A 55,830-nucleotide genomic window follows, 5' to 3' on the forward strand; every position below is an offset into this window, starting at 1 on the left:
TTGTGCTTCAAATTGTGGAGCAGCGCCGACGGTGCATGAACCTTGTCCTGCGTCAGATAGATGGCGGTACCCTCGACCGTCTGCGGCGGACGTTTGGCCAGCGAAGGTGCGAGGTCGGCCATGACGATGCCCTGTTCGCCGCTGCGCCGCTGCGCCACCGCGCGCCCGCGCCGCCATGTCGCGATCAGCGCGATGATCGCGACCCCGATCAGCAGTGGGACCCAGCCCCCTTCAATCACCCGCAGGATGTTGGCGCCAAAGAAAATCAAGTCGATCGCAAAGAAGGGCAGGAACAACAGCGCGGTCCACACCGGCTCCCATTTCCAGCCGCGCCATGCGACGATGAAGGCGAGCATCGTCGTCACCACCATCGTCCCGGTCACCGCGATGCCATAGGCGGCGGCCATGCGGCTGCTGCTCTGGAAGCCGAAGACGAGAAGGAGGACGCCAGCGAGCAGCAGCCAGTTGATCACGGGCATATAGATTTGCCCGCGCTGGTCGGCTGACGTCTGGCGGATCGTCATGCGCGGGAACAGCCCGAGCGCGATCCCCTGTTGCGCCAAGGAGTAGGCGCCGGTGATGACGGCCTGGCTCGCAATGATCGTCGCCAGCGTGGCCAGGATGACTAGCGGCGCGCGCAGGGCATCGGGCGACATGATGAAGAACCAGTCGGCGTTGACGAACGGCTGCCCCGACGCCTCTGCGGCCGCCAGCGTCTTGAGGGCGAGCGCCCCTTGGCCCAGATAATTGAGCGAGAGGGACGGCCAGACGAAGGCGAGCCAGCCGAGCTGGATCGGTTTTCGCCCGAAATGGCCCATGTCGGCGATCAGCGCCTCGGCCCCGGTGACGGTCAGGAACACCGCCCCGAGCACGAACAGGCCGGTGGTCCCGTGGCTGGCAAGATATTCGGCGGCATAGAGCGGATTGAAGGCGAGCAAGATCTGCGGCGCGTCGGCAATATGATAAAGCCCGAGCGCGGCGAGCGACACGAACCATAAGGCACAGACGGGGCCAAACAGCCCGGCGACGCGCGCGGTGCCGCGCGACTGGATCGCGAACAGCGCGACAAGGATGGCGAGCGCCAGCCCCAGAATGACCGGCAGCGACATCATCGGTCCGATTCCCGGCACCGTCTTCAGCCCCTCGACCGCCGACAGCACCGACAGCGCGGGGGTAATGATCGCATCGCCGAAGAACAGCGCCGCGCCGATCGCGCCCAGGATCAGCACGATCGGCCAGCGGCCGTCGGTCGCGCGGTGGGCCAGCGCCATCAGCGACAGCACGCCGCCCTCGCCATGATTGTCGGCGCGGGTCAGGAACAGCACGTATTTCAGCGTCACGACGATGATCAGCGCCCACAGCGCGAGTGACAGCACGCCGATGATGTCATTCGCGCCGATGCTGCTGCCGCTCTGGGCCAGCGCCTCGCGAAACGCGTACAGCGGGCTGGTGCCGATATCGCCATAAACGACGCCGAGCGCACCGAGGGTCAGCGCGGCGAGGGTCGTATTCTTTGCGGTGGTTGCGGTCATGCTCAAGATCCTGTCGCGGGAGAGGGTCGGCATGTGGTGCTGGGGCGCGTTAAGGCGCCATGCGGATGGGGGTAGGTTGCCATTAAAAGCGCGTTAAAAAGTCGCGTGGCGCCGAAAATTTCGCCAGCTTGGCAAAACCGCGCTACACCGTCCGCATGCGGGAAAAGGAACTGCGCTTCGCCCTGATTTGCTACGGCGGCATCAGCCTCGCGGTCTATATGCACGGCATCACCAAGGAAGTCTGGCGCCTCGCCGCCGCGTCGCGCGCCTTTCACGACGGCGCCGCCTCGGTCGGCGCAGGCGCGGTCTATGCCGACCTGTTGACCCAAATCGCCGCGCGCAGCAATGTTCGGCTGCGCGTGCTCGCCGACATCGTCGCGGGGGCGAGCGCGGGCGGGATCAACGGCATTTTCCTCGCGCGCGCGCTCGCGACCGGGCAGTCGCTCGATCCGCTGACCGACCTGTGGCTCGACAGCGCCGACGTCGACAAGCTGATCGATCCCGACGCGCGGCCCTTGTCGGCGGCGACCAAATTCTGGGCGGTGCCGATCGCGGGGTGGATGATGAAAAAGCGCGGCAATGTCATCGACCGCACCGTCGGGCGTGGCGCGCAGGATGAAGTGCGCGCGAAGCTGTCGCGCTTTGTGCGCGCGCGCTGGTTCGAACCGCCGTTCGGCGGCGAGACGTTCGTGAACCTGCTGCTCGAAGCGTTCGATGCGATGGAGCAGGGGCCGCGTGGGCCGGTGCTGGTGCCGGACGGCCAGCCGGTCGACCTGTTCGTGTCGGTCACCGATTTTGCCGGGCATAGCGTCCCGCTGGCGCTCAACAGCCCGGCGCGGGTGACCGAGGACGAGCACCGGTTGATGCTGCATTTTCGCGAGGACAGCCGCACCGGCGCGCGGCTCGACGATGTGCCGGGATTGACCGCTGCGGCGCGCGCGACCGCGAGCTTTCCGGGCGCTTTTCCACCCTTCACGCTGCGCGAACTCGACCGGGTGCTGGCCAACCGGGGGATCGACTGGCCGGGCCGCGATACCTTTATCCGCACCCAGTTGCCCGCGACGCCCGAGGGCGATCCCGCTGACCGGGTGCTGATCGACGGCTCGGTGCTCGCCAACGCGCCGTTCCGCCCCGCAATTGCGGCGCTCAAGCAGCGCCCGGCGCGGCGCGAGATCGACCGGCGCTTCGTCTATATCGACCCCAAGCCCGATTACCGCGCAATCAGCTTTGGCAAACCCGCGGCGAGTGAAGAGGCGCGGCTGCCGGGCTTCCTGCCGACGATCCTCGGCGCGCTGTCCGAAATCCCGCGCGAACAGCCGATCCGCGAGAATGTCGAGGCGATCGAGGGCATGTCGCGCCGCATCCGCCGCATGCAGCATATCGTCGACGCGATGAAGGTCGAGGTCGAGGAACAGGTCGCGGCGCTGTTCGGCAGCACCTTCTTCCTCGACACGCCGACGGTGGCGCGGCTCGAAAAATGGCGCGCCAAGGCACAGGATCAGGCGGCGGCGCGCGCGGGCTTTGCCTATGCGCCCTATGGTCATCTCAAGCTGTCGGCGGTGATCGAGGAACTGGCGTCGCTGATCGACCGGCTGCTCCCGCCCGAAGGCGCCGTCCATCAGGCGAACCGGCGGCTCGGCTTGTGGGACGAAGCGCGGGCGCGCGGCCTTGACCGTATTTCGGGCAAGCGCGGCGCCGGGGCGAGCGGCGATGCCATCGCCTTTTTCCGCACCCATGACCTCGGTTTCCGCATCCGCCGCCTGCGTTTCCTGGCGCGCGAGCTCGACACCGCGGTCGAGGCGACGCGCGATGGCCGCGACCCGGTGTGCGAAGAGATGCGCGAGGCGATTTTCACCGCGCTCGGCCTCTACCTCGACCGGCAGGGCGATGCGTGGCTCGCGGGGCTCGATCTGCCAACCGACGCGGGGCCGGGCGACTGGATCGACGCGGTTGCGGCGCGGCGCGACCTGACCGCGATCGACGGTCAGGCCGACGCGCTGATCGCCGCCGCGCTCGCGGCGATGCCCAAGGACGATCGGCGCACGCTGCTGCTCGCCTATCTCGGTTACCCCTTCTACGACATCGCGACCTTGCCGTTGTTGCAGGGCGAGGGCTTCGACGAATATGACCCGATCAAGATCGACCGCATCTCGCCGTCCGACGCGACCGCAATTCGCACCGGCGGCGCGGCGGCGATGCTCAAGGGGATCGAGTTCAACAGCTTCGGGGCGTTCTTCAGCCGTGCGTACCGCGAGAACGACTATCTGTGGGGGCGGCTCCACGGCGCCGACCGGTTGATCGATATCGTGGCTAGTAGCGTTGGTGGTGAAAAAGGGCTGGTGGCGGAGGAGTTGAAGACGCTCAAACGCCGGGCGTTTCACGCGATATTGGACGAGGAGGAGGGGCGATTGCCGAAGGTGGCGGGGCTGATCGCGGAGTTGAGGGGGGAGATTGGCGAGCGCTAATCCCTTCTCCCCTTGCGGGAGAAGGATACGAAGGCTTGTGAGCAAAGCGAACTAGCCGCAGTTGGATGAGGGGTTGCGAGCGAAGCTCGCGCGGTTGCCTTGCAACCGCAGACCCCTCGCCCAGCTTCGAATAGGCAGCAAGCTGCCAAGTCTGCGCAGCCCTCTCCCGCAAGGGGAGAGGGAAGGAGCCGTCAATCCCGCAAATCGTCCCACATATCCTTGATCCGCCCGAAAAAGCCCTGACTCGCAGGACATTCGTCGCCGGTCTCGGTCTCGCGAAATTCGGCGAGCAATTCCTTCTGCCGCGCGCTGAGCTTCGTCGGGGTTTCGACATCGACTTGCACCACCAGATCGCCATGGCCGCGGCCGTTGAGCACCGGCATGCCGGCGCCGCGCTGGCGTAGCTGCTTGCCCGACTGGATGCCCGCGGGAATGGTGATGTCGTGCTTGGCGCCGTCGAGCCCCGGAATGCTGATCTCGCCGCCGAGCGCGGCGGTGGTGAAGCTGATCGGCGCGCGGGTGAACAGCGTGGTGCCTTCGCGCTCGAACACCTTGTGCCGCGCCATGTGCAGAAAGATGTAGAGGTCGCCCGGCGCCGCACCGCGCGCGCCGCTCTCGCCCTCGCCCGACAGGCGGATACGGGTGCCTTCGTCGACCCCGGCGGGGATATTGACGGTCAGCGTCTTGCGCCGGTCGACCCGGCCCTCGCCGTGACATGAATTGCAGGGATCGGCGATGACCTCGCCCGCGCCCTGACAGGCCGGGCAGGTGCGCTCGACCATGAAGAAACCCTGCTGCGCGCGCACCTTGCCATGCCCGGCGCAGGTTGCGCAGCGGCTGGTCTGGGTGCCGGGCTTGGCGCCCGATCCGTCACACGCATCGCAGCGTGCCGCGACATCGACCTGGATCTCGCGCGTGATCCCGGTGAAGGCGTCCTCCAGGCGGATTTCCATGTCGTAGCGCAGGTCGGCGCCGCGCGCGGGGCCGCGTTGCTGCCGCCCGCCGCCGAACGCCGAGCCGAAGATCGATTCGAAAATATCGCCGATGTCGCCAAAATCCGCTCCGGCCCCAGGCCCGCCGCCGCCGCGCAGGCCATCTTTGCCGAACCGGTCATAGGCGGCGCGCTTTTGCGGATCGCGCAGGCAGTCATAGGCCTCGCTGATCGCCTTGAAGCGCGCTTCACTGTCCTTGCACCCCGGATTCTTGTCGGGGTGAAATTTCATCGCGAGCTTGCGGTAGCTGGACTTCAGCGTCGCCTCATCAGCGGTGCGATCGCATTCGAGCAGTTCGTAATAATCGATGTCGAGTGACATAGGTCAAAGGCCCCCTCCGGCTTGCCGGATCCGTGAACCACGGACCCGGCAGCGGAGTTCTTATTTCTTGTCGTCTTCGACTTCGGAGAATTCGGCATCGACGACATCTTCGTCGGTCTTTGCCTCGCCAGCATCGTCGGCGCCGGGGGACGCGGCGGCCTGCTGTTCCTTTTCGTAGATCGCCTGACCCAGCTTCATCGCGACCTGCGCCAGCGCCTGGCTCTTTTCGGTCATCGCTGCGCTGTCGCCGCCTTCGACCGCGGTCTTGGCTTCGGCTACCGCCGCTTCGATCTCGGCCTTCAGCGCCGCATCGACCTTGTCGCCATGCTCGCGGAGCTGGCTTTCGGTCGAGTGGATCAGGCTTTCGGCGTTGTTCTTCGCCTCGGCCGCTTCGCGGCGCGCCTTGTCCTCTTCGGCGAACTGTTCGGCGTCCTTGACCATCTGGTCGATGTCGGCGTCGCTAAGCCCGCCACTGGCCTGGATCTTGATCTGCTGTTCTTTGCCGGTGCCCTTGTCCTTCGCGTGGACCGACACGATGCCGTTGGCGTCGATGTCGAACGTCACCTCGATCTGCGGGACGCCGCGCGGCGCGGGGGGAATGCCGACCAGGTCGAACTGGCCGAGCATCTTGTTGTCCTGCGCCATTTCGCGTTCGCCCTGGAACACGCGGATCGTCACCGCCGACTGATTGTCGTCAGCGGTCGAGTAAACCTGCGACTTCTTGGTCGGGATCGTCGTGTTGCGGTCGATCATCTTGGTCATGATGCCGCCCAGCGTCTCGATACCCAGCGACAGCGGGGTGACGTCGAGCAGCAGCACGTCCTTGACGTCGCCCTGCAGCACGCCAGCCTGAATTGCAGCACCGATCGCGACGACTTCGTCAGGGTTCACGCCGGTATGCGGTTCCTTGCCAAAGAAGTCTTTCACGACTTCGCGCACCCGCGGCATGCGGGTCATGCCGCCGACGAGGACGACTTCGTCGATCGCGCTCGCCGAAATGCCGGCGTCCTTGATCGCCTTTTTGCAGGGTTCCAGGGTGCGCTTGACCAGCTCTTCGACCAGCTTTTCGAGGTCGGCGCGGGTGATCGTCTTGACCAGATGCTTCGGCCCGTTGGCGTCGGCGGTGATGAAGGGCAGGTTGACCTCGGTCGTCGCGGCCGATGAAAGTTCGATCTTCGCCTTTTCGGCGGCTTCCTTCAGGCGCTGGAGCGCGAGCTTGTCGCCGCGCAGGTCGATGCCTTCGTCTTTCTTGAAGGTGTCGGCGAGGAATTCGACGATCTTGCTGTCGAAATCTTCACCGCCCAGGAAGGTGTCGCCGTTGGTCGACTTCACTTCGAACACGCCGTCGCCAACCTCGAGGATCGAGATGTCGAAGGTGCCGCCGCCAAGGTCATAGACCGCGATCGTCTTGTTCTCGGTCTTGTCGAGGCCATAAGCCAGCGCGGCCGCGGTCGGCTCGTTGATGATGCGCAGCACTTCCAGGCCCGCGATCTTGCCGGCGTCCTTGGTCGCCTGACGCTGGGCGTCGTTGAAATAAGCGGGAACGGTGATCACCGCCTGCGTCACGGTTTCGCCGAGATAGGCTTCGGCGGTTTCCTTCATCTTCTGCAGGATGAAGGCGCTGATCTGCGACGGCGAATAATCCTCGCCGCCCGCCTTGACCCACGCGTCGCCATTGGTGCCCTTGACGATCGTGTAGGGAACCAGCTCGGTGTCCTTCTTGGTAATCGGGTCGTCAAAGCGGCGCCCGATCAGGCGCTTCACTGCGAACACGGTGTTTTCGGGGTTGGTGACCGCCTGGCGCTTGGCCGGCTGGCCGATCAGGCGCTCGCCGTCCTTGGCAAAGGCGACGATCGACGGCGTCGTCCGCGTGCCTTCGACATTTTCGATAACCTTGGGCTTGCCGCCTTCCATCACCGCGACACAGCTGTTGGTGGTGCCGAGGTCGATCCCGATCACTTTTGCCATTTGTTACTCGTCCTTGTTGCTTCTGCGGCGCCCTGAAAAGGCACGCCGGACATGGGGTTCTGGGCGCGATATAGGTGCGCTTATCCTTGGCACAAGGGCTTTGAGGGCTTATCGGGGATGCGAAATCATGCGCTGTTACGGAGTCTTCGCAAAATGAAAGCTTTTGTCCTTGCCGCCCTTGCCGTCCCCTTGCTCACCCTGACGGCGTGCGGGGAAAAGCTGATCGCTCCCAAGCCGCTCAATGTCGTGAGCGGCCATATCGTCATGGGGGCCACTCCCGATCGTCCGGCGGTTGGCTATTTCCGGGTTCAAGGCGGGCCGCAGCCGGTTGAACTGGTCGCGGTGACCACGGATCTCGCGCAGCGGGTCGAGATGCACGAAAGCGTGCGCGAAAATGGCATGATGACGATGAAGCCGCTGGCGCGCGCCGAAGTGCCGGCCAAGGGCGAGCTGGTGTTCAAGCAGGGCGGCAAGCATCTGATGATCTGGAACATCAACGGTGCCGCAGTGCGCGCGGGCAAATTGCCGATGCAGTTCGTCTTCACCAACAACGCCAATGAGCGCATCCTGTTCGACATGGTGATCAAGCCCGCCGAAGGCGCGGCGGCGGGCAGCGAGGCGGCGATGGACCATGATGCGATGGGGCATGGCGAAGACAAGGCGGCGCCGGACGCAGCCAAGAAGTAAGCGGGTGATCGTTGCCTGCATCGTCATTGCGAGCGAAGCGAAGCAATCTCCAGCTATCGGGCATAGTCGACGACTTCGTGCTGGAGATTGCCGCGTCGCTACGCTCCTCGCAATGACGGGGTTCTGATGGCGCGCGCCTCGCGCCCCCTGACCAGCGGCGAAATCGCACTCGCCCGGACGGTGTTCGGCGACGCGATCGCCTATGACCGCGTCCGCATCTGCCACCATAAATGGATCTTCTTCCAGCCCCGCCATATCGTCATGGCGCCGATGGGCAGCCTGCATTTCAACCCCCATGGCGAGCTGTATTGCGACGATTTCAGCGCCGCATCGCAGCGATTGCAAGGGCTGTTCATCCACGAAATGGTGCATGTGTGGCAGGCGCAGACGCGCGGCCGCTGGTATCTGGTGCTGATGCGCCACCCGTTCGCGACCTACAGCTATAGCCTGAAACCCGGCTGGCTGCTGGAACGCTATGGACTGGAACAGCAGGCCGAGATTGTCCGCCACTATTGGCTGCTCGCGCAGGGCATGGTCGTCGGCGGCGGTCCGGGGGTCGAGGCGTATCGCGCGATCCTGCCCGAGGAATGGGGCGCGGCATGAGCGATTTCGAATTTATCTTCGCGCTCTACAGCCTGCTGCTTGGCCTCTCGATGGTCGAACTGCTCGGTGGATTGGGCCGCGCGCTCGAAGTGCGATTTGCCGCGCAGGCGGAGCGCGAGGCGTTTTCGATCGGCTGGCTCACGCCGCTGCTCGCGATCTTCGTGATGCTCGACCTCTTGTCCTTCTGGAGCGCCGCGTGGACCGCGCGCGGCGGCCTGACCGTGTCGAACACGGTGTTGATGGGCGTTGCCGGTTTTGCCGCGGTCTATTTCCTCGCCGCGCGGCTGGTGTTTCCCTCGCACCCTGAAGGCTTTGCGAATCTCGACGTCCATTTTTTCCGCGTCCGGCGCATTGTGCTCGGCCTGCTGCTGGTGCTGCTCGGCGCCCAGCTCGGCTTCTACCTGTCACAGCCCGATCTCGCGGTCAGCCTGGCGCGTCCGCTTGCGTGGATCATGACGATCGTACTTGTCGTGCTGATGGCCGCGGCGATGGCGGTCAACGACCGCCGCTGGAGCATCGCGATCCTTGCGGCGCTGATCCTGCGCTACGTCGTCATCTACCTGCTTTGATCAGAAATACCGACTAGCCAGACGGATGGCGTTCGTCCTATGTTCCGCGGATGGATGGACTCTCACTGCTCGTCGCCCTTGTTGCCCTTGCCATTGGCGGTCTGATCGGCTGGCTGTTTGCCGGGCGGCAGGCAGGCGGACTGAAGGCCGAGCGCGACGGACTGGCCGAGCGATTCAAGGCGGCGGTGACTGACCTTGCCGCTGAGGCCGAGGCGCGCAAGGCCGCCGATATCCAACTGGCGTCGCTGCTCAGCGAACAGCGTGCACGCGACGCCGCGCATGATGCGCAGATTGAGCAGCTCAAGGACGCGCAGGCGGCGCTCACCGCGCAATTCCGCGAGGTCGGGCAGGTGATGCTCGACAGTGCGCAAAAGGCGTTCCTTGAGCGCGCCGAGGCTCGCTTCAAGGAAAGCGAGGCGACCGCCGGGCAGAATCTGAAAGCGCTGCTGAGCCCCGTCCACGAGCGGCTTCAGAAATATGAGGAAGCGGTCGGCAAGGTCGAGGCCGAGCGGCGCGACGCCTTTGGCCTGCTCCATGGCCAGATCGCGGCGATGCGCGAAGGCACCGAACGCGTGTCGAGCGAGGCGGCGAAGCTGGTCAACGCGCTGCGCAACGCGCCCAAGGCGCGCGGGCGCTGGGGCGAGCAGCAGCTCAAGAACGTTCTCGAAAGCTGCGGCCTCAGCGAACACGCCGATTTCCAGACCGAGGTCAGCGTGACCGATGGCGACGGCGGGCGTCTGCGCCCCGATGTCGTCGTCAAGGTGCCGGGCGGGCAGAGCCTGGTGATCGACGCCAAGGTGTCACTCAACGCCTATCAGGATGCGTTCGGCGCGGTCGAGGAGCGCGAAAAGGCACTGCATCTCGCCGCCCACGCCGCGGCGATGAAGGCGCATGTGAATACGCTCGGCGCCAAGGCCTATTGGAACCAGTTCGACGACACCCCCGATTTTGTCGTGATGTTCGTGCCGGGTGAACATTTCCTCGCCGCGGCGCTCGATCAGGATCCGACGCTGTGGGACTATGCGTTCGAACGCAAGGTGCTGCTCGCCACCCCGACCAATCTGATCGCGATCGCGCGGACCGTCGCGGCGGTGTGGCGGCAGGAAAAGCTCGCCAATCAGGCACGCGAGATCGCCGCGCTCGGCAAGGAGCTGTACGCACGCATGTCGGTGATGGGCTCGCACATCGCCAAGGTCGGGCGCAATCTCGATCAGGCGACCGGCGCGTACAACGCCTTTGTCGGCAGCTTCGAATCGCAGGTGCTGACGCAAGCGAAGCGCTTCGAGGTGCTCGATATCGAAACGGGCGACAAGGAGATCGCGGTGCTGCCGGTGGTCGAGCAGGCGGCGCGCCCGCTGGCGAAGCTGGCGGCGGTGGCCCCGGCGGCAGTCAACGACGCGGGAGAATAGCGAACCCATAAACCCGTTCGTGTCGAGCGAAGTCGAGACCCGCTGAGGTCGCGCTTGACTTCACGTGTCTCGACTTCGCTCGACACGAACGGAACATTGAGGCGGCGTCAGATCACCCGCTTCAACACCGCCGTCCGCCCTGCGCTCCCGGTCAAAATCAGCGTCCCGACATCGGCGAAGGTCAGGCTGACCGGCGCCGCCATCAATTGGAAGAATGCTGCCTCCTGCGTCATGCCCGGACCCGGACACGCCATTTCGGTTGCCATCAGCGGTCCCGCAGTGAGCGTGCCGTCCGCGGTCGAATAGCCGCCCGAAAAGCGGTTGCAACCCGCGCTGCCGCTGAGCCGGGCGCCGTCGAATTGCAGCGACGTCGGACGATCCTCCGCCACCGCGACCCCGCCGATCGAAACAAAGGTCCAGTTCGACCCAGCCAGCGTGTCGGGCGGCAAAATCTTGCCGCCGCAGCCTTGCAGCGTCTTGCCGTCGGCGACGACGCGCACCGTGTCGGCAAAGCGGCGGTCGCTCATTCCGTCGCTGCATGGCGCCTGTTTGATCACCACTGACAGCCGCTCGCCGACATAGGTGCGGCCGTTCATGGACGGTTTGGCGCCGGGGTTCGGCACCATGATCTTGGTCGCGCCATAATCGCCGTCATAGTTGAGCCGCGCTGGGGTGATCTCCAGCGTCCAGCCGGGCTCGGTTCCGAGTGCCATATAGGCCGCGGGCTGCTCACCGGGGCTCTGCGGCGGCGATCCTGTCGCGGGCGCGCAGGCGGCGAGCGCGGGAAGGGCGAGCAGGGGCAACAAGCGGATCATCACAAGCTCCTTTACTCCGTTCGTGTCGAGCGAAGTCGAGACACCCATCGGCATCGTGCAAGGTCGAGAGGCATCTCGACTTCGCTCGATGCGAACGGGAAGATAAGCCGTGATAGTAGCATGATGTTGGCGGGAGGCTGAACCGAAATGCCGTCCGCAGTTCAGCGCCGTCGCTGGTTCAGCACCTCATACGCCATCACCGCGGTCGCGACCGCGGCGTTCAGACTGTCGGCCTTGCCCAGCATCGGCATCTTCACCCGCACGTCGGCGGCTTCGGCATAGGCGGGCGGCATCCCCTGCGATTCATTGCCGGTCAGGATGAAGGTCGGCGCGGCATAGCGCACTGCCTGATAATCCTTGGTATCGTCGCCCAGCCACGTCGCCACCAGCTGCCCCGGCCCCTGCCGCAACCACGGCAGAAATTCGTCCCAGCGCGCCTGCACCAACGCCTGGGTAAAAATCGCCCCCATGCTCGCGCGCACCGCCTCGACCGCATAGGGATCGGTGCTCTCGTCGAGCAGGATCAGTCCGCCCGCACCGACCGCGTCACCGGTGCGCAGCATCGTGCCGAGATTGCCGGGATCGCGCAGCCGCTCGGCAACCAGCCAGATCGGCGCGGTTGTGCGGTCGAGGTCGGCGAGGGTCGTTTTGGGCTCCGCATAGATGCCGACGACGGTCTGGGCATTGTCCTTACCCGACAATTTGGAGAGGATCGCAGGCGTCGTGTCGATCACCTCGCCGCCCGCCGCGAGCGTGTCGGCGACGAGCGCCGCGGCGAGCGGGTGCGCGTCGCCCTCGGGTCCCAGGAACAGCCACAAGGGCAGCACCCCCGCCTCGCGCGCCTCGGTCGCGATCCGCAGCCCTTCGGCGAGGAACAGTTCCTCGGCGCGGCGATGGCGTTTCTCGCGCAACAACCGCATCCGCTTGATCAGCGGGTTGGAAAGGCTTTCTATCAGGCTGCGACGGCCGCTCATTTTTTCTCTTCCGTGCGCCCCTGCGAAGGCAGGGGCCCATCACCTATGCTCTCGTTTGCCCGCCACGCCTGTTGGCCATCTCGACCTCGGGTGATGGGCCCCTGCCTTCGCAGGGGCACGGAGGGTGGGAGCGGACCGCGCTCCCGGTCAATCCTCGCCGAAGCTGTCCTTGACCAGCCCGACCAGTTTGAGCAGCGCAGCATCGGCGCCGTCGCCGCTGGTGTGGATCGTGATCGTGTCGCCCTTCGCGGCGCCGAGCATCATCAGCCCCATGATAGAGGTGCCGTTGACGCGCGATCCACCCTTTTCGACCTCGACCGAAACGGTTTCGGGCAGGCGGCTGACAAAGGTGACGAACTTGGCGCTGGCGCGCGCGTGCAGCCCGCGCTGGTTGGTGATCTCGACGGTTTCGGACACCGCGGTCACGAACCAACCCCCAGCATTTCGGAGGCGACCGAGATATATTTCTGCCCCGCTTCCTTGGCGGCGATCACCGCGGCGCGCAGTTCCATCGACTTGCGCGCGCTTTCCAGGCGGATCAGCATCGGCAGATTGACCCCCGCGATCACTTCGGTGCGTCCCGATTCGAGCAGGCTGATCGCCAGGTTCGATGGGGTGCCGCCAAACAGGTCGGTCAGCAGCACGACGCCGCGCCCTTCGTCGACTGCGCGAATCGCGTCGGCGATTTCCTTGCGGCGCATTTCCATATTGTCGTTGGGACCGATGCAGACGGTTGCGATCGCCCGCTGCGGCCCGACGACATGCTCCATCGCGCGCACCATTTCCTCGGCCAGACGGCCGTGGGTGACAAGGACCATTCCCAGCAATGGCAAGGCTTTATCGGTGGGCATGAACGGCGAGACCCTTATGTTTTTCCAGCCGCTGCGGAAGGCGCAGACGGGGGCTTGCCCTCAAGCCCATCTTGCGGGGCAGAGTCAAGGTTGCGGTGGGTCAGAGTTGGCTCATATCCGGACGCGCGCAGCGTTTCGGTCATCCGGGCCGCGACATGTACCGAGCGATGGCGCCCGCCGGTACAGCCAAAAGCGATGGTGACATAGCTTTTGCCCTCGGCACGGTACCGCGGCAGCAAGGTCAGGATCAGCTTTTCGATCTGCGCCACGCTGTCTTCATAGGCGGGATCGGCCATCACATAGGCGGCCACATCGGCGTCGAGCCCGGTGCCGGGTTTCAATTTCGCGTCCCAATGCGGGTTCCGCAGATAGCGCATGTCGAACACCAGATCGGCGTTGCGCGGCAGCCCGCGCGCGAAACCGAAGCTCAATATATTGAGCACCGGTTCATCATGATCGCTGTCGCCGAAGCGCTGGCGGACTTCCTGTTGCAGGTCGTTGCTGCTGTAATTGGTGGTGTCAATGACATGTTCGGCCCAGCGGCGCAGCGGCTCCATCATCTCGCGTTCGCGCGCGATGCCGTCGGCGGCGGGGCGATCCTCGGCCATCGGGTGACGGCGGCGGGTTTCGGAAAAGCGGCGTTCGAGCTCGGCCCCGGCGCAGTCCAGGAACAACGTCTGGACGTCGCGCCCGCCCACCTCGCGCAGCGCCTTGATCCGCTGCACCAGCAGCGCTGGGCGGAACCCCCGGCTGCGGCTGTCGATGCCGACCGCCAGCGGCCGCCCCGCTTCGCCGCGCTTCACCGGCGCGTCGATCAAGGTTTCGAGCAGCGCGAGCGGCAGATTGTCGACCACCTCCCACCCCAGATCCTCCAGCACCTTGAGCACCGTCGATTTGCCCGCGCCCGACAGACCCGTCACCAGCAACAGTCGCGAACCGGCCGCGTCCTTCATCCCCCGCTCGCTTGCCGGTCGAGCGCAAGCAGGATTTTGATCGGGGCCGAAGCCTCGAACGCCGACAGGGTCAGCGACGGCAGCTCATGGCCCGCGACCACTTCAATCGGGTGGACGGGCGGCATACGTTCGTAGCGATCGGCGAGGCGCACCGCGAGCGCCAGCGGCACTGGCCCGGTCCACGGCTGCTCGTCGATGCCCAGCCCACGCACTTCCAGCTTGCCCGCCAGTTCCTCGGGCGGGTGACACCACAGACGCCCGCGCTCGAACCAGATGTCGCAGCGATCGTCGGCAACCAGCCGCGCGCCGCGATCGATCAGGCGCAGCGCAAGGTCCGACTTGCCATGCCCCGACAGGCCGAGCAGCAAAATGCCGCGGCTGCCCGCGGCGACACAGCTCGCGTGGATATTGACGATATCGGGTCGGGTCCGGCGGGGCAGCATCGCCCACGGCTTACCGGTGACGAAGCGGCGCCGCAAGGCGGCAAACGGTTTGTCGCCCCTGCCTCTGCAGACGCGATGGCTAGGCTGCGCCGGTTGCGCCTTCGCCGGCGGGCAGCGTAATCAGCAGGCTGCCGCCCGGCTTGCCATCGTCGCGGTCCTTGGCGTTGATCGTGCCGCTATGCCCTTCAATGATCGTCCGCGCGATCGCCAGGCCAAGACCGCTGTGGCGGCCAAAGGCCTCGCCCGCCGGACGTTCGCTGTGAAAACGGCGGAAAATCGCCTCGCGTTGCGCCGGATCGATGCCGGGGCCGTCGTCGTCAACCCGGATATGCACTTCGTCGCCCAGCCGCGTCGCGGCGATGCAGACCAGCCCTGTTGGTGGCGAGAAACTGATCGCATTGTCGATGACATTGTCGATCGCCCGCTCCAGCCGGTGGCCATCGCCCATTACCAAGGTTGTCCCTTTGCGCGGACGGGCAAAGGCGAGGCGCGGATGCGGGGCGTCGGCATCGATGCGCGCGGTGCGCGCGGCGAGCATCGATTCGATCATCATGCCGACGTCGATCGGCTCGAACAAGGTGCGCGACAGCTGGGCATCGACGCGGCTCGCTTCGCTGATGTCGTTGACCAGCCGATCGAGCCGTCGGACATCTTCGTCGGCGATCGCGAGCAGCTGCGCGCGTTGTTCGTCATTCTTGACGCGGCCAAGCCCCTCGATTGCCGAACGCACCGACGCGATCGGGTTTTTCAGCTCGTGCGTCACATCGGCGGCAAAATGTTCGCCCGCGTCGATGCGCTGACGCAGCGCCTGCGTCATGTCGGACAGTGCCCGCGCCAGCGTGCCAATTTCGTCGCGGCGGCTCGGCAGACGCGGCACGACCACTTCGCGCGCGCGGCCAAGGCGAACGCGAACCGCGGCCCGTGCCAGTCGCCGTAGCGGGCGAACAATGGTGCGCGCCAGAAACAGCGACAGCAACACCGACGTAAGCAGGACCATCGCAACGACGATCGCGAGGCGGAGGCGCTCGGCGCGGACGGTGCGGGTAATGTCGCGCGCGTTCAGCGTCATGAGCACCGTCTGCGGCGATTCCAGATCGACGACGCTCGCAGCGCTCAGCAGCGGGGTGCGTTCGGGGGCGTAGCGGAAGCGGCTCGCCGTGGAACCGCCGCGCTGCGCCTCGATCACCTCGGGCCAGGCCGCGGCGGTATCGACCACCGGTTCCTGAAAATCGGGGTAGGAGGGGGCGCCGACGATCCAGTCGATGCCGCGATCCATCGCGCGCGCGGCATCGCGCTGCCATACCTGCAAATTGGGGTCACGCAAGGTGTAGGTCGCGGGTCCGGTCTCGAAACTGTCGGAAATTCGCCGCCCAACGGCGTCGTAAAAGCGCAGCCGCGATTCGGTCGCCGCGGCAAATTCGCTGATCAGCGTGGCGCGCTGGTCGGGGCGGGCCGCCTCCAGCGCGCGGTCGAGCATCGCGAGCTGATCCTTCATCACCTCGATCCGCGTATCGACCAGTCGGCTGCGATAGGTGTCGAGATAATAGAACCCGCCCGCGAGCAGCGCGACCGCCAGAATGTTGACCGCCAGAATCCGCGTCGTCAGCGACCAGCGCGCCGACCAGACGAGCGGCGATTCCTCCTGCTCGGCAAGGCTGGCGTCGGGGCTGAGCGCCTCAGACATCGTCGGCAAAGCGGTAACCCGCACCATAGAGGGTCGCGATCGCGTCGAATTCGGGATCGACCTCGCGGAACTTGCGGCGCAGGCGCTTGATGTGGCTGTCGATCGTGCGGTCGTCGATATAGACATCGTCCTGATAGGCGGCGTCCATCAACTGGTTGCGGCTGCGCACGATGCCGGGGCGCGCGGCCAGCGTTTCCAGGATCAGGAACTCGGTGACGGTCAACGTCACATCCTTGCCGTCCCACGCGACCTTGTGGCGCGCCGGATCCATGCTCAGCCGCCCGCGGGTGATCGGCTCAGCCACCGGCTCGTCGTCGGCGGCGAGGGCATTCTGGTTCAGCTCGACACGGCGCAGGATGGCGCGGATGCGCGCGATCACCAGCCGCTGCGAGAAGGGTTTGGCGATGTAATCGTCGGCGCCCATCGCGAGCCCCAGCGCCTCGTCGATCTCGTCGTCCTTGCTGGTCAGGAAGATGACCGGCAGCTGGCTTTTCTCGCGCAGGCGGCGCAGCAGTTCCAGCCCGTCCATGCGCGGCATCTTGATGTCGAAGACGGCGAGGTCGGGCGGATTGTCGATCAGCGGCTTGAGCGCCGCCTCGCCGTCCGAATAGACACGCGTGACGAACCCCTCGGCCTGGAGCGCGATGGAGAGCGATTGCAGGATGTTGCGGTCGTCGTCGACCAGCGCGATGGTTGCCGTCATGCTCTTTCCGTTGGGCTGGGCCGGCGGCTGGGTTAGCCGATCCATGGTGCCGCGACAACAGCGCGCAGATTGCAGCGCGAGCCATAAATAGGGACAGTCCACATTGAATTTGAATGGCGCTTCGGCCTAAAGTTTCGAGCGCGAATAGACGGGAACTGTCCCTATTTGTGGCGCCCTGCGCTGATCATGGGCGCGCTGGAATCTTTTGACCTCCCCCTTCATCCTCGCTAACGCGACCCTTGATTTACGGAATCGGCGTCACGTCGGCACCCATGGTAATGCGGGCCTGCCCTTTTGTGCGGCATCTCCTGCATACCTATGCAATCGGGACCGACGGACATGGGAAAGGCTTGAACGATGACACAGGTGGCGATCGGCAATCAGACCGTCGAAACGCAGGCGGAGGTCGCCGAAAACTGGGGCACCTCGGCGCTGATCGAGGATGCGATCCGGAACGGCGAAGGCCTGCTGGCCAAGGACGGCCCCCTGGTTGTTGAAACCGGCAAGCACACCGGCCGCAGTGCCAAGGACAAGTTCATCGTTCAGGATGCCGAGACGGCGGACACCATCTGGTGGGGCAAAACCAACGTCCCGATGACCCCCGATCATTTCGCGGCGCTGAAGGCCGATTTCTTCGCGCACCTCGCAGAGCGCCCACGCCTGTATCGCCAGCAGCTGTTCGGTGGCTCGCAGCCGGAACACCGCGTCGGCGTGCAGGTGATCACCGAATTCGCCTGGCACAGCCAGTTCATCCGCACGCTTTTGGTGCGCCCGACCGCTGACGAGCTGGCAGCGTTCGCGGCCGAATATACCATTATCGATCTGCCGAGCTTCCGCGCCGACCCGGCGAAGCATGGCTCGCGCACCGAAACGGTCATCGCGGTCAATTTCACCGAAAAACTGATCCTGATCGGCGGCACGCAGTACGCCGGCGAAATGAAGAAATCGGTGTTCGGCATCCTCAACTATCTGCTCCCGGTGAAGGGCGTGATGCCGATGCACTGCTCGGCGAATATGGGGCCGAATGGCGATACCGCGGTCTTCTTCGGCCTCAGTGGCACCGGCAAGACGACCTTGTCGGCGGATGCGTCGCGGACGCTGATCGGCGATGACGAACATGGCTGGTCGGACACCGCGGTGTTCAATTTCGAGGGCGGCTGCTACGCCAAGATGATCCGCCTCTCGCCGGAGGCCGAGCCCGAGATTTTCGCGACCACCAAGCGTTTCGGCACCGTGCTCGAAAATGTCGTCATGGACCCGGTGACGCGCGAACTCGATTTCGACGACGCCAGCCTCGCCGAAAACAGCCGCGGTTCGTACCCGCTCGATTTCATTCCGAACACGTCGGAACAGAATATGGGTCCGGTGCCGCAGAACATCATCATGCTCACCGCCGATGCTTATGGCGTGCTGCCCCCGATCGCCAAGCTGACCCCCGATCAGGCGATGTATCACTTCCTGTCGGGCTACACCGCACGCGTCGCGGGGACGGAAATCGGCGTCACCGAGCCCGAAGCGACCTTCTCGACCTGCTTCGGCGCGCCCTTCATGCCGCGCCATCCGTCGGTCTATGGCAATCTCCTCAAAGAGCGCATCGCCAAGGGCGGCGTCCAGTGCTGGCTGGTCAACACCGGCTGGACCGGCGGCATGGCGACGATGGACGGCATCAAGCGCATGCCGATCAAGGCGACGCGCGCCTTGCTCAACGCTGCGCTCGACGGCAGCCTCAACGACGCCGAATTCCGCAAGGATCCGAACTTCGGCTTCATGGTTCCGGTCGCGGTTCCGGGCGTCGACAGCGCGCTGCTCGACCCGCGCGAAGCGTGGTCCGACAAAGCCGCCTATGACCGCACCGCGCAAACGCTCGTCGGCCAATTCATCGACAATTTCGCGCAATTTGCGGACCATGTCGACGAAGGCGTCCGCCAGGCGGCACCGCAGGCCGCCGTCGCAGCGTAACTCGCCCGGATAACTTCCGGGTGCTCCATCACCCGGAAGGACCGGACAATGACCACCGATCATAAACCGCGCCTGTTTGCGCGCGACACCGACATCCGCGCGCTCGGCGAAGGGTTGCTTGCCTGCACCCTGCCGCGCGAGGCGTGGACGCACGAGGCGCATCTGGGCGCCTGCCTGTGTCTGCTCGCCGAGCGCCCCGACATCGATGTCGATGCCGAGATTGGCACCATCATCCGCCGTTTCAATGAAAGCGTCGGCGGCGTGAACGATGACACCCAAGGCTATCATGACAGCATCACGCGTGCCTATGTCGCGGGGGTGCGATGGTTCCTGTCAGATACGGACGAGACCGGGCTGACGGCGCGCGTCAACGCCATGCTGTTGTCCGATGTCGGCCGTCGCGACTGGCCGCTGCGCTTCTACAGCCGCGATCTGTTGTTTTCGGTGAAGGCGCGGCGGGGCTTTGTCGAACCGGATCTGGCGCCATTCCCCTAAATCGTCATGGCGACCCCGGTGTTCGCCGGGGTCGCCATGACGAGGCGGAAGGCGACTAACCCTTCGCTCCCGCCACATACTCCGCGACATTCAGCGCCAGCACGTCGAGCGGGACATTGCCGCCCTTCACGACCACGTCGTTGAAATCGCGCAGGTCATATTTCGGCCCCAGCGCCGTTTGCGCGAGGCCGCGTTGCCGCCCGATCTCGCTATGCCCGACCTTGTACCCGCACGCCTGACCGGCCCAGCTGCAATAGCGGTCGACCTCGCTCGCGACCTCAAGCGGGTTCGAGCCATTTTCCTGGACGAAGAACGCGACCGCCTGTTCGCGCGTCCAGCGCTTGGCGTGGAGGCCGGTGTCGACGACCAGTCGGCAGGCGCGGAACGCCAGCGATTGCAGATACCCCAACCGCCCAACCTCGAAATCGTCGTACAGCCCCAACTCGTCGGCCAGCTGCTCGGCATAAAGCGCCCAGCCCTCCGAATAGGCGTTGAACGCCAGCATGGTGCGGATCAGCGGCATCTGGTTGGCATATTCACCCTGCCAGACATGGCCCGGAATCGCCTCGTGAAACGTCAGGTCGGGCAGCGAGTATTTGCTGTGCAGATCGGTGGTGTGCAGGTTGATCCAGAATTTGCCCGGAATGCTGCCGTCGATCGACCCGGCGCCGCCATAGGCCGCGGGCGCGCCGGGCTCCTCGGCAAGCGGCAGGCGCTTCACCTCGACATTGCCGCGCACCAGCGTGCGGAAGGCGCGTGGCATTTCAGCCCGGATCTTGCCGAGCCAGGTCTGGATATAGGCCATGATTTCGGCGCGGCCGGCGTCGTTGTTCGGAAACTGAAAGCGCGGATCCTTGGCCAGCGCGTTCATCCGGTCGCCAACCGACCCCTGCGTATAACCCAGCCGCTTCAGGATCGGGTCCATCTGCCCCTGCAGGTCGGCCAGTTCGGCGCGGCCCATGCGATGGATTTCATCGGGTGTCATCGTCGTGGTCGTGCTGGCGCGCAGCCCCCAGGCATACCATTCGTCGCCGCCAGGCCGCGCCCACAGCCCCGCGTCCATCGTGGCGCGCGGGCGCTGTGCCTTGAGTTCGGCGATCTGGCGTTCGAGCGCTGCGCTGACCGGGCCGCGGGCGATGGCGCCTGCGCGGGCGCCCCAGTCGCCCGCCAGCCCCGCGTCGCGCGCCTTTGTCGCCAGCGCGTCAGCCAGGCTGCCGCCGCCACGCGCATCGGCCAGCGTCGCCTCGATCTGCGGCAAGGCCTTGTCGATCAGAAAGGCGGGGGCGATCAGGCCCTGTCCGCCCGCCGCGCGCAGCCGTTCGGTCTCGCCATCAAGGACGCCGGCAAAAGCGGCCAGGCGCGCCAGATAGGCCTCGGCATCGGCGCTGGTCTTGACCGGCTGGTCGCTGGTCAGCAGGCGCGGCACATCGATATAGGCGCCGACATTCTGGATCACGACATAGGGCGTGTTGCGCCAGCCGCCGACCGCGACATCGCCATAGGGCTGCGAAAAACCGGCGAGCGCGACGTCATAGGCGCTCCGCACCACTGCAACGCTGGTGCGCGTCGCATGGTCGAGCGTGCGGGTGTCCAGACTGTTGAGCAGCGCCAGGTCGCGCATCAACGTGTCGGCCAGCGCCAGCTGCCCCGCCGCGGAGCGGTCTGCCAGCTTGCCGCGCATTGCCGCACGATCGCCCGTGTCGATCCCCAGCGACGTCGCCCCCTCGGGCGAATGGGTCAGGAGATTGTCAGCGGCCTGGGTGAGTATGGCTTCTGCCCGGGCTTGCGGTGACTGTGCGGAGGGCGGCGGGGGGCCGACGATCCCCGCCGGATCGCGGCTGCACGCAGCCAGCGCAAGGCCCGCGGCGCCGGTGCCGAGCGTGGCCATCGTTTGGCGGCGGGTGAACGGGGTGGACAGGCGGTGATGCACGCGGCGGCTCCCTTGCAACCTTGTTTCTGTTGAAACCTGTCTAAGCGGCGCGGCGTGACGGTCAATGAAAAGGGGGCGGGAAAGCCGATGCTTGCCCGCCCCCGAACGAATTTTATCCGCGGTTCGTCAGTCGGTCAGATCGGCGGGCACCTTGCCGCCGTTCGCGGCGAGTTCGCGCATCACCGCCTTGTGCAGCCAGATGTTCATTTCGGCGCTGCCGTCGAGTTCGCCGGTGTAGCCCAGCTCGGTCGCCAGTTCCTTGCGGTTGGCGAGGCTCGAATCGATGTCGAGCAACTTCATCAGATCGACGATCGAGGTGCGCCAGTTGAGATCTTTGCCGGCCGCCTCGGCGGTCAGGATCGCGTCGACATCGATTTCGGCCGGCGGCGCCGCGGCGGCGGCCGCCATCGCACTGGTGGCGGCGTCGAGCGCGCTGCCGACCGGGTTCGGTGCGGCCGGGGCGGCGGGCTCGGCGGCGACCGCCTTCTTGCCGAAAATCGCATCCTTGATGCTGCTGAAAATGCCCATGATTTCACTCCCACTAAAGCGCGGCCCAGCCCGGAGCGGGCGAGTCGAATGACCGCAGGCTAGGACTATGCATCTGAAAATGACAGCCAAATGAACGACTCGTCCTCGGCCTGTCCGCTGCTATAGTCGGCGGCTGGGGCGCGGTTCGATTGGCGCCGATGTGGGAGGAGTGCATCATGAACCTGACCGACATTTTGGCGCAGGCTGGCGGCATCGAATCGATGGCGAAAGATCTGGGCATTCCGCCCGCCATGGCGAAACAGGGCGCCGAGGCGCTGCTACCCGCGATTCTCGGTGGCTTCAAGAAACAGGCGCAATCGGGTGGGATCGAGGGATTGGGCGGCCTCCTTGGCCAACTGGGCGGCGGCGGGCTGCTCGATTCGGTGCTGGGACCGCAGCCGACCCCGGCCGCGCCGGGCAATGACGTGCTTGGCCAGATTTTCGGATCAAAAGACGTCAGCCGCACCGTCGCGGGACAGGCCGCTGCGCAAACGGGACTCGATTCGGGGCTGCTCAAGAAAATGCTGCCGATCCTCGCGATGATGGTCGCGGGCTATATGGCGAAGCAAGGCGGTCAGTCGCAGGGCGGCGGCGGCCTGGGTGACCTGATCGGCGGCGCGCTGGGCGGCGGTTCGGGCGGCAGCGGCGGTCTCGGCGGCATGCTCGGCAATGTGCTGGGCGGCGCAGTCGGCGGCGGCACTGCCCCGGCGGCAGGCGGCGGGCTGGGCGGCTTGGCTAACATGCTCGACCTCGACGGCGACGGCAATCCGCTCGACGACATCATGGGCATGGCGAGCAAGCTGGGACGTTGACGCGTGGCGCAGCCCCTCCACGTGGAGGGGCTGTACTCCGTTTACGCCGCCTGCAATCGCCAGTCGTCGCGCATTTCGGCGGGCCATCGGGGTTTGCCTAGCATGGCGACCGGGTCGTCCGCGTCATCCTTGTCATTGCCCGGCGCCGCGATGGCGCGTGCATATTCGATCGTCGGGGCCGGGGTGCCGCGCCCCCGGCTGGCGCGAACCACTTCGCGCCCGGTCGGCCGAAAGCCGAGCTTGCGGAGCACCGAACCCGACGCCGGGTTATCGACGAAATGCGACGCCACCAGATTTCGGATGCCCATCGTGCGCGCCAGGTCGATCATGTGACGACCGGCCTCGGTCGCATAGCCCAGCCCCCAGAACGGCCGCGCAACCCAATAGCCGAGCTCGACCGAGCCATCGTCCATGCGGTCCATGCCGATGCAGCCGATGATGCGCGGGTTGCTGGCGGTGCGCTGGACCATCAGAAAGCGGCTGGGGCTGGCGCTCGACCAGCTCGCCAGGAATGTCCGGGCATCCTCCTCGCTATAGGGCCAAGGCGCGCTGGCAAGATTGCGGACGATCATCTCGTCGCCAATCGCCCGCGCCAGCGCGGGGGCGTCTTCCTGCCAGCCGGGCCGCAGCAACAATCTTTCGGTACGCGCGAACATGCTTTTAACTCCCAATTGCCGCCGCCTTGGCGCCCCATGGTGACGCTTTGACGACAGTCGTTGTCGAGGGAGATGGATGGCCCGTTTTTCGCGCCCGTTTCCCGAGATGGGCCGCCAAGTGACGGAAGGCAGGCAAGAAAAAAGGGAGTCCGGGGTGACCCGTCTCCCTCTTTTCGAACTTTGTTTCCGCTTGTCGCGGAAAGGACCGTTCCGGGTCATCCCTTGGTGGGCGACCCGTGCAGATCGTCCTTTATTCGGCGGCTTCTGCCATGGCATCGACCGACACAAATTTGCGGCCAAGCTTGCCGTCGTGGAATCGGACATGGCCGTCCGCGGTCGCAAACAGCGTATGGTCCTTGCCCATGCCGACGTTGGCGCCAGGATACACCTTGGTGCCGCGCTGGCGCACGATGATGTTGCCGCCGATCACTTCCTGACCGCCGAATTTCTTCACGCCAAGGCGGCGGCCGGCTGAGTCGCGACCGTTGCGCGATGAACCGCCTGCTTTCTTATGTGCCATGACTGATGCTCCTTAATTCGTTGCAGGGGCCGAGCCGCGTTGCCGCGCTCAGGCGTCCTTCTTGGGGGCTGCCTTCTTGGCAGCGGGCTTCTTGGCGGGGGCAGCCTTCTCGGCAGCAGCTTCCTTCTTGGGCGCAGCAGCCTTTTTCGGCGCGGCTTCCTTCGCAGGAGCGGCCTTGGTCGGTGCTTCCTTGGCGGGCGCAGCAGCCTTGGCTTCGGTCGCCGGAGCGGCTTCGGCCTTCGGTGCGGCTTCCTTCTTCGGCGCGGCCTTCTTGGCGTCGCCGACGGCCAGGATGCGCAGCAGGGTCAGCGACTGGCGGTGACCGTTGCGACGGCGATAATTGTGCCGACGGCGCTTCTTGAACACGATGACCTTTTCGCCGCGCGTCTGGGCGATGATTTCGGCTGAAACGACGAGGCCATCGGCGCTCTTCACTTCGCCGCCGTCACCGGCCAGCAGGACGTCGCCCAGCGACACGGTATCGCCAGCTTCGCCGTCGATCTTTTCAACGGCGATCTTGTCTCCAGCGGCGACGCGATACTGCTTGCCGCCCGTGCGCACGATTGCGAACATGGTCTTCCATCCAATCAAAAAACTAAATCACCCGCGCTACCGATCACCCACCGAAGCAGGCGATTTTTCCGGCATGCGGGAAAGTCAGCGCCACTAGCGAGCCAGCGCTTCGCTGTCAACCGCCAAATCCCGCGCTTTTCGGGTGAAAAGCGGGTCAAATGGCGAATGACAAGGTGCACCGCCGATTCGGTACTTGCTGCCTTGCGCCCGCACCCATATCAGAGGCGGCGATGAAGCGCACCCTTCTTACGTTGTCGTCGGCGGTTGCCGCCTCCTTGTCGCTTTCGGCCTGTGCCGCGGCGCAAAACACCGGCGCGCCGTCGCTCGCCAAGCGGTCGGTCGAGGGGCGATTCGACGTCGCGCCACCCGCCGTCGTTGTGGCGCCGCCGGGGCCGCTGCCTGCTGATCTTGGCGGACGGCTCGCGCGCTGGGAGGCCGACGCCGCCGCGGCGCAGCAGGCGTTTGCTGCCGAACGGAACACCGCCGCGTCGCTTGTTTCCGCCGCTGCGGGGGCTACAGTCGCCAGCGAACGCTGGGTCGTCGCGCAGCAGGCCATTTCGCGCCTCACTGCCACCCGCGCCCCGCTGACCGCCGCGCTTGCCGACATCGACCGGCTGTATCTTGATCGCAGCATCGAGGATGCGATCGACGGTCTGCCCGAAATCTACGCGCTGCGCGACCGGTTGGCGGAGATGGTGTCGACGCAGGATGCGGTGGTCGAGGCGTTGAGCGGACAGCTGCCGGGGCAGTAATGGCGTCGCCCCCGCGAAGGCGGGGGCCGTTGGCAGCATCGAGCCGCCTCGCCGCGATACGCCGATTGCGGCCTCCGCCTTCGCGGGGGCGACCATGCCTATTGCTGATTCAATCCATGCTTCTTCAACGCATGGCGAATCTGGTCGTAACTCAGCCCCAGCGCTTCGGCCGCGACCTTCTGGTTGAAGCGGCAGCGCGTCATCGTGTCCGACAATATCTGGCGCTCATAGGCATCGACCGCGGCGCGCAGGTCGCTGACCGGGCCGGTCGGCATCGCGGCCGATGCGGGCGCGGGTTCGGCGGGGACGGGGGATGCGCCGCCGTCCGCCTTTGCTGCGGACTGACGGACCACGGGCTGCCACGGGCTGGCGAACGGATCGAAATTCACCGCATCGACCGGTTTCTCGGGGTCGGCCCAGCGATAGATGGCGCGTTCGATGACGTTGCGCAGTTCGCGGACATTGCCCGGCCAGTCGTGGCCCTCCATCGCCGCCAGCGCGCGCGGGCCGAAGCCCGGCCACTCTTCCCAGCCGAGGACGGTCGCCATGCGCTGCCCGAAATAGGTGGCGAGCACCTCGATATCGCCCTCGCGCGCGCGCAGCGGGGGCAGGGTGATCACCTCGAACGACAGCCGATCGAGCAAATCGGCGCGAAACCGGTTTTCATCGACCAGCGCCGGCAGATGTTCGTTGGTCGCCGCGACGATGCGCACATCGACGCGGATGGGACGCGACGATCCGACGCGGGTGACCTCGCCATATTCGACCGCGCGCAGCAACCTTTCCTGCGCTCCCATCGACATCGTCGCCAGCTCATCGAGGAACAGGGTGCCGCCATCGGCCTCTTCGAACCGCCCCGCGCGGGTGCGGGTCGCGCCGGTGAAGGCGCCCGCCTCATGCCCGAACAGCTCGCTCTCGATCAGCGTCTCGGGCATCGCGGCGCAGTTCAGGATCACATAGGGGCGGTCCCAGCGCGTCGACAGGCGGTGCAGGCGTTCGGCGATCAGTTCCTTGCCGGTGCCGCGCTCGCCGATCACGAGCACCGGACGGTCGAGCGATGCCGCCAGGCTGGCGCGTTCGACCGCGTCCTGAAACGCCGCCGACTGGCCGATAAATTGGGTTTCGCGCTCCATTCCCAATCATTGGCAAAATTTCCCGCTGGTTGGCAAGGCAAATCGATGAGGAAGGTCATTTGCGCGTGAAGTTGCGCGGTTTTGCGCCGCTTGCCGCAATTGGCACGGTGTCTGCATAGTATCCAGCGAACCGACACACATCGTGCCGGTGCAGCGAAAAAGATCAGGGAAGGTTGAACCATGAAGTCGATGTATGCCCAAGCCGCCACTTTCGTGCTGAGCACGGCGGGAGCGTTGGCCATCCTCGTCGGCGTGATCGACCAGCCGCAGATCGCGGCCAGCGTCTCCGGCAATCTTGCCGGCCCGTTGGTCGTCGCTGTTATGTCCCCGGCGGTCAGCGCTTTGGCCTGACCGGCACTGGTGCCGGGGCACTCTCCCCCCTTGCCCCGCCCCGGCACCAGCCTTTTTTTGAAACAGCAGACCAAGGTCTCACGATTTCGACAGGAGTTTTTCAGATGGGTATTTTTTCACGCACCCGCGACATCATCGCCGCCAACGTCACCGATCTGCTCGACCGGGCCGAAGATCCCGAAAAGATGATCCGCCAGATCATCTTCGAGATGAACGAAACGCTCGTCGAAGTCCGCGCGTCCGCCGCCCGCACGATTGCGGATCAAAAGGAAATGCGCCGCCACATCACCAAGCTGGAAAGCCTGCAAGACAGCTGGAAGGAAAAGGCCGAACTCGCGCTGTCGAAGGACCGCGAAGACCTGGCCACCGCCGCGCTGGTCGAAAAGCAGAAGGCCGGTGACATGGCCGAGCGCCTGAAGGCCGAGATCGCCGTTCTCGACGACGCGCTCAAGGGTTATGAAGACGACATCGCCAAGCTGCAGAAGAAACTCAGCGAAGCACGCGCCCGCCAGTCAAACGTCTCGACCCGCCTCGAAAGCGCCGCGAACAAGTATAAGCTGCGCGAAATGACCAATGGCGACCGCGTCGAAGATGCCTTCTCGCGCTTCGAAATCCTCGAACGCCGCGTCGACGAAGCCGAAGGCCGCGCCGACGCGCTGAACCTGGGCTATAAGAAGTCGCTCGACGAGGAGATCGCCGAACTCCAGGCCGCCGACAAGGTCGCCGACGAGCTCGCCGCGCTCAAGGCCGCCCAGGTCAGCAAGCAATAAGGGATCAGACCGATGGAAGAAGTCATCGTTATTCCGATCGTTATCGGAACGCTCTTCCTCGGTCTGCCTTGGCTGATCCTCCACTACATTACCAAGTGGAAACAGGCCAAAACGCTGACCGGAGAAGACGAGCAGTTGCTCGACGAATTGTACGACACCGCGCGCCGGCTCGAAAGCCGCCTGCACACCGTCGAACGCATCATCAGCGCCGACCATCCCGACTTTCGCCCCGCGGTGCGTAGCGATGAAGAACTGGCGCAACTCGAAAATATCAGCCGGAGGAACTGAGATGTCTGCCAGCCGCACGAAATTCTACCTCGACAAGCAGAACGCCAAATGGAGCGGTGTGTGTGCCGGGATCGCCGATTACAGCGGCATCGACGTCCTCTGGGTCCGCGTCGGCGCGGTCCTGCTCACCTTGATGGGGGGCTTTCCCTGGACGCTGATCGCCTACTGGATGATCGCCTGGATGGGCACGCCCAAACCCTTCGCGCTCTATGGCTCGAACGAAGAAGCGAAATTCTGGCAGGGGGTGCGCAGCAATCCGACCGCGTCAACCCGCGACATCAAGTCGCGCTTCCGCGACATCGACCGCCGCCTGGCCGACATCGAATTGTACTACACCAGCCACAACCGTCGGCTCGCCGACGAGATCGAAAGCCTACGCTGAGCGGCGGCTGACACGCAACAGGGAGAATACCAATGAATTTCGGGGGTACCGGTTTCGTCCTCGCCATTATCGCCTTGTCGATCGGCGGCTGGATGTTCACCACCTGGATCCGCGCCAAGCACGGCTATCCGGTGGAAAATGAATGGGGTGGCACGGTTCATCGAACCGACCCCGACGCTGATCGAAAAATCGCGCTGCTGACCGACGACAATGCCAAGCTGGCAGGCCAGGTCAGCCGCCTTGAAGAGCGGATTTCGGTGCTCGAACGCATCGCGACCGAAACCAACGGTCAGGCGGCGCAGCTCGCCGACCAAATCGACCGCCTGCGCTGAGGGGAACGACAATGAACGCCGAATTATTGAATACCATCGCCCCGGGGATGGCGGTTCTGGGCCTCGCCGCAATCGGCGGCTGGATCTTCACCACCTGGCTCCGCGTCAAGAACGGCTATCCGCTCGAAAACAGCTGGGGCAAGGCGGTCTATCCCAAGACCAGCGACGAGGCGATGGAACGCGTCAAGCTGATCAGCCAGGAAAATGCCCAGCTGCGCGCCGAACTGGGTTCGGTGAAAGACCGCCTCGCGGTGGTCGAGCGGATCGTCACCGACGAGAGCAGCCGGCTGAGCCACGAGATCGAGGCGCTGCGGCGCCCGGCGAACTGAGGAGATCCGTCATGGGCGATACCATCTGGATACTGATCCCCCTCGCTCCCTTTCTGCTTGCCGGTTTCATCTTCTGGTCGAAGCATCAGCAGAAAATGATCGAAAAGCAGTCCGAAATGACCGCCGAAAAGGCTGCCCAATATGCCGCGGCGACCGAACGGCTGGAGCAGCGAGTGCGCGTGCTCGAACGGATCGTTACCGACAAGGGAATTGACGTCGCCGACGAGATCGAAAAACTGCGCGACGCTCCGCTGAACTGAATTGCAGCAACGATAAAATAATACGGAAGGATCCCCCATGAACCCGTTTGAAATGGTTATCGGCATCGTCCTGATCGTCACCATCGGCAGCGTCGTCCGCGCCAAATATGGAGTGCGCCGCGACAACAAGGGCAACGAGTTTTTCGCCGCCCCCGCCGACAATGCCGAGACCAAGGCACTGCAATCCGAAATCCGCGCGCTCAAGGACCGCATCCAGGTGCTCGAACGCATCGCCACCGACCACAACCGCGCCGTGACGCTCGATGAGGAAATCGAACGGCTGCGCGACCGGTCGCCCTCCTGACGACCGTGACGAAGAAGGAGCCGCATCATGGCCACCATTACGTCTGACCTTGCCACCAACCTGATGGTCAGCGCCGTTGCGCTGACCGCCCTGACCATCATGAGCCTGGCCGCGCTGCGCGGCTGGCGCGACTGGATCCAGCTGAAACGCGAAGAACTCGCCGCAGGGCATGTGTCCGTCACCCATGACGCCACCGTACCCCACGCCGGATCGCGGATCGAAATCGCCGATCTGAAAGAACGGCTGCGCAAGCTCGAAGCAATCGCAGCGGGGGTGGACCTCTAAGCGGGAAAACCGTTCGCATCGAGCGAAGTCGAGATGCCCATCGGCCTTGCGCTGACCCGACGGGTGTCTCGACTTCGCTCGACACGAACGGGCATTTTGGGCCTGACGCTCTTCCCCCATCGCCCCAAATCTGCCAGTGCCGCCGCCATGCGCAGCCTGACCGACATCCACGACGAATATGATTTCCTCGACGGCGACGATCGCTATCGCCTGCTGATCGACCTTGGCCGTGAACTGGAACCGATGCCGGACGCGCTCAAGACCGACGCGACTCTGGTCCGCGGTTGCAGCGCCAGCGTCTGGGTCTATCCGGTGCCGCAGGAGGGGGGCCGCCTGCATTTCCTCGCCGACAGTAACGCCGCGATCACCAAGGGCATTGTCGCGCTGGTGCTGGCGGCGGTGCAGGACAAACCGGCGTCCGAGGTTGCGGGCATGGACATCGCTGCCGCGCTCGCGCCCTTCGACCTCACGCGTCAGCTGTCGTCGAACCGCACCCAGGGCGTCCCCAACATGATCGCGCTGGTCCAGGACACCGCAAGGCGGATTGCCGCGGGCTGATCTCGTCGCCGCCTGGCTTTGCGTCGAGGCAGGAAGCTGTTGTTCCGCACGTTCGTCATCCCGGACTTGATCCGGGATCCATAGCCGCGCCGTCGTCGTGGATCCTGGATCAGGTGCGGGATGACGATGAAAGAGAAGTCGCAATCGATCGCTATCTGCCAAAAGAAAGGGCGCGGGAGTTGCCTCCCGCGCCCAATTCTCGTGTCTGCTCGCGCGGCTTAGAAGCCGACGGTCAGCGTCGCGCTGATCGTGCGCGGCGCGCCGATCTGGGCATTCGGCACCGAAGCGGGGTTGCCCGTGAATACATTGGGGCCCAGCACGCCGCCCTGGTTCAGACCAGGGGTGTAGTTGCCGACATAGAGCGAGTCGAACAGGTTATAGACATTGACCTGGAAGAAGGTCTTGTCATTCAGACCTGCCCATTCGAGGCTGAAGCGAGCGTCCAGATTGACCAGCCAGTAGGCATTGGTCTTGCTCGGATAGACTTCAACCGGAGCGGCCAGCGTGCCGCCATAGACCGGCAGGTTGGTGTCATAGATGAAACGACCACCGGTGCGCTTGCCGGTGATGCCCAGTTCAACCGGACCCAGCGTCCCGCGGACGGTGCCGCCGAAGCTGTATTCGGGCGCGCCCGATTCGCGGTTGCCGGCGGTTGCGACGAAGATCGGCTGACCGACGGTGGTGCACCCAGCAATCGCGCCGTTGACCTGTGCCACGGTGCATTCGCCCGACTGGACATTGTCCTTGATTTCCGACTTCATCCACGAACCGAAGACATAGAGCGCCAACTCGGGGATGGGCTGGTATGCAATGCTGCCGTCGATGCCATATTTGTCGACGCGACCCAGGTTGCGGTACAGGTTGCGGTCGGTTTCCGGATCGAACGCTGATGCCAGACGATCGTTATACTTGGTGAACCAACCCGAAATCTGCGCCTGCACCTTGCTGGTGCGATAGCGGAAGCCGAGGTCGAAGTTGTCGCTGGTTTCGGGCGACGGGCGCGCCGACTCCGTGGTCGGCGCAAAGAAGAACGCGTTGTACAGCGCGTCGGTGCCCGGAACCTGCAAACCCTTCGAATAGTTGGCGAACACCGACATCTGGCTGTTGGGCTTGAACATCAAGCCGACGTTGGGAAGGATGTCGTCATATTTCAGGACGCGCTGCTGCGGACCCTGGATCGTCGGGTTCAGGCCAGCGTAGGTCGCGTTGCGCGGATCGGTGGCGCTGCCGAAACATTCGACAAACCCGGTGTCGCTCGACGTGAAGCAGTTGTTGTTGAGGTCGCGCTTGAAGAACGGGGCGCGGATGCCGACGGTGGTGATGATGCGGCCGTCGGCCCATTCGCCGCGATACTCACCCGACACCTGGGTCAGGATCGCATAGGACAAACGATCACGCTTTTGCAGGATCGAACCGGTGGCGTCGGTCTGCGGTGCATCGGTGACCGGGAAGACGCTGAAGGGTTCGCCGTTAAACTGCAACAGGCCGACTTCGCCGGTCTGACGGTGGCGTGCGCGGTCATAGGTGAAACCGGCGCGGACGGTGTGGCTGTCGTTGATGTCCCAACGCAGGTTGGCGATCACGCCATAACGATGCGTCTGCGTCTGGCTGGGAGCCAGCATCGACACGCGGTCGAGGATGTCGCCGTCGCCGTTGAGGTCACGACCGAAATAGGGCTGACCGCCCAGATAGCCGGTCGAGTTGGTGACGCCAGCACCGGGGTTGATGTCGCGGAAGCCTTCGTTGGCGGTCACGGTGCCGCCGCCATTGGCCTTCACATACTGATAGCTCGGGTCGACGGTCAGGACGAGGCCTTCGGTCAGGGTGAACTTCGATGCGCCGCGGATGTTGCCCGTGTTCGACGGGTTATAGCGACGGTCGAATTCGGTGCCGCAGGTCGACTGGGCATCGACGAGGCCCGGGCGCGCTGCGACGGCGGTGGTGCAGGGTGCGGCGATGTCATATTCGCGCTCGTCCTTGTCGAGCGGGAAGCGGTTGCCCGAACCCGAACCGACGACGCGGTTGGCGTCGAGGCGCAGCGGCACCGAACCGAAGAAGTTGTTGCGGTTGACGTTGTAGTGGCCCGCGACCGAAATGAAGTCGCCGTTGTCGCCCAGCGGCTGCCAGATGCGACCGTTGAACTGCTTTTTGCGCAGGCGGCCATAGTTGTTGAACGGATTGTTGTTCGATGCGGTCGACGCCGACAGGAAGGCGCGCGTGCCCCACGGCGTGAATTCGCCGGTGTTGATCAGACCAAAGATGCGGAAGAATTCATATTCACCCGCCGAACCCGAGACCTTGACGCCGAATTCTTCGGTCGGGATCAGGGTGCGATAGTTCACGGTCGAACCGGTGGCGGCGGCGGTCGGGCTGTCGACGTCGGTCGAACCGAGGTTGACGTTGACCTGCTCGATCAGCTCGGGGTCGAGCTGCTGGTTCGAATAAATCGCATAGTTGCCCGAATCGTTCAGCGGCACGCCGTCGAAGGTCAGGCTGATACGGTCGGCCGAAAAGCCGCGGATCGTCAGCTGGCCGCCGGCCGAGCCATAGGCGTCGTTGTTGGTGAAGTTGACGCCTGGCAGCAGGTTAATCGTATCGAGGATCGTCTGACCGGGGTTCTGGCGTTCGATGATTTCCTGACCCAGAACGGCCTTCGCCTTTGAGGTGTCCGGCGACGAAATGCCGATAACGTCGGTTGCCGAAACGCCGGTGACGACGATTTCTTCGTCGAAGTCGACCGAACCGGTCGACTGGGCAAAGGCGGGCGTGGAAAGTAGCGCGAGCGGGATCAGCGCGCAGCTGGCGGCAAGCGTGTGACGGAAATGCATGTCAGGAAGTCCCCTTGGTGTGATGTCGTTCGGCAGGCGCGCGAAATGGGGCGCGCCAGTCCTGCGAGCGCCCCTGAAGCCCGCATGTGGCACGATTGTGACAGCAATTGTGACAGTGCAAGCGGCGTGGGCCGCGACGGGACGGAAAAGGTCAAAAAAGCGCGAATTTGCGTCACCAACGCCGAGTTATCCACAGCGACAAATGCGTTTTTCTCGGCAACTGTTGCTGCAATGCAACAATTTTGGCGCGACGCCGCTGTCGATTCGGCAATTTGCGGCGGGATCACACCCGCCGCGACTCAGGCGGCGTCGCCCGCCACCTCTTTTGCCTTGTCGGCATAAACCCGCACCGGATCCTTGCGGCCCTCGACGACATCCTTGTCGACGACGATCTCGACCACGTCGGTCAGGTCGGGCAGGTCGAACATCGTGTCGAGCAGGATCGCCTCGACGATCGAGCGCAGCCCGCGCGCACCGGTCTTGCGTTCGATCGCCTTCTTGGCGACCGCGACCAGCGCGTCGTCGGTAAAGGTCAGCACGACCTCTTCCAGATCGAACAGCTTGCGATACTGCTTTACCAGCGCGTTCTTGGGTTCGCCCAAAATCTTGACCAGCGCGTCGATGTCGAGATCTTCGAGCGTCGCGATGACGGGCAGGCGGCCGACGAACTCGGGGATCAGGCCGAATTTCAGCAGATCCTCGGGCTCGATATTCTTGAGCACTTCGCCCATGCGGCGCTCGTCGGGCCCGGCGACATGCGCGCCGAAACCGATCGACTTGCCCTGCAGGCGGTCGCCGATGATCTTTTCCAGGCCCGAAAACGCGCCTCCCGCGATGAACAGGATGTTCGTCGTGTCGACCTGCAGAAATTCCTGCTGCGGATGCTTGCGGCCGCCCTGCGGCGGAACGCTCGCAGTCGTGCCTTCCATCAGTTTGAGCAGCGCCTGCTGCACGCCTTCGCCCGACACGTCGCGGGTGATCGAGGGATTCTCGGCCTTGCGGCTGATCTTGTCGATTTCGTCGATATAGACGATGCCGCGCTGCGCCTTTTCGACATTATAGTCGGACGATTGCAGCAGCTTGAGAATGATATTCTCGACATCCTCGCCGACATAGCCCGCCTCGGTCAGGGTCGTCGCGTCGGCCATGGTGAAGGGCACGTCGAGGAAGCGCGCCAGCGTCTGCGCGAGCAGGGTCTTGCCGCTGCCGGTCGGCCCGACGAGCAGGATGTTCGACTTCGCCAGTTCGACCTCGTCACCGCGGCCGCTGTTCGCCAGGCGCTTGTAATGATTGTGCACGGCGACCGACAGGACGCGCTTGGCCTTGTTCTGGCCGATCACATAGGCATCAAGGTGGTGACAGATTTCCAGCGGCGTCGGCACGGCGCCGTCCTTGCGCGCGGCAACCCCGCCCTTGATCTCTTCGCGGATGATGTCGTTGCACAGTTCGACGCATTCGTCGCAGATGAACACGGTGGGTCCGGCAATCAGCTTGCGGACTTCGTGCTGCGACTTGCCGCAGAAGGAGCAATAGAGGGTGCTCTTGCTGTCCGAGCCGCTCAATTTCGTCATAAAACTTCCTTTGGCAGGCGCCGAAATGGCGGTGCCGTCCTTATCCTAGCCCGCGGTCACCCAATTACAATATGGCAATTGGGTGACATCGCCGCGATGTCCCGCTTAGCAGCAAGGCGCCAAACGGGCGTCAACAAATGCGGTTACCAATTCCGTCTTTCGTCATGCCGGATCGAGTGCGGGGTGACGATCGCTGGGATGGTCGCACGTTCAGGGCGTCGGGCCTTCGCTCAGATCCTTGGCCGCGTCGCCTTCCAGCGCGCCGGGGCGGCGGTCATAGACATGATCGACCAGCCCGAATGCCTTGGCTTCGTCGGCTTCGAGGAAGGTGTCACGGTCCATCGCTTTTTCGATGTCTTTCAGCGACTTGCCGGTATATTTCACATATAGCTCATTCATCCGCTTACGGATGCGCAGGATTTCCTTGGCCTGAATCTCGATGTCCGACGCCATCCCGCGCGCGCCGCCCGACGGCTGGTGGACCATGACGCGCGCGTTGGTCAGCGCGACGCGCATCCCGGGCTCGCCCGCCGCGAGCAGGAAGCTGCCCATCGAAGCGGCCTGACCGATGCACACCGTGCCGACGCGCGGGCGAATATACTGCATGGTGTCGTGGATCGCCATGCCCGCCGTGACGGCGCCGCCCGGCGAATTGATATACATGTAAATGTCCTTCTTCGGATTTTCCGATTCGAGGAACAGCAGCTGGGCGGTGATCAGCGACGCCATATTATCCTCGACCTCGCCAGTGACGAAGATGATCCGTTCGCGCAGCAGGCGTGAGAAAATGTCAAAGCTGCGTTCGCCGCGGCTCGTCTGCTCGACGACGACGGGGACAAGAGCGGCGAGCGGGTCGATCATTGGGAATGCGTCCTTATGCTATTGGAGCGCCGCGCCGAGAACCGGCGGGCTGGCCCCTCGGTCACCTACATCGGCGGGGCGGCGGAGGGTTTCAAGGGGGCAAATGACGCCGTGTTTCCCATTCTCGTCACCCCGGACTTGATCCGGGGTCCCGCTTGGCGGCGGCGAATAGCGGGACCCCGGATCAAGTCCGGGGTGACGATGACGGATATATTGGCATCAAAAAGGCAAGGGCGGGAAAGTCCCGCCTTCGTTTTCCAGATCAGTCGCCGGCACCCGGCTCGGGCGAGAACAGCGTTTCGAACTTGCCTTCGACACCCTTATATTCGTCGGCGTCGGCGGGGCTTTCTTTCTTCACCGTGATGTTCGGCCATTCGGCGCTGAACTTGGTGTTCACTTCCAGCCATTTTTCCAGGCCGCTTTCGGTATCGGGCAGGATCGCTTCGGCGGGGCATTCGGGCTCGCACACGCCGCAGTCGATGCACTCGTTGGGGTTGATGACGAGCATATTCTCGCCCTCATAGAAACAGTCGACGGGGCACACCTCGACGCAGTCCATATATTTGCACCGGACACAGGCATCGGTGACGACATAGGTCATGGTTTCTGGCTCCCTCAGTTGACGGCAACCGGGCCGTCAGGCTCTCTCTTGGCTCGCCTCTATGCCGCCGGGCGGCGGTGCGTCAACGCCTAGCGAGCAGTTGCGAATCACTCTCATTGGATAGGGTCGGGTGCGGGATTTGGATGCACAGCTTTTCCATCGCCGTTGATAGCGGGATTGCCGGTGGCGGGCGGCGCGGGGTCCAGACTTTGGTAGCAGGCCCGCGCTTCGCTCGCCGATCCGCGGCGCAGGGGCAGGGTCAACAGCCGCACCACTTCGATCCGCTCGCCGACTGGCAGCACCAGTGTCTGTCCGACATGGACCGCGCATGACGAGCGGGTGATACGCCGCCCGTCGAGCCGGATATGCCCGGCCTCGACCACCGCCTGCGCCAGGCTGCGCGAACGCGTGAAGCGCAGGAACCACAATAGCTTGTCGAGCCGGATGCTGCCCGCGGCGCCGGGGCTCGCCATCAGTCCTTGCGGCTTTCGGCGAGCAGTGCGGCCAAACCTGCGAACGGGCTGTTGGGCGACGGGCTGCGCCGAACCGGGCGGTCGGGGCGCGGTGGGCGCGGGGCATCGGGGCGCGGCGGATGGGGCTTCGCGCGTTTGTCTTTGCCATGAGGGACCGGCGGGCGGCGGCTGTCGCCATTGGCCGCCGACCGGGCCGGTGTCGCGGCGACCTTGCGCGGCGGTTTGCGGCGCTGGCGTTTGTCGGGCTTGCGCAGACCGGACCAGCGCCAGCGTTCCAGCGCAGGGTCGCCGACGCTGCGGAACCCGAAACTGCCCAGCAGCGCGCGCCGCGTGTCGCCGTCGAGCCCCAGCGAGGTGGCGAGCGCCGGGTCGATGACGAAGCCGGGCGGGGCGGCGACCATGTCGGCGTCGTCGCCGATTGGGGTGTCCTCGTGACGATCGTCGCCGCCTGCGATCGGCGCGGTCGGCGGCGCCGCGGCCTGCATCCGCGCCGCATGGGCCTGCCGCGCCAGCTTTTCGGCCATGTCGATACGCAGCCAGCCGCTGGCGCAACGACGAAAGCCCGCGATCGTCAGCCCCGCATGACTGCCCGCTTTTTGCAGCACCGCGCCGTGCGGCGGCAGCGTCGGTATTGGCGATCCCTGCTGCGCCGCGATCAGCGCCGCGCGCCAGCGCACCGCCTCTGGCTTGAGCAATGTCGGATGGAAAATGTCGAGCGAGCCGATGGTGAAGCCCAGCTTGCGCAGCTGCGGCCGCTCGTCGGCGGCCAGCGCGTTTAGCTGATCCTCGACCGCGGCGCGGCCGATCATGCCGCTGTTGTCGGTCAGCGCGGCGAGCAGCGCGCGCACCCGCGGCGGGGTGAACAGGTCACCCGCCGCCTCGCCCATCGCGGCGAGCGGGCCGGCGTGGCGGGCCAGCTGCGCGGCGATAAAGCGGTGCAGCCGCTCGGTAATCGCCTGCACCTGGACGGGTTCGAGCCGCCGCAGCGACGGGTCGATCTGGATCGACGGCTGGACCAGCGTCGGTCCCTTGGCGAGCGTCGCGATTGCATGGCCGTGCCAGGCGAGCCGTGGCGGCGCGCCCGGTTCGGCGATCAGCGACAATGCGCTATCGTCGCCCTCGGCGAGTGCGGCGGCGCGGCGACCGAGTTCGGCGCGCAAATGCTTTTCAGCGGCGGCGAGCAGCATCCGGTGATCGCTCGCTTTGGCGACCGGATCGACCTTGAACTGAAAGCCCTTGAGCGTGCCGATCGCCTCACCATCGACCGCGACGGTGCCGTCGGGGCCGACTGCGACCGGCAGCGCGGCATGGCGCTGTCCGGCGTCGCGCAGCAGCAGTGCCAGCCGCCGATCAACGAAGCGCTGCGCCAGCGCCGCGTGCAGCGCGTCGGACAGGCGCGATTCGAGCGCCTGGGTCTGTTCGGTCCACCCCGCCGCGCCCGCGATCCAGTCGCCGCGCTGCGCGATGAAGCACAAGGTGCGCACGGCCGCGATGCGGCTCGCGAGCTGATCGATGTCGCCCTCGACATCGTTGAGCTTGGCCAGTCGCTTGGCGAACCAGTCGGGGTCGATCATTCCGTCGCCGCTGGTGCGCCATTGCCACAGCTTGAAGATCGTCCGGCTGTGATGTTCGGCGCCCAATTGTTCGAAATCGGGCAGTCCGCAAATATCCCACAGGCGCTGGACCGCGTCGAAATCGCCGCCGCGCGCGCGCACCTCCATGTCGCCCGCCAGATGCCGCAGCACCGCAATGTCGACGGCTTCGGGTGCCGGGCGCAGCGCCGGGTTCGTCGGCGGCTGCGCAAGGTCGGACAAGAGCTGGTCGAGCGAGCCGAAACCTGGCGTCGGGTTGCGCCAGAACAGGCTGGCCAGCGGCGGGAAATGATGTCCCTCGATCGCCGCCACTTCTTCCGGGGTAAAGCCGCCCTGCGGCAGGCCGACGGTGCCGAAACTCCCGTCCTGCTGATGCCGCCCGGCGCGCCCGGCGATCTGCGCCATTTCGGCGATTGTCAGGCGGCGAAGGCGCCGCCCATCGAATTTCTGCAAGCTGGCAAAGGCGACATGCTGGACATCAAGGTTCAGTCCCATGCCGATCGCGTCGGTGGCGACCAGATAATCGACCTCGCCGGCCTCGAACATCGCGACCTGCGAATTGCGCGTCTTGGGGCTGAGCGCCCCCATCACCACCGCAGCGCCGCCTGAAAACCGGCGCAGCATCTCGGCGATCGCGTAAACCTCCTCGGCGGAAAAGGCGACGATCGCCGACCGCTTGGGCAGGCGCGACAACTTCGACGACCCGGCGTAGCTCAAGGTAGAGAAACGCGGGCGGGTGACGATCTCGGCCTCCGGCACCAGTTCGCGGACCAGCCCGCGCAGGCTCGCCGACCCCAGGATCATCGTCTCCTCACGGCCGCGTGCGCGGAGCAGGCGATCGGTAAAGACATGGCCGCGCTCGGGATCGGCGCCCAGCTGCACCTCGTCGATGCCGACAAAGGCGACGTCGCGTTCGACGGGCAGCGCCTCCATCGTGCCGAGCAGATAGCGCGCCTGCGCCGGCAGGATGCGTTCCTCGCCGGTCATCAGCGCGACCTGCGCCGGTCCCTTGATCGCGACGACCCGGTCATACACTTCGCGCGCCAGCAAGCGGAGCGGGAAGCCGATCATGCCGCTCGAATGGGCGGTCAGGCGCTCGACCGCCAAATGGGTTTTGCCGGTGTTGGTGGGGCCAAGGACAGCCTTGACCGGCTGGGAAGAGGATGACGTCATGTTCTTGGCGGCCAAGCTGGCATGGCGGCGGGCGCCGCGCAACCGCCGATCGTTGAACTGCGGGGTGGTGGCTGATTTTTCATCGCAGCTTGCACAATATCCCACCCCCGCCACAACTGGCCGCAACCCTCGGCGGCGAAACCGCCATTAAATTGACTTTAACGACCTTTCTTTACAGACAGGCTTGGAAAATATCATTCGGTGGCCGGGTTTTCGGGAGGTCCATCGGGCGGGGGTTGCAATTTGTTTCAGCGTCACGAACCCATCGCGGGGATGTCCGGCAATGCGGCTGCGCTCGCGATGTCGCAGGCGATTGCGCCGCTGAAAACCGCGCATGATTCGGATGCGCTCGGCTGGCGGGACCGGCTGGCACAGCTCGATCTGGTGCCCGACCTGGGTGACAATATCGGTTCGGCCGAATGGTGGCGCGGGCTGGCGACCTTAACCCTGCTCTGCGGCACGGCAATCGCAACTTTCCCTGGAATTCAACCGCTTAACGTCGGCGGAATCCCGGCACTCGACGCGCGCGACTTCAACGAGGCACGCGCGCAGATGATCGTGCCGCTCGCGCTGGGTGGCGACACCGGGCGGCATATGGCCGCCACCGATGCCGTGCGCCCGCTGACCCAAACGCCCGAACGCCCGCAGATCGAACTCACCGCCACCCTGGGCAGCGGCGACAGCTTTGCGCGCCTGCTCGAACGCTCGGGCGTCGGTGGCGGCGAGGCGCAGGCGCTGGCGAATCAGGTGGCGAGCGCGGTGCCGCTGGCCGACATTGCGCCGGGAACACGGATCGACCTGATCCTGGGCCGCCGCGCCGCGCGCACGATGCCGCGTCCGGTCGATGCCTTGGCCATGCGCGCGCGCTTTGACCTCCGCATCGAAATGGAGCGCGAGGGCGACCGGCTGGTCATGCGGCGTATCCCGATCGCGGTCGATACCACCCCGCTGCGCATCCGCGGCCGGGTTGGCGACAGCCTGTACCGTTCGGCACGCGCCGCCGGGGCGCCGCCCGCGGCGATCCAGTCGTACTTGCGCGTCATTGGCCGCCAGATTTCGGTCGGCAGCGACATTCGCGCCAATGACGAATATGACATCATCGTCGATTACCGCCGCGCCGAAACCGGTGAGAGCGAAACCGGCAAGCTGCTCTATGCGGGGCTGATCCGCGGCGGCAAGCCCAAGCTGTCGATGCTCGAATGGAATGTCGATGGCCGCACCCAGTGGTTCGAGGCGTCGGGCGTCGGCGAACAGCGCGGCGGCATGGCGCGTCCGACGAATGGCCGCATCACCTCGACTTTCGGGATGCGCCGTCATCCGATCCTCGGCTATCGCCGGATGCACAGCGGCATCGATTTCGGCGGCGGCTATGGCGCGCCAATCTATGCGGTGACCGATGGTGTGGTCACGATTGCCGGACGTCACGGCGGCTACGGCAATTTCGTCAAGCTCAATCACGGCAACGGTCTCGGCACTGGCTATGGCCATATGAGCCGCATCGCGGTGCGCCCCGGCCAGCGCGTCAATCGCGGCCAGGTGATCGGCTATATCGGCTCGACCGGCCTGTCGACCGGCCCGCACCTCCATTACGAACTCTATCGCAACGGTCGCGCGGTGAACCCGTCGTCGGTGACCTTCGTCACCCGCGCGCTGCTGGAAGGCAAGGCGCTCGCCGATTTCCGCGCCCGCATTCGGACGCTGACCGCGGTTGCGCCGGGCGCCGCCCTGACCCCCATCGCGCCGAAACAGGTCGAGGGGCCGAAACTCGGCAGCCTTGCCGATGTCGCGTCGAAGCGCGCCTTGGGCGGGATATAGCACTGTGAGCGCCAAGCTCTAATGCCGTTCGTGTCGAGCGAAGTCGAGACACCCATCGACCTCACGCTGGGCCGATGGGTGTCTCGACTTCGCTCGACACGAACGGTGTTTGGGTCTCCCTGAGTCCGCCAATATCCATTTGCCCCGGCGCCATCCCCCGCTATGCACGCGCGATGACCCACGCCGCCTTTCCCGACCTGCGCCTCCGCCGCACCCGCCGCACCGGCTGGAGCCGCGCGATGGTCCGTGAAACGACGCTGGCGCCGTCGAACCTCATCTGGCCGCTGTTCGTGTGCGAGGGCGCGGACAGCGAAGAACCGATCGCCAGCCTGCCCGGCGTCTCGCGCTGGTCGGTCGATCGCATCGTCGATCGCGCCCGCGATGCGGTGGCGGCGGGCATCCCGTGCCTCGCGCTGTTTCCCTACACGCAGCCCGACCGGCGCAGCGCCGACGGCACCGAGGCGCTTAACCCTGAAAATCTGATGTGCCGCGCCACCGCCGCGATCAAACAGGCGCTTGGTGACGAAATCGGCGTGCTCACCGACGTCGCGCTCGATCCCTATACCAGCCACGGGCAGGACGGGCTGATCGATGATGCGGGCTATGTGCTCAATGACGAAACCGTTGATGTACTGGTCGGGCAGGCACTGAACCAGGCCCGCGCGGGCGCCGACATCATCGCGCCCAGCGACATGATGGACGGCCGCATCGCGGCGATCCGTGCCGCGCTGGAAGCCGAAAGCTTCGGCCATGTCCAGATCATGAGCTATGCCGCCAAATATGCCTCGGCCTTCTACGGCCCGTTCCGCGACGCGGTCGGCTCGCGCGGGTTGCTCAAGGGCGACAAGAAAACATACCAGATGGACCCCGCCAACGCCGAAGAGGCGCTGCGCGAAGTCGCGCAGGATCTGGCCGAGGGCGCCGACAGCGTGATGGTCAAGCCGGGGCTGCCCTATCTCGACATCGTCCGCGCGGTGAAGGATAATTTTGCGGTGCCGGTCTACGCCTATCAGGTGTCGGGCGAATATGCGATGATCGAGGCCGCGGCGGCGGTGGGCGCGGGCGACCGCGACGCGCTGGTGCTCGAAACATTGCTGGCCTTCCGCCGCGCCGGGGCGTCGGGGGTGTTGACCTATCATGCGCTGCACGCGGCGCGGCTGCTGAACGAATAATCGAATAGGGGTGGGCTTATCATGACTGCGTTACCGCGGCGCTGGCTGTTTGTGCTGACCATATTGGTCGGCAGTTTCCTGCTCTTTCAGGTTCAGCCGATGGTGGCCCGCATGGTGCTGCCCAAACTCGGCGGCGCCCCGGCGGTGTGGAACAGCGCGATGCTCGTCTATCAGGCGCTGCTGCTCGGCGGCTATGCCTATGCGCATTGGCTCGGTCGCTTCACCGTTCAGCGACAGGCGATGATCCATGTGGCGCTGTTTCTGGTCGCCGCGCTGTGGCTGCCGATCGGCATCGCGCAGATCACCCCGCCGGGGCCGGGGCAAGAGGCGCTGTGGGTGCCGCTGCTGCTGCTCGCCTCGATCGGTCCGGTATTCTTCGTCGTGTCGGCGCAGGCGCCGCTGATGCAGCGCTGGTTCGCCGCCGACGCCCGCGCGGGGGATCCCTATTATCTCTATGCGGCGTCGAACCTTGGCAGCTTTGCCGGGCTCATCAGCTATCCGGCGCTGGTCGAACCGAACCTGCCGCTCGCGGCGCAAAGCTGGGGCTGGACCGCGGGTTATGCGCTGCTCGTCCTGCTCGTGGCGGCGAGCGCCGCGGCGCGCTGGCATGGCCGGGCGGCTGATCCGGCCAGCGACGCCGCGGTCACCGACGAACCGCGCCCGACCTGGCGGCGCCAGCTTCACTGGCTGCTGATTGCGGCGGTGCCGTCGGGGCTGATGCTGTCGACGACGACCCATTTGACCACCGATATCGTCGCGATGCCGCTGCTCTGGGTGCTGCCGCTCGGCCTCTATCTGCTCAGCTTCGTCATCGCCTTTTCGACGATGAACCGGTTGACCGAGGTTTTTGTTTTCATTGCGCCGACGGTGTTGCTGACGATCGGTGGGCTGGCGCTGCTCAGTTCGGGCGGCGGGTCTTTGCTGGTCGCGCTTGCCAGTCTGGCGATGCTGTTCGTCGTTGCGACCGCGCTCCACGGCTATCTCTATCATCTGCGCCCCGCGCCGCAGCATCTGACGCTTTTCTATTTGATCATGTCCGCGGGCGGGGTGCTTGGCGGCCTGTTCGCGGCGCTGCTCGCACCGTTGCTGTTCGATTGGGTGTACGAACATCCTTTGCTCACGCTTGCGGCGGCGATGCTGCTGCCGCTGCCGGTCATCCTGCCGTGGGACAAATGGCTGAAACTGTCGGCGAGGACGGCGCGCCTGGTTGTGGGCCTGCTCGTGGCCGTCGCCGCCTTCGCCAGCCTGCGGATGGTCGACGGCTGGTCGGGCCGGCTCGATATCGACGTGGGGATGTGGGGCTTTGCTATCCTGGTGATCGGGGTGCTCGTAATCGGCTGGCGCTGGGCCTATGTCGCCGTGCTCGCCCTGCTGATGATCGGGGTCGGCGGCTGGAGCACCATTCAAGAAAGCCTGACCGGCGACCGCGTGCGCAGCTATTTCGGTGTCTACACCGTCACCGATTATCCCGCGCAGGGACAAAGACGGCTGGCGCATGGGACGACGCTGCACGGGTTGCAGCGCACCGACCCCGCACACCGCCGCGAAGCAACCACCTATTATGGTCCGCAATCGGGGGTTGGCCTGACGCTGGCAAGGGCGGAGGCGCTCGCCGGACCCGGCGCGTCGATCGGTATCGTCGGGCTGGGGGCGGGGACGCTTGCCTGTTACCGGCGTCCCGGCCAGCAATGGACCTTTTTCGAGATCGACCCGGTGATGGTCGATATCGCGCGCGACCCCAGCAAATTTACCTTTCTGTCCGATTGTGCCGACGATGCTCCCGTCGTCGTGGGCGATGCGCGGTTACAGATCGCCCAGCAGCCACCGGCGCAGTTCGATGTCGTGGTCATCGACGCCTTTTCGTCCGACGCGATCCCGCTCCATCTTTTGACCAAAGAAGCGATCGGCATCTATGCGCGGGCATTGAAACCCGACGGCATTTTGCTCATCCATATTTCGAACCGGTTTTTCGGGCTGGAACCGGTGCTGGCCGAAGAGGCGCGGGCGCGCGGGTGGACGGCGGCGATCCGGCTCGATCCCGGGCCGGCCACTGAGGGCATCGACGATCTGACCGCGTCGAACTGGATCGCGCTGACGGCGACGCCGGGGCGGATGACGCAGCTGACCGGCGGCCTGCGTCCGCGGGACAAGGCTGATGAAGACGATGCCTGGGTCGCGCTGCAATCGACCCCCGGGTTTGAACGCTGGACCGACGATTATGCCTCGACGCTGCCGGTCCTGATGTGGGGCAGCCTGATCGGAAAGCGTGACGAATGACCTATCGCGACGTCAGCATCATCAGCATCAACGGCAAGACGCCGACGATCCACCCGAGTGCGTTCATCGCGCCGGGGTGCCGGATCATCGGCGATGTGACGATCGGCCCCGACGTCAGCATCTGGTATAATTGCGTGCTGCGCGCCGATGTCAGCCGCATCGTGATCGGCGCGCGATCAAATATCCAGGACGGCAGCATCGTCCATTGCGACGGCCCGATGCCGCATCGACCCGACGGCTTTCCGACGATCATCGGCGAAGACGTGCTGATCGGCCATCTCGCGATGGTCCACGGCTGTACCCTGGCCGACCGCGCGTTCGTGGGGCTGAAGGCGACGGTGATGAACGGGTGCCGGATCGGCAGCGATGCGATGCTCGCGGCGGGCGCGCTGCTGACCGAGAACAAGGAAATTCCCGACCGTGAATTGTGGGCCGGTGCTCCCGCACGGCGGGTGCGCGACATTGACGATGCGCAGGCGGCGGGGATGCAGATGGGCGTCGCGCACTATGTGATGAACGGGCGCATGCACAAAGCGGCGGTCGAGGGCTGATCTCAAACGGCAAAAGAAAAAGGCGCCCCGGTTCCCCGGCGCGCCCATTCTCTCACCGTCGCCGGCAGCTCAGCTGAAGTTCACCATCGCATAGAGCATGGGGATCGACAGCAAGGTGTTGGTGCGCGAAAAGATCATCGCGGTCTTGGCGGCTTTCGCCTTGGTTGCATCATCGGCCTCGACGATGCCCAGCGCCTTTTTCTGGTTCGGCCAGATCACGAACCACACGTTGAACGCCATGATCAGGCCCAGCCACATGCCAACGCCGATCAGCTGGTAGGGATCCTGCAATCCCAACGCCGGCACCAGATATTTCGCATGACCCGCGATGGCGACGCCCAGCAGCACGGTGATCAACGCCGCCCAGCGGAACCAGAACAGCGCCGCGGGGGCGATATGCTTGCCGACCGCAGGCTTCAGTTCGGCCGGGATCTTCGGCATTGTCGGAATCTGAACGAAGTTGAAATAGTAAAGCAGGCCGATCCACAGCACGCCAAAAAAGGTGTGCAACCAGCGCATGACCGCATTGGCAGCGGAAACTCCGTCCTCGAAATTCTGCCCGTTCAGGCCCAGCATCAGGACGATCGAAAGCACCAGCCCGGCGCCGAGCACCGCGTGCAGATTGCCGAAAAATTTATCCATATTCATTCCCCCTCGCATATCCGGCAGGGCCGCGACCCCGAACCGATCGCGCCCGCTATGCCAGCGTCGGGGCCCGGACTCAACTTTTGTCGGTCGCCGGTTCTTCGGGAACCGCCAGCCCGTTCTTCAGCATCACCGGCACTTGGGTCAGGGTGAACAGGAACGACAGCGCGGTGATCCCCCACACCTTGACCGTCAGCCACAGGTCGAAACTCATCTGCTTTGCCTGGATCATTTCGTACATGACATGGTTGGCGATGCCGAGCGCGGCAAAGAACAGCCCCCAGTTGCGCGACAGCAGCAACCAGCCGCGGTCGGTCAAACCCTCAAGCGCCGATTGGAGCAGATATTTCAGCATCGGCTTGCCGAACCACCAGCCGCCCAGCAGCAACACCGCAAAGGCACCATAGATGATCGTCGGCTTCATCACGATAAAGCGTTCGTCGTGGAACCAGATGGTCAGCGCGCCGAACCCGATCACCAATATGCTCGACAGCCACAGCATCGGCGAAATTTTGCCCAGCTTCCACTTCGACACCGCCATCGCGATGACGATCGCCACCATGAAGGCGACTGTCCCTTTGATCGCTGCGGTCGTCGCCGCAAAGGCACCTTCGCCGCCCGATGACAGTTTATAGGCGATGAAAAAGACCAGCAACGGCCCAAAATCGATCGCGAAGTTCAGCCAGCCATGCTTGGCGGGCGGCGGGGCGGGGATCGCTTCGGGGCCGGTCGGCGGCACGTCGAGGGGGGCGGCGGTCATCTGATATTTCCTGCAATGATGGCGGCGATCTCGTCGGCGTCGAAGGGGCGAAGGTCGTCGATGGTTTCACCGATGCCGATCGCGTGGATCGGAAGGCCATGACGCTCGGCCGCCGAAACGAGCACGCCGCCGCGCGCGGTGCCGTCGAGCTTGGTCATGATGAGGCCCGTAACCCCAGCGACTTCGCGGAACACGTCGATCTGCGCCAGCGCATTCTGCCCCGTCGTCGCGTCGAGCACGAGCACGACATCGTGCGGCGCCGCGGGGTTGAGCCGCCCCAGCACGCGCTTGATCTTGGCCAGCTCGTCCATCAGCTCGCGCTTGTTCTGAAGGCGGCCCGCGGTGTCGACGATCAGCACGTCGATCCCGGTCGCAGTCGCCTGTTTGACCGCGTCGAACACGATGCCCGCGCTGTCGCCACCCTCGGGGCCCGCCATGATCGGGACGCCCAGCCGTTCGGCCCAAACCTTCAGCTGGCCGATCGCGGCGGCGCGGAACGTATCGCCCGCGACCAGCATCACGCCATAATCCTGTTCCTGGAACAGGTGCGCCAGCTTGGCGATCGTCGTGGTCTTGCCGGACCCGTTGACCCCGATCACCAAGATGACCTGCGGGCGCGGAAAGGCGTCGATGTCGAGCGGTTCGGCAACAGGCCGCAGCACCGCAGCGATTTCTTCGGCGACGATCTTGCGCAGTTCCTCGACCCCGCCCGCGACGGCATCGCGCCGTGCAGCCAGCCGCTCGCGGATACGCGCCGCCATCGCCGGACCCAGGTCGGCGGTAATCAAGGCCTCTTCGATGCGGTCGAGATCATCCTCGTCCAGCCGCGCCTTGCCGGTCAGCCCCGCCAGATTTTCGCCCAGCCGCTCCGACGTGCGCCGGAACCCGCCAAGCAGTCGTTCGCTCCAGCTTTGTCCGCTCATGCGGCAATGTCCTGTACGATGGGGGTGGCGATCATGCGGTCTCCGTCGCGTGCGGTCATCCGCACGGCGATGATGGTGCCCGGCGCGGCAGGCGCGGTCAGGCGGATGGCGGCGAAATTTTCGGCATGGCCTGTCAGCCCGTCGCGCTCGACCAGCACCGCGGCGGTGGCGCCGATCTGGCGGTCGAGCCAGTCCTGCCGCCGCCGTGCATTGGCTTCGCGCAGCGTTGCAGCGCGCTCGCGCGCAATACTGCGCCCGACTTGCGGCATACGGGCGGCGGGGGTTCCGGCGCGCGGACTGTAGGGAAAGATATGGCCGAAAATGATGTCACAATCGTCGATCAGCGCCAGCGAGTTCGCGAACATCGCATCATCCTCGGTCGGGAAGCCGGCGATCAGGTCGGCGCCGATCGCAATTTCGGGGCGTGCGGCTTTGAGCCGCGCGACAAGCGCCACGGCGTCGGCGCGGCGGTGGCGGCGCTTCATCCGCGTCAGCACCATGTCATCGCCCGCCTGGAGCGACAGGTGGACGTGCGGCATGATGCGCGCTTCCCGGGTGATCAACGCAAACAGCGCATCGTCGATGCGGTTCGGGTCGAGCGACGACAGGCGCAGCCGTTCGATCGGCAGCGCCAGCAGCGCCTCGACCAGCGCCGCCAGCGTCGTGCCGCTGTCGTCACCATAGCTCGCCAGATCGACCCCGGTCAGGATGATCTCGCGCTGGCCGCGGTCCAGCGCGGTGCGCGCGGCCGCGACCACCGCCCCGCCCGTCGCCGACCGCGCCATCCCGCGCGCCATGACGGTCGCGCAAAAGGTGCAGCTATGTGAACAGCCGGTCTGGACGCCAAGAAAAGCGCGCGCATGATCGGCGCCGGAGAGGGCGGGGCTGTAGGGCAAACTGCGCCCCTGCGAAGGCAGGGGCCCATCACCGGTACTATCGTCTTGCGATCGCCCTTCGTTTGGCGACGCGGTGGCAGGAGATGGACCCCCGCCTTCGCGGGGGAACAGGGAAGAGGATGAACGATAGCTCTCAACCAGCCCCTTCGCATCGTTGCGCACCACCCGCGCGCCCATGTCCGCGAACCGCTCGGCTTCCAGCTCCGCCGCACATCCGGTGACGACAATCTCTACCCCCGGCCGCTCGCGCAAGGCCCGCCGTACCGCCTGCCGCGCCTGCCGCACCGCCTCGTCGGTCACCGCGCAGCTGTTGAAGATGATGGTATCGCGGGCGCCCGCCTCGAGTGCCGCGGCGCGAACCGCTTCCCCCTCGGCGATATTCAGCCGGCAACCAAAATTGACGACGTCAACGCCGTCCAGCACCGCATCGCTCATCCGAACTGCGCCCAGTCGGTTTCGCCCTCATATACCCGCGTCGCCGCGCCGCTCATCACGATCGGTTCGCCCGGCGCCCAGCGGATGACCAGATCGCCGCCGGGCAGCGATATCGTCACCGGCGACTGGACCAGCCCGGCGCGGATCGCGGCGACCGCGGTGGCGCACGCGCCGGTGCCGCAGGCTTGGGTCAGCCCGACCCCGCGCTCCCAGACGCGCAGCTGCAACTGGTTCTCGCCGTCGAGGCTCGCGACATTGACGTTGACACGCTCGGGGAACAGCGGGTCGGTTTCGATCCGCGGCCCCAGCGCATCGAGCGCCACCGCATCGGCCTCGGGGACGAAAAAGACGATGTGCGGGTTGCCGACATTGACCGCGGCGCCATGCTCCAGCTCGTCCCATGCGACGGGCATGTCGCGCGTGTCCATCGGCATCGCGAGCGGGATCAGCTCCCAGTCGAACGACGGTTCGCCCAGCGTCACTTCGGCGCCGCCGTCGGCGGGGGTAACGCGCAGCATCCCGCCCAGCGTTTCGATCACCGCGGGCTGGCCGATCAGCGTCGCGACGCAGCGTGTCGCATTGCCGCACGCCTCGACCTCGCCACCATCGGCGTTGAAGATCCGCATCCGGACATCGGCCTTGCTCGACGGTTCGAGCAGGATCAGCTGGTCGCACCCGATGCCATGCCGCCGGTCGGCAATCGCATGCGCGCGCGCCGGCGTCATTTCGACCGCGCTGGCGCGCGCGTCGATGACGACAAAATCATTGCCCAGCCCATGCATCTTGGTGAAGCGATCCGCCATAGTTCGCGCATGTAAGGGGGCGGGCGTGGGAAGTCTAGCGATGCGGGGCAGGGCGTGCCCGCGGCTGGCGAACTCTCCCCTCCCTGGAAGGGAGAGGAGCAGGTTACCCAGTCTTGCGCAGCGGTTCTTGTTCTGGTGTCGGGGAGTGGCTCGGCGGCACCATCGGCGCACGCAACAAGCCGCGTTCGGCAAGCAGGCGTTCGGTGTCGGCGGCGGAGGCGGCGCGGCCGAAATACCAGCCCTGACCCTTGGCACAGCCCAGCCGCGTCAGTTCGATCGCGGTCGCTTCGTCCTCGACCCCTTCGGCGGTGATCGGCATTGCCAGGCTTTCACCCAGCCGCACGATCGCGACGACGATCGCCTGCGCATCGGGGCTGCCGCGCATCGCGGCGACAAAGCTGCGGTCGATCTTGATCCGGTCGAACGGCAGCGCACGCAGGTGCGACAGCGATGAGTAACCGGTGCCGAAATCGTCGAGGCTGAGCGACACACCCTGGTTCTTCAGGCTGGTGACGATCGAACGGACGAGCGGCAGATTTTCGAACAGCGAGCTTTCGGTAATCTCGACCTCAAGCTGGCTCGCGGGAAAACCGACCTCGACCAGCAGCTTGGTCAGCTTCTGGCTGAACCACGGATCTTTCAGTTGCTGCGGCGAGATATTGACGGCGAGCAGGATCGACGGATCCCAGCCTTTGGCGATTTCCATCGCCTGCCGGATGACCTGCAACGACAATTCGCCGATCAGCCCGCTTTCTTCTGCGACGGGGATAAAGCGTTCGGGCGGGATCAGGCCATATTCGGGCGATTCCCAGCGCATCAGCATCTCAAAGCCGACCAGCCGACCCGTCGCGATGTCAACCTGTGGTTCGAAATGCGGCACGAATTCGCCGCGCGGCATCCCTTCGCGGATGCCGGTTTCGATCTGGTTGCGCACCTGCACCGCCATTTCCATGCCGGGTTCGAACCAGCAGAAGCGGTTCCGCCCTTCATCCTTGCAATGATACATCGCGATGTCGGCCTGGCGAACCATGGTTTCCATCGTCACGCTCGCATCGTCGGCAAGCGCGATACCGAGCGATGCGCCGATGCGGATTTGCTGCGCATCATGGGCGACCGACGTTTCGAGCGCCGTGACCAGTTCGGCGGCGAGTGCGTCGATCGTGGCGCGGGCGGACGGTTCGAACGCCAGCATCGCGACAAATTCGTCGCCGCCCAGCCGCGCTTTGGTCGCATTGGGCGGCAGGATCGCCGAAATGCGTTCGGCGGCGACCTGGAGCACGCGGTCGCCGGCGGCATGGCCGTGGATGTCGTTGACGGTCTTGAAATGGTCCAGGTCGAGCAGGAACAGCGCCACGTGGCGATGGTCTGCGATGGCATCGACGATCTGCTGCTGCCCGGTCGCAAGTAACGAGCGGCGATTGAGGAAGCCGGTCAGCGGATCGGTATCGGCCAGATAGCGGGCGCGCTGTTCCGCTTCGGTGCGCTCCCGGATTTCGCGGTTCAAATCTTCGTAACGCCGCCAGCCGAACAGGATCAGCGCCACATTCAGCACCATCGCCGCCGCCAGCGCGCGGTCGGGGCCGCCACCGATACCGATCAGCGTGTTCACCACCGCCTGAAGAACGGTGCTGCCGGTGCCAACGAAAAGCAGGATTGCGGCGACGACGATGCCGCCCGCAACGATGTCGCGCTTGGCCCCGGTGCTGCGGTCCAACTGTTTGGGCGTATCTGTCATCTGGTTTTCCCCACCGTTACCCCGTAATGCCCGCAAAGCGGTGAAATTTGGGTTAAGTCGGCGCCGGTTTCGCTCGCTTGCCTTTGCGGGATGATCGGTGTATTGGCGCCCCGTTCGGCCGCATCTTGCGAACGAGCTATCGATGTCCGCGACGGAAATTATGTCCACGGATAACCGCTGGTTGGCGAGGTTTCGCTCACCGGCGTGTTTTGCGTTGCGGGCGCCGAAACAAAGGATTTGTGGCGCATGTTCGACAGTCTGAGCAATCGGCTTGGCGATGTTTTCGGGAAGCTCCGCGGTCGCGGCGCGCTGACCGAGGCCGACGTGCGCGCGGCGATGCGCGAAGTGCGAATCGCGCTGCTTGAGGCCGATGTCGCGCTGCCCGTTGTGCGCAGCTTCGTCGATCAGGTCACCGACCTTGCGATCGGCCAGAACGTCCTGCGCTCGGTCACCCCGGGGCAACAGGTGGTCAAGATCGTCAGCGACGCGCTGACCGAAATGCTCGGCTCCGAAACCGCCGAGCTCGACCTCAACGTCGCCCCGCCCGCGGTGATCATGATGGTCGGTCTGCAAGGCTCGGGTAAAACCACCACCACCGCCAAGATCGCCAAGCGGCTCAAGGAAAAAGAACGCAAAAAGGTGCTGATGGCGTCGCTCGACGTCAATCGCCCCGCCGCGCAGGAACAGCTTGCCGTCCTCGGCAGCCAGATCGACGTCGCGACGCTGCCCATCATCGCGGGGCAACAGCCGGTCGAAATCGCCCAGCGCGCGATGCAGGCCGCAAAGCTGCAGGGTTACGACGTCCTGATGCTCGACACCGCGGGCCGTCTCCACGTCGACCAGCAGTTGATGGACGAGATGCAGGCGGTGTCGCGCGCCTCGACGCCGACCGAAACCCTGCTCGTCGTCGACAGCCTGACCGGTCAGGACGCGGTGCAGGTCGCGCAGCGCTTTAGCGATCAGGTGCCGCTCACCGGCGTTGTGCTCACCCGCATGGACGGCGATGCGCGCGGCGGCGCCGCGCTGTCGATGCGTGCGGTCACTGGCAAGCCGATCAAGTTCGCGGGTACGGGCGAGAAACTCGACGGGCTCGAACTCTTCCAGCCGTCGCGCATCGCGGGCCGCATCCTCGGCATGGGCGACGTCGTCAGCCTGGTCGAGCGCGCTGCCGAAACGATCCAGGCCGACGAGGCTGAGGCGATGGCGGCGAAGATGGCCAAGGGCCAGTTCGACCTCAACGACCTCAGAACACAGCTCAACCAGATGCGCCGCATGGGCGGCCTTGGCGCCCTCGCGGGCATGATCCCCGGGATCAAAAAAGCGCAGGTCGCGATGGCGCAGGGCGGTGCCGACGACAAGATGCTGATCCATTTCGACGCGATCATGGGGTCGATGACCCCCAAGGAGCGCGCCAAGCCCGAAATCCTGACCGCGAAGCGCAAGATCCGCATCGCCAACGGGTCGGGCACCACGGTGCAACAGGTCAACAAGGTGCTGAAGATGCACCAGGAAATGGCCGGCGCGATGAAGAAGATCCGCAAGATGGGCGGGCTGAAAGGCCTCGGCGCGCTGTTCGGCAAGGGCGGCGGCATTCCCGGCATGGGCGGCGGCGGTGGCATGGGCGGAATGCCCGGCCTTGGCGGTGGTGGGTCGATCCCGCCGGAACTCGCAAATTTTATGAATAAAAAGAAGTAATTACACCCGATTTTCAGTTTCTGGTTTCAGTTTACAGACAAAGGAAAATATCATGGCTACTGCTATTCGCCTCGCTCGCGGCGGCTCCAAAAAGCGTCCTTATTACAAGATCGTCGTTGCCGATTCGCGCAGCCCGCGCGACGGCCGCTTCATCGAACGCATCGGCAGCTACAACCCGCTGCTCGCCAAGGACAATCCCGAGCGGATCAAGCTCGACGCCGACCGCGCGAAGCATTGGCTGAGCGTTGGCGCCCAGCCGAGCGACCGCGTTGCCCGCTTCCTCGATGCCGCCGGCATTCAGGAGCGCGCTGCGCGCAACAATCCGAACAAGGCTGTCCCGGGCGAAAAGGCCAAGGAACGCGCCGAGGAAAAGGCCCAGAAGATCGCTGACGCCGAAGAAGCGGCCGCTGCTGCTGCCGCCGCTCCGGCCCCCGAACCCGAAGCGGTCGAAGAAGCTGCTCCGGAAGTGGCCGCTGAAGAAGCTGCTGCGCCCGAAGCCGCGGAATCGGATGCAACCGGTTCGGTGAAGAGCGAAGCGACCGCCGAAGCCGTTGCCGAAGCCGTCGCCGACGAAACCCCCGCCGACGCGACCGCCGACGATGCGGCTGCGATGGCCGAACAGGCTGCTGAAGGCGGCCCGGCGGAGGAAGCTCCGGCTGCTCCCGCCGCCGATGAAGCTGCCGCTGAAGAAGCCGGCGAAGAAGCAGCCAAGGCCTAAACCTTGGCCAACGCAAATCGCCCCGTCACCCTTGCCGCCATCGCCGGCGCGCATGGGGTGCGGGGCGAGGTGCGGCTGAAACTGTTTGGCGAAGGCGCGGAGGCCCTCCGCGCCTTTTCCGTATTTTCGGCCGGCGACCGGACCCTGACGCTGAAATCGGTGCGTCCCGCCCATCAGGGCGCGGTCGCCACCTTTGCAGAAATCACCGACCGCAGCGGCGCCGAGGCGCTGCGCGGCACCGTCCTGACCGTCCCGCGTTCGGCGCTGCCGCCGCTGGGCGAAGGCGAATATTACCACCATGACCTGCTCGGCCTGCCATGCATGTCGACCGACGGCAGCGTGGTGGGCGAAGTCGTCGCGATCGACAATTTCGGCGCCGGCGACATCCTGGAAATCGCCAAGCCCGACGGGAAGCGCTTCATGGTCCCGATGACGGAGCGCGCGGTGCCGGTGTGGAACGACGATAGCGTCACTGTAAACGCGGCGTTCGTCGAGTAACGACGGCTTTGGGGTGGATTCCCGACCTTCCCTATTCGTCATCCCGGCGAAGGCCGGGATCTCGCCGGTGCGTTAAACCGATAGGGTGAGATCCCGGCCTTCGCCGGGATGACGATGGAATAAAGGTCCGCAACCGGTCGCTTCCAGACGATAGCCCTCATCACGGATTGTCGGAGGCTCCTGGCGCTGTTAGCCTGACAGCGATTGCTGTGGAGGGACTATGCGCTGGAAATCGGGTTTCGTTTTTGCTCTCATGCTTGGAGGCGCCGATCCCGCGGTGGCGCAAGAGTCCGCTCCTCAAACCCTCGAACAACTCGCCCCCGAAATTGACGCACTGTTCGCGACATATCAGGCCGACGCGCATATACCCGGCATGGTTTACGGCGTCGTCAAAGACGGCAAGCTCGCCCATGTAAAAGGCGTCGGTGTCCAGAATCTCGACGACAAGAGCGCCATCACCGCCGACAGCCGCTTCCGCATCGCCTCGATGACCAAGGCGTTCACCGCGCTGGCAATCCTGAAACTGCGCGACGACGGCAAGCTGCGCCTCGACGACCTCGCTGAGGATCACATTCCCGAAATGAAGGGCTGGGTCTATCCGACCAAGGACAGCCCGCGCATTCGCGTGCGCGACCTGCTCCACCATGTCGGCGGCCTCGTCACCGATGATCCATGGGGCGACCGGCAACAGGTCTTGCCGCAGGCCGACTTCACCAAAATGATCGCCGCCGGGGTGCCGTTCAGCCGCGCGCCGCAAACAGCCCATGAATACTCGAACTATGGCTATGCGCTGCTTGGCCGCATCATCGCCAATGCGTCGGGCATGGCCTATGCGGATTATATCCGGCAGGCGATCCTGACCCCGCTCGGCATGACGAGCAGCGGCTTCGACGTCACCAAGACCCCCAAGGCGCTCTATGCTCGCGGCTATCGCTGGGAAAATGAACGCTGGTCGCCCGAACCCGAAATGATCGACGGCGCCTTCAACGCAATGGGCGGACTACAGGTCAGCGCCAATGACTATGCCAAATGGGTCGCCTTCCTGCTCTCGGCCTGGCCGGCGCGCAACGACGCGGACACGGGGCCGGTCAAGCGCGCGACGGTGCGCGAAATGGCGCAGGGCTTGAATTTCGTGACGGTGGCGAACCGCATCGGCGCCAGCGGTGCGACGGCGTGCAAACAGGCGGCGGCCTATGCGATGGGCTGGCGCGTCGCGCAGGATTGCGACCTTGGCCTGACGCTGGCGCATGGCGGCGGCTATCCGGGCTATGGCAGCCATGTCATGCTGATGCCCGACCATGGCGTCGGCATATTTGCCCTTTCGAACCGCACCTACGCCGGACCCTCGGCGCCGGCGTGGGACAGCGCGGTGGCGATGGACAAGGCGGGGCTGCTGCCGGAGCGGCGGATCACGACCTCGCCCGCAGTCTGGGAGATGTTCAACCGGGTGCGCGCGGCTTATGCAGAGGGCAATCTGAATCGCTTTCAGGGCGGGCTGGCGATGAACTTTCTGCTCGATCGGTCGGCGGAAAACTGGGCCGCGGAATTCGCGCGCCTGAAGGCTGCCGTCGGTGGCTGTTATGAGCATGAAAAACTGACCCCGACCGGAGCCTTGTCGGCCA

The 55,830-nt window shown here is 65.1% G+C and carries 55 protein-coding genes and 1 pseudogene (1 of these 56 only partly in view); 27 read left to right on the top strand and 29 right to left on the bottom strand.

Translation table 11 applies throughout. From position 1 onward, the window contains the following. A partial coding sequence (locus B4F07_RS16340; RefSeq protein WP_293704911.1) for a potassium transporter Kup occupies nt 1-1,532 on the bottom strand: 1,532 nt, incomplete at its 3' end. 155 nt (nt 1,533-1,687) lie between these two features. On the opposite strand from B4F07_RS16340, the gene B4F07_RS16345 reads away from it, so the two are divergent. Continuing rightward, nucleotides 1,688-3,997, top strand: a complete 2,310-nt coding sequence (locus tag B4F07_RS16345) for a patatin-like protein (RefSeq protein WP_293699006.1) — start codon at nt 1,688-1,690, stop codon at nt 3,995-3,997. A gap of 191 nt (nt 3,998-4,188) precedes the next feature. Here B4F07_RS16345 and dnaJ read toward each other — a convergent pair whose 3' ends face one another. Beyond that, nucleotides 4,189-5,310: a molecular chaperone DnaJ gene (gene dnaJ, locus B4F07_RS16350; protein WP_293699003.1), complete on the bottom strand. Its 1,122-nt coding sequence runs from the start codon at nt 5,308-5,310 to the stop codon at nt 4,189-4,191. A gap of 60 nt (nt 5,311-5,370) precedes the next feature. Next, entirely contained in the window at nt 5,371-7,278 is a 1,908-nt protein-coding gene (dnaK, locus tag B4F07_RS16355) for a molecular chaperone DnaK (RefSeq protein ID WP_293699000.1), read from the bottom strand. 153 nt (nt 7,279-7,431) lie between these two features. Here dnaK and B4F07_RS16360 point away from each other — a divergent pair, with 153 nt between their 5' ends. From B4F07_RS16360 to B4F07_RS16375, 4 genes are all read left to right on the top strand, one after another. Next, nucleotides 7,432-7,965, top strand: coding sequence for a copper chaperone PCu(A)C (locus B4F07_RS16360; RefSeq protein ID WP_293698998.1), 534 nt, complete (start codon nt 7,432-7,434; stop codon nt 7,963-7,965). Nucleotides 7,966-8,091: 126 nt separating this feature from the next. Then, a complete protein-coding gene (locus B4F07_RS16365; protein ID WP_293698997.1) occupies nt 8,092-8,568 on the top strand; it encodes a vgr related protein in 477 nt (158 codons plus the stop codon). Next, nucleotides 8,565-9,137, top strand: a complete 573-nt coding sequence (locus B4F07_RS16370; protein ID WP_293698996.1) for a hypothetical protein — start codon at nt 8,565-8,567, stop codon at nt 9,135-9,137. Before B4F07_RS16365 ends, B4F07_RS16370 begins: the two co-directional genes overlap by 4 nt. Nucleotides 9,138-9,187: 50 nt before the next feature. Beyond that, entirely contained in the window at nt 9,188-10,546 is a 1,359-nt protein-coding gene (locus B4F07_RS16375) for a DNA recombination protein RmuC (protein ID WP_293698994.1), read from the top strand. Nucleotides 10,547-10,653: 107 nt separating this feature from the next. On the opposite strand, the gene B4F07_RS16380 is transcribed toward B4F07_RS16375, so the two are convergent. The 8 genes from B4F07_RS16380 to B4F07_RS16415 all read right to left on the bottom strand — a co-directional run bounded on the left by B4F07_RS16380 (nt 10,654) and on the right by B4F07_RS16415 (nt 16,969). Further along, nucleotides 10,654-11,361: an META domain-containing protein gene (locus tag B4F07_RS16380; RefSeq protein ID WP_293698993.1), complete on the bottom strand. Its 708-nt coding sequence runs from the start codon at nt 11,359-11,361 to the stop codon at nt 10,654-10,656. 161 nt (nt 11,362-11,522) lie between these two features. Next, complete coding sequence (locus B4F07_RS16385; RefSeq protein WP_293698991.1) at nt 11,523-12,335, bottom strand: TrmH family RNA methyltransferase; 813 nt, start codon at nt 12,333-12,335, stop codon at nt 11,523-11,525. Nucleotides 12,336-12,482: 147 nt separating this feature from the next. Then, complete coding sequence (locus tag B4F07_RS16390) at nt 12,483-12,761, bottom strand: HPr family phosphocarrier protein (protein WP_293698990.1); 279 nt, start codon at nt 12,759-12,761, stop codon at nt 12,483-12,485. After that, on the bottom strand, nt 12,758-13,162 hold the full coding sequence (locus tag B4F07_RS16395) for a PTS sugar transporter subunit IIA (protein ID WP_293699392.1): 405 nt from the start codon (nt 13,160-13,162) through the stop codon (nt 12,758-12,760). Before B4F07_RS16395 ends, B4F07_RS16390 begins: the two co-directional genes overlap by 4 nt. 38 nt (nt 13,163-13,200) lie before the next feature. Then, nucleotides 13,201-14,139, bottom strand: coding sequence for an RNase adapter RapZ (gene rapZ, locus B4F07_RS16400; protein ID WP_293698988.1), 939 nt, complete (start codon nt 14,137-14,139; stop codon nt 13,201-13,203). After that, the gene (locus tag B4F07_RS16405; protein WP_293698986.1) at nt 14,136-14,582 is read right to left on the bottom strand and encodes an HPr kinase/phosphorylase; all 447 of its coding nucleotides are present in this window, start codon (nt 14,580-14,582) and stop codon (nt 14,136-14,138) included. The genes rapZ and B4F07_RS16405 overlap by 4 nt, the downstream gene beginning before the upstream one ends. Before the next feature lie 79 nt (nt 14,583-14,661). Then, complete coding sequence (locus B4F07_RS16410; RefSeq protein WP_293698984.1) at nt 14,662-16,266, bottom strand: sensor histidine kinase; 1,605 nt, start codon at nt 16,264-16,266, stop codon at nt 14,662-14,664. Next, a complete protein-coding gene (locus tag B4F07_RS16415) occupies nt 16,259-16,969 on the bottom strand; it encodes a response regulator transcription factor (RefSeq protein WP_293698982.1) in 711 nt (236 codons plus the stop codon). The genes B4F07_RS16410 and B4F07_RS16415 overlap by 8 nt, the downstream gene beginning before the upstream one ends. 357 nt (nt 16,970-17,326) lie before the next feature. Here B4F07_RS16415 and B4F07_RS16420 point away from each other — a divergent pair, with 357 nt between their 5' ends. Next, nucleotides 17,327-18,928, top strand: coding sequence for a phosphoenolpyruvate carboxykinase (locus B4F07_RS16420; RefSeq protein WP_293698981.1), 1,602 nt, complete (start codon nt 17,327-17,329; stop codon nt 18,926-18,928). A gap of 48 nt (nt 18,929-18,976) precedes the next feature. Next, entirely contained in the window at nt 18,977-19,423 is a 447-nt protein-coding gene (locus B4F07_RS16425; RefSeq protein WP_293698979.1) for a hypothetical protein, read from the top strand. Between the two features lie 55 nt (nt 19,424-19,478). Here the strand turns inward: B4F07_RS16425 and B4F07_RS16430 are convergent, their stop codons facing one another. Both B4F07_RS16430 and B4F07_RS16435 read right to left on the bottom strand, forming a co-directional pair. Beyond that, complete coding sequence (locus B4F07_RS16430) at nt 19,479-21,311, bottom strand: DUF885 domain-containing protein (protein ID WP_414711688.1); 1,833 nt, start codon at nt 21,309-21,311, stop codon at nt 19,479-19,481. 168 nt (nt 21,312-21,479) lie between these two features. Beyond that, on the bottom strand, nt 21,480-21,881 hold the full coding sequence (locus tag B4F07_RS16435; protein WP_293698975.1) for a DUF3597 domain-containing protein: 402 nt from the start codon (nt 21,879-21,881) through the stop codon (nt 21,480-21,482). A 176-nt stretch (nt 21,882-22,057) separates the two neighbouring features. On the opposite strand from B4F07_RS16435, the gene B4F07_RS16440 reads away from it, so the two are divergent. Further along, nucleotides 22,058-22,693 (top strand): DUF937 domain-containing protein, encoded by a 636-nt coding sequence (locus B4F07_RS16440; protein WP_293698973.1) that lies wholly within the window; start codon nt 22,058-22,060, stop codon nt 22,691-22,693. A 41-nt stretch (nt 22,694-22,734) separates the two neighbouring features. Here B4F07_RS16440 and B4F07_RS16445 read toward each other — a convergent pair whose 3' ends face one another. The 3 genes from B4F07_RS16445 to rplU form a co-directional block, all read right to left on the bottom strand. After that, the gene (locus tag B4F07_RS16445; protein ID WP_293698972.1) at nt 22,735-23,349 is read right to left on the bottom strand and encodes a GNAT family N-acetyltransferase; all 615 of its coding nucleotides are present in this window, start codon (nt 23,347-23,349) and stop codon (nt 22,735-22,737) included. 250 nt (nt 23,350-23,599) lie between these two features. Further along, nucleotides 23,600-23,869 (bottom strand): 50S ribosomal protein L27, encoded by a 270-nt coding sequence (gene rpmA, locus B4F07_RS16450; protein WP_293698969.1) that lies wholly within the window; start codon nt 23,867-23,869, stop codon nt 23,600-23,602. A gap of 48 nt (nt 23,870-23,917) precedes the next feature. Beyond that, a complete protein-coding gene (rplU, locus tag B4F07_RS16455; RefSeq protein WP_293698966.1) occupies nt 23,918-24,442 on the bottom strand; it encodes a 50S ribosomal protein L21 in 525 nt (174 codons plus the stop codon). 230 nt (nt 24,443-24,672) lie between these two features. Here rplU and B4F07_RS16460 point away from each other — a divergent pair, with 230 nt between their 5' ends. After that, a complete protein-coding gene (locus tag B4F07_RS16460; RefSeq protein ID WP_293698963.1) occupies nt 24,673-25,194 on the top strand; it encodes a hypothetical protein in 522 nt (173 codons plus the stop codon). 98 nt (nt 25,195-25,292) lie between these two features. On the opposite strand, the gene pspF is transcribed toward B4F07_RS16460, so the two are convergent. Continuing rightward, the gene (gene pspF, locus B4F07_RS16465) at nt 25,293-26,327 is read right to left on the bottom strand and encodes a phage shock protein operon transcriptional activator (RefSeq protein WP_293698961.1); all 1,035 of its coding nucleotides are present in this window, start codon (nt 26,325-26,327) and stop codon (nt 25,293-25,295) included. A gap of 180 nt (nt 26,328-26,507) precedes the next feature. On the opposite strand from pspF, the gene B4F07_RS16470 reads away from it, so the two are divergent. The 10 genes from B4F07_RS16470 to B4F07_RS16515 all read left to right on the top strand — a co-directional run bounded on the left by B4F07_RS16470 (nt 26,508) and on the right by B4F07_RS16515 (nt 30,186). After that, complete coding sequence (locus B4F07_RS16470; protein ID WP_293698959.1) at nt 26,508-26,678, top strand: hypothetical protein; 171 nt, start codon at nt 26,508-26,510, stop codon at nt 26,676-26,678. A gap of 104 nt (nt 26,679-26,782) precedes the next feature. Next, on the top strand, nt 26,783-27,448 hold the full coding sequence (gene pspA, locus B4F07_RS16475) for a phage shock protein PspA (RefSeq protein ID WP_293698956.1): 666 nt from the start codon (nt 26,783-26,785) through the stop codon (nt 27,446-27,448). A gap of 12 nt (nt 27,449-27,460) precedes the next feature. Continuing rightward, a complete protein-coding gene (gene pspB / locus B4F07_RS16480; protein ID WP_293698953.1) occupies nt 27,461-27,736 on the top strand; it encodes an envelope stress response membrane protein PspB in 276 nt (91 codons plus the stop codon). A 1-nt stretch (nt 27,737) separates the two neighbouring features. Then, entirely contained in the window at nt 27,738-28,118 is a 381-nt protein-coding gene (gene pspC / locus B4F07_RS16485; RefSeq protein WP_293698950.1) for an envelope stress response membrane protein PspC, read from the top strand. A 32-nt stretch (nt 28,119-28,150) separates the two neighbouring features. Then, nucleotides 28,151-28,450 carry a hypothetical protein gene (locus B4F07_RS16490; RefSeq protein ID WP_088442934.1) on the top strand — a complete coding sequence of 100 codons (300 nt, stop codon included), beginning with the start codon at nt 28,151-28,153 and terminating at the stop codon, nt 28,448-28,450. An 11-nt stretch (nt 28,451-28,461) separates the two neighbouring features. Continuing rightward, on the top strand, nt 28,462-28,779 hold the full coding sequence (locus tag B4F07_RS16495) for a hypothetical protein (RefSeq protein WP_293698946.1): 318 nt from the start codon (nt 28,462-28,464) through the stop codon (nt 28,777-28,779). An 11-nt stretch (nt 28,780-28,790) separates the two neighbouring features. Beyond that, a complete protein-coding gene (locus B4F07_RS16500) occupies nt 28,791-29,039 on the top strand; it encodes a hypothetical protein (protein WP_293698943.1) in 249 nt (82 codons plus the stop codon). A 37-nt stretch (nt 29,040-29,076) separates the two neighbouring features. After that, nucleotides 29,077-29,343, top strand: a complete 267-nt coding sequence (locus B4F07_RS16505; RefSeq protein WP_088442929.1) for a hypothetical protein — start codon at nt 29,077-29,079, stop codon at nt 29,341-29,343. A 27-nt stretch (nt 29,344-29,370) separates the two neighbouring features. Beyond that, a complete protein-coding gene (locus B4F07_RS16510) occupies nt 29,371-29,628 on the top strand; it encodes a hypothetical protein (RefSeq protein WP_293698935.1) in 258 nt (85 codons plus the stop codon). A gap of 147 nt (nt 29,629-29,775) precedes the next feature. After that, nucleotides 29,776-30,186, top strand: a complete 411-nt coding sequence (locus B4F07_RS16515; protein WP_293698932.1) for a SufE family protein — start codon at nt 29,776-29,778, stop codon at nt 30,184-30,186. A gap of 218 nt (nt 30,187-30,404) precedes the next feature. Here the strand turns inward: B4F07_RS16515 and B4F07_RS16520 are convergent, their stop codons facing one another. The 6 genes from B4F07_RS16520 to B4F07_RS16545 all read right to left on the bottom strand — a co-directional run bounded on the left by B4F07_RS16520 (nt 30,405) and on the right by B4F07_RS16545 (nt 39,285). Continuing rightward, nucleotides 30,405-33,014 (bottom strand): TonB-dependent receptor, encoded by a 2,610-nt coding sequence (locus B4F07_RS16520; RefSeq protein WP_293698929.1) that lies wholly within the window; start codon nt 33,012-33,014, stop codon nt 30,405-30,407. 299 nt (nt 33,015-33,313) lie between these two features. Next, a complete protein-coding gene (gene clpX / locus B4F07_RS16525; protein ID WP_293698926.1) occupies nt 33,314-34,585 on the bottom strand; it encodes an ATP-dependent Clp protease ATP-binding subunit ClpX in 1,272 nt (423 codons plus the stop codon). Nucleotides 34,586-34,795: 210 nt separating this feature from the next. Next, nucleotides 34,796-35,446, bottom strand: coding sequence for an ATP-dependent Clp protease proteolytic subunit (locus B4F07_RS16530; RefSeq protein WP_293698923.1), 651 nt, complete (start codon nt 35,444-35,446; stop codon nt 34,796-34,798). A gap of 262 nt (nt 35,447-35,708) precedes the next feature. Further along, complete coding sequence (gene fdxA / locus B4F07_RS16535) at nt 35,709-36,047, bottom strand: ferredoxin FdxA (protein WP_293698920.1); 339 nt, start codon at nt 36,045-36,047, stop codon at nt 35,709-35,711. Nucleotides 36,048-36,160: 113 nt separating this feature from the next. Then, nucleotides 36,161-36,520: an RNA-binding S4 domain-containing protein gene (locus B4F07_RS16540; protein ID WP_293698918.1), complete on the bottom strand. Its 360-nt coding sequence runs from the start codon at nt 36,518-36,520 to the stop codon at nt 36,161-36,163. Beyond that, entirely contained in the window at nt 36,520-39,285 is a 2,766-nt protein-coding gene (locus B4F07_RS16545) for a helicase-related protein (RefSeq protein WP_293699390.1), read from the bottom strand. Before B4F07_RS16545 ends, B4F07_RS16540 begins: the two co-directional genes overlap by 1 nt. 273 nt (nt 39,286-39,558) lie before the next feature. Here B4F07_RS16545 and B4F07_RS16550 point away from each other — a divergent pair, with 273 nt between their 5' ends. The 4 genes from B4F07_RS16550 to B4F07_RS16565 all read left to right on the top strand — a co-directional run bounded on the left by B4F07_RS16550 (nt 39,559) and on the right by B4F07_RS16565 (nt 45,100). Beyond that, the gene (locus tag B4F07_RS16550; RefSeq protein WP_293698916.1) at nt 39,559-41,100 is read left to right on the top strand and encodes a M23 family metallopeptidase; all 1,542 of its coding nucleotides are present in this window, start codon (nt 39,559-39,561) and stop codon (nt 41,098-41,100) included. Between the two features lie 173 nt (nt 41,101-41,273). Further along, the gene (gene hemB, locus B4F07_RS16555) at nt 41,274-42,272 is read left to right on the top strand and encodes a porphobilinogen synthase (protein WP_293698913.1); all 999 of its coding nucleotides are present in this window, start codon (nt 41,274-41,276) and stop codon (nt 42,270-42,272) included. A 21-nt stretch (nt 42,273-42,293) separates the two neighbouring features. Beyond that, the gene (locus tag B4F07_RS16560) at nt 42,294-44,549 is read left to right on the top strand and encodes a fused MFS/spermidine synthase (RefSeq protein WP_293698910.1); all 2,256 of its coding nucleotides are present in this window, start codon (nt 42,294-42,296) and stop codon (nt 44,547-44,549) included. Beyond that, entirely contained in the window at nt 44,546-45,100 is a 555-nt protein-coding gene (locus tag B4F07_RS16565) for a gamma carbonic anhydrase family protein (protein ID WP_293698907.1), read from the top strand. Before B4F07_RS16560 ends, B4F07_RS16565 begins: the two co-directional genes overlap by 4 nt. Nucleotides 45,101-45,169: 69 nt before the next feature. Here B4F07_RS16565 and B4F07_RS16570 read toward each other — a convergent pair whose 3' ends face one another. From B4F07_RS16570 to B4F07_RS16595, 6 genes are all read right to left on the bottom strand, one after another. Beyond that, nucleotides 45,170-45,742, bottom strand: a complete 573-nt coding sequence (locus B4F07_RS16570; RefSeq protein WP_293698905.1) for a urate hydroxylase PuuD — start codon at nt 45,740-45,742, stop codon at nt 45,170-45,172. 79 nt (nt 45,743-45,821) lie between these two features. Continuing rightward, on the bottom strand, nt 45,822-46,505 hold the full coding sequence (locus B4F07_RS16575) for an inner membrane-spanning protein YciB (protein ID WP_293698902.1): 684 nt from the start codon (nt 46,503-46,505) through the stop codon (nt 45,822-45,824). Beyond that, a complete protein-coding gene (gene ftsY, locus B4F07_RS16580) occupies nt 46,502-47,428 on the bottom strand; it encodes a signal recognition particle-docking protein FtsY (RefSeq protein ID WP_293698899.1) in 927 nt (308 codons plus the stop codon). Before ftsY ends, B4F07_RS16575 begins: the two co-directional genes overlap by 4 nt. Further along, nucleotides 47,425-48,759, bottom strand: a complete 1,335-nt coding sequence (locus tag B4F07_RS16585) for a radical SAM protein (protein ID WP_293698896.1) — start codon at nt 48,757-48,759, stop codon at nt 47,425-47,427. Before B4F07_RS16585 ends, ftsY begins: the two co-directional genes overlap by 4 nt. Beyond that, nucleotides 48,756-49,562 (bottom strand): diaminopimelate epimerase, encoded by an 807-nt coding sequence (gene dapF / locus B4F07_RS16590; protein ID WP_293698893.1) that lies wholly within the window; start codon nt 49,560-49,562, stop codon nt 48,756-48,758. The genes B4F07_RS16585 and dapF overlap by 4 nt, the downstream gene beginning before the upstream one ends. A 103-nt stretch (nt 49,563-49,665) precedes the next feature. Continuing rightward, nucleotides 49,666-51,297, bottom strand: a complete 1,632-nt coding sequence (locus tag B4F07_RS16595) for a putative bifunctional diguanylate cyclase/phosphodiesterase (protein ID WP_293698890.1) — start codon at nt 51,295-51,297, stop codon at nt 49,666-49,668. 246 nt (nt 51,298-51,543) lie between these two features. On the opposite strand from B4F07_RS16595, the gene ffh reads away from it, so the two are divergent. From ffh to B4F07_RS16615, 4 genes and pseudogenes are all read left to right on the top strand, one after another. After that, on the top strand, nt 51,544-52,992 hold the full coding sequence (gene ffh, locus B4F07_RS16600) for a signal recognition particle protein (protein WP_293698888.1): 1,449 nt from the start codon (nt 51,544-51,546) through the stop codon (nt 52,990-52,992). Nucleotides 52,993-53,044: 52 nt separating this feature from the next. Next, nucleotides 53,045-53,500, top strand: a pseudogene (gene rpsP, locus B4F07_RS16605) (30S ribosomal protein S16); the annotation flags it as partial. A 213-nt stretch (nt 53,501-53,713) separates the two neighbouring features. Continuing rightward, nucleotides 53,714-54,208, top strand: a complete 495-nt coding sequence (rimM, locus tag B4F07_RS16610; protein WP_293698885.1) for a ribosome maturation factor RimM — start codon at nt 53,714-53,716, stop codon at nt 54,206-54,208. 220 nt (nt 54,209-54,428) lie between these two features. Further along, a protein-coding gene (locus tag B4F07_RS16615; RefSeq protein WP_293704913.1) for a serine hydrolase domain-containing protein crosses the window boundary here: on the top strand, nt 54,429-55,830 show its 5' portion. It continues 107 nt past the right edge of the window; 1,402 of the gene's 1,509 nt are visible here — the first part of the coding sequence; it begins with the start codon at nt 54,429-54,431; the stop codon falls past the right edge of the window.

The sequence above is a fragment of the Sphingopyxis sp. UBA6723 genome (assembly GCF_002454115.1).
Taxonomy (GTDB): Bacteria; Pseudomonadota; Alphaproteobacteria; order Sphingomonadales; family Sphingomonadaceae; genus Sphingopyxis.

Coding starts and splice junctions, on each gene's coding strand:
- B4F07_RS16345 (WP_293699006.1), top strand. CDS start 1,688: ATGCGGGAAAAGGAACTGCGCTTCGCCCTGATTTGCTACGGCGGCATC.
- dnaJ (WP_293699003.1), bottom strand. CDS start 5,310: ATGTCACTCGACATCGATTATTACGAACTGCTCGAATGCGATCGCACC.
- dnaK (WP_293699000.1), bottom strand. CDS start 7,278: ATGGCAAAAGTGATCGGGATCGACCTCGGCACCACCAACAGCTGTGTC.
- B4F07_RS16360 (WP_293698998.1), top strand. CDS start 7,432: ATGAAAGCTTTTGTCCTTGCCGCCCTTGCCGTCCCCTTGCTCACCCTG.
- B4F07_RS16365 (WP_293698997.1), top strand. CDS start 8,092: ATGGCGCGCGCCTCGCGCCCCCTGACCAGCGGCGAAATCGCACTCGCC.
- B4F07_RS16370 (WP_293698996.1), top strand. CDS start 8,565: ATGAGCGATTTCGAATTTATCTTCGCGCTCTACAGCCTGCTGCTTGGC.
- B4F07_RS16375 (WP_293698994.1), top strand. CDS start 9,188: ATGGATGGACTCTCACTGCTCGTCGCCCTTGTTGCCCTTGCCATTGGC.
- B4F07_RS16380 (WP_293698993.1), bottom strand. CDS start 11,361: ATGATCCGCTTGTTGCCCCTGCTCGCCCTTCCCGCGCTCGCCGCCTGC.
- B4F07_RS16385 (WP_293698991.1), bottom strand. CDS start 12,335: ATGAGCGGCCGTCGCAGCCTGATAGAAAGCCTTTCCAACCCGCTGATC.
- rapZ (WP_293698988.1), bottom strand. CDS start 14,139: ATGAAGGACGCGGCCGGTTCGCGACTGTTGCTGGTGACGGGTCTGTCG.
- B4F07_RS16405 (WP_293698986.1), bottom strand. CDS start 14,582: ATGCTGCCCCGCCGGACCCGACCCGATATCGTCAATATCCACGCGAGC.
- B4F07_RS16410 (WP_293698984.1), bottom strand. CDS start 16,266: ATGTCTGAGGCGCTCAGCCCCGACGCCAGCCTTGCCGAGCAGGAGGAA.
- B4F07_RS16415 (WP_293698982.1), bottom strand. CDS start 16,969: ATGACGGCAACCATCGCGCTGGTCGACGACGACCGCAACATCCTGCAA.
- B4F07_RS16420 (WP_293698981.1), top strand. CDS start 17,327: ATGACACAGGTGGCGATCGGCAATCAGACCGTCGAAACGCAGGCGGAG.
- B4F07_RS16425 (WP_293698979.1), top strand. CDS start 18,977: ATGACCACCGATCATAAACCGCGCCTGTTTGCGCGCGACACCGACATC.
- B4F07_RS16430 (WP_414711688.1), bottom strand. CDS start 21,311: ATGGCCACGCTCGGCACCGGCGCCGCGGGCCTTGCGCTGGCTGCGTGC.
- B4F07_RS16435 (WP_293698975.1), bottom strand. CDS start 21,881: ATGGGCATTTTCAGCAGCATCAAGGATGCGATTTTCGGCAAGAAGGCG.
- B4F07_RS16440 (WP_293698973.1), top strand. CDS start 22,058: ATGAACCTGACCGACATTTTGGCGCAGGCTGGCGGCATCGAATCGATG.
- B4F07_RS16445 (WP_293698972.1), bottom strand. CDS start 23,349: ATGTTCGCGCGTACCGAAAGATTGTTGCTGCGGCCCGGCTGGCAGGAA.
- rpmA (WP_293698969.1), bottom strand. CDS start 23,869: ATGGCACATAAGAAAGCAGGCGGTTCATCGCGCAACGGTCGCGACTCA.
- rplU (WP_293698966.1), bottom strand. CDS start 24,442: ATGTTCGCAATCGTGCGCACGGGCGGCAAGCAGTATCGCGTCGCCGCT.
- B4F07_RS16460 (WP_293698963.1), top strand. CDS start 24,673: ATGAAGCGCACCCTTCTTACGTTGTCGTCGGCGGTTGCCGCCTCCTTG.
- pspF (WP_293698961.1), bottom strand. CDS start 26,327: ATGGAGCGCGAAACCCAATTTATCGGCCAGTCGGCGGCGTTTCAGGAC.
- B4F07_RS16470 (WP_293698959.1), top strand. CDS start 26,508: ATGAAGTCGATGTATGCCCAAGCCGCCACTTTCGTGCTGAGCACGGCG.
- pspA (WP_293698956.1), top strand. CDS start 26,783: ATGGGTATTTTTTCACGCACCCGCGACATCATCGCCGCCAACGTCACC.
- pspB (WP_293698953.1), top strand. CDS start 27,461: ATGGAAGAAGTCATCGTTATTCCGATCGTTATCGGAACGCTCTTCCTC.
- pspC (WP_293698950.1), top strand. CDS start 27,738: ATGTCTGCCAGCCGCACGAAATTCTACCTCGACAAGCAGAACGCCAAA.
- B4F07_RS16490 (WP_088442934.1), top strand. CDS start 28,151: ATGAATTTCGGGGGTACCGGTTTCGTCCTCGCCATTATCGCCTTGTCG.
- B4F07_RS16495 (WP_293698946.1), top strand. CDS start 28,462: ATGAACGCCGAATTATTGAATACCATCGCCCCGGGGATGGCGGTTCTG.
- B4F07_RS16500 (WP_293698943.1), top strand. CDS start 28,791: ATGGGCGATACCATCTGGATACTGATCCCCCTCGCTCCCTTTCTGCTT.
- B4F07_RS16505 (WP_088442929.1), top strand. CDS start 29,077: ATGAACCCGTTTGAAATGGTTATCGGCATCGTCCTGATCGTCACCATC.
- B4F07_RS16510 (WP_293698935.1), top strand. CDS start 29,371: ATGGCCACCATTACGTCTGACCTTGCCACCAACCTGATGGTCAGCGCC.
- B4F07_RS16515 (WP_293698932.1), top strand. CDS start 29,776: ATGCGCAGCCTGACCGACATCCACGACGAATATGATTTCCTCGACGGC.
- B4F07_RS16520 (WP_293698929.1), bottom strand. CDS start 33,014: ATGCATTTCCGTCACACGCTTGCCGCCAGCTGCGCGCTGATCCCGCTC.
- clpX (WP_293698926.1), bottom strand. CDS start 34,585: ATGACGAAATTGAGCGGCTCGGACAGCAAGAGCACCCTCTATTGCTCC.
- B4F07_RS16530 (WP_293698923.1), bottom strand. CDS start 35,446: ATGATCGACCCGCTCGCCGCTCTTGTCCCCGTCGTCGTCGAGCAGACG.
- fdxA (WP_293698920.1), bottom strand. CDS start 36,047: ATGACCTATGTCGTCACCGATGCCTGTGTCCGGTGCAAATATATGGAC.
- B4F07_RS16540 (WP_293698918.1), bottom strand. CDS start 36,520: ATGGCGAGCCCCGGCGCCGCGGGCAGCATCCGGCTCGACAAGCTATTG.
- B4F07_RS16545 (WP_293699390.1), bottom strand. CDS start 39,285: ATGACGTCATCCTCTTCCCAGCCGGTCAAGGCTGTCCTTGGCCCCACC.
- B4F07_RS16550 (WP_293698916.1), top strand. CDS start 39,559: ATGTCCGGCAATGCGGCTGCGCTCGCGATGTCGCAGGCGATTGCGCCG.
- hemB (WP_293698913.1), top strand. CDS start 41,274: ATGACCCACGCCGCCTTTCCCGACCTGCGCCTCCGCCGCACCCGCCGC.
- B4F07_RS16560 (WP_293698910.1), top strand. CDS start 42,294: ATGACTGCGTTACCGCGGCGCTGGCTGTTTGTGCTGACCATATTGGTC.
- B4F07_RS16565 (WP_293698907.1), top strand. CDS start 44,546: ATGACCTATCGCGACGTCAGCATCATCAGCATCAACGGCAAGACGCCG.
- B4F07_RS16570 (WP_293698905.1), bottom strand. CDS start 45,742: ATGGATAAATTTTTCGGCAATCTGCACGCGGTGCTCGGCGCCGGGCTG.
- B4F07_RS16575 (WP_293698902.1), bottom strand. CDS start 46,505: ATGACCGCCGCCCCCCTCGACGTGCCGCCGACCGGCCCCGAAGCGATC.
- ftsY (WP_293698899.1), bottom strand. CDS start 47,428: ATGAGCGGACAAAGCTGGAGCGAACGACTGCTTGGCGGGTTCCGGCGC.
- B4F07_RS16585 (WP_293698896.1), bottom strand. CDS start 48,759: ATGAGCGATGCGGTGCTGGACGGCGTTGACGTCGTCAATTTTGGTTGC.
- dapF (WP_293698893.1), bottom strand. CDS start 49,562: ATGGCGGATCGCTTCACCAAGATGCATGGGCTGGGCAATGATTTTGTC.
- B4F07_RS16595 (WP_293698890.1), bottom strand. CDS start 51,297: ATGACAGATACGCCCAAACAGTTGGACCGCAGCACCGGGGCCAAGCGC.
- ffh (WP_293698888.1), top strand. CDS start 51,544: ATGTTCGACAGTCTGAGCAATCGGCTTGGCGATGTTTTCGGGAAGCTC.